The organism is Paenibacillus sp. J22TS3 (assembly GCF_018403205.1).
GTDB lineage: Bacteria > Bacillota > Bacilli > Paenibacillales > Paenibacillaceae > Fontibacillus > Fontibacillus tuaregi.
The window spans coordinates 1-57,671 of the sequence record NZ_BOSF01000011.1 but is presented as its reverse complement, the minus strand read 5'-3'; the positions used below and the strand labels follow the sequence as shown (position 1 = coordinate 57,671).

Annotated in this window: 54 protein-coding genes and 9 tRNA genes (1 of these 63 running past the window's edge); 12 read left to right on the top strand and 51 right to left on the bottom strand. The window is 50.7% G+C overall.

Features of this window, described 5'->3' with window-relative positions; genetic code table 11:
- The 5 genes from gpmI to KJS63_RS24295 form a co-directional block, all read right to left on the bottom strand.
- A protein-coding gene (gpmI, locus tag KJS63_RS24315; protein WP_068613033.1) for a 2,3-bisphosphoglycerate-independent phosphoglycerate mutase crosses the window boundary here: on the bottom strand, window positions 1-903 show its 5' portion. 648 nt of this gene lie to the left of the window's left edge; 903 of the gene's 1,551 nt are visible here — the first part of the coding sequence; its start codon is at window positions 901-903; its stop codon lies beyond the left edge, outside the window.
- Window position 904: 1 nt separating this feature from the next.
- Complete coding sequence (tpiA, locus tag KJS63_RS24310; RefSeq protein ID WP_068613030.1) at window positions 905-1,657, bottom strand: triose-phosphate isomerase; 753 nt, start codon at window positions 1,655-1,657, stop codon at window positions 905-907.
- Window positions 1,658-1,687: 30 nt separating this feature from the next.
- The gene (locus KJS63_RS24305) at window positions 1,688-2,869 is read right to left on the bottom strand and encodes a phosphoglycerate kinase (RefSeq protein WP_068613026.1); all 1,182 of its coding nucleotides are present in this window, start codon (window positions 2,867-2,869) and stop codon (window positions 1,688-1,690) included.
- Between the two features lie 188 nt (window positions 2,870-3,057).
- On the bottom strand, window positions 3,058-4,068 hold the full coding sequence (gene gap / locus KJS63_RS24300; protein WP_213621450.1) for a type I glyceraldehyde-3-phosphate dehydrogenase: 1,011 nt from the start codon (window positions 4,066-4,068) through the stop codon (window positions 3,058-3,060).
- 81 nt (window positions 4,069-4,149) lie between these two features.
- Window positions 4,150-5,190 carry a sugar-binding transcriptional regulator gene (locus tag KJS63_RS24295; protein WP_068613020.1) on the bottom strand — a complete coding sequence of 347 codons (1,041 nt, stop codon included), beginning with the start codon at window positions 5,188-5,190 and terminating at the stop codon, window positions 4,150-4,152.
- Window positions 5,191-5,466: 276 nt separating this feature from the next.
- Between KJS63_RS24295 and KJS63_RS24290 the strand changes: the two genes are divergently transcribed.
- Window positions 5,467-5,541 (top strand) — tRNA-Arg (locus KJS63_RS24290).
- Window positions 5,542-5,889: 348 nt separating this feature from the next.
- Window positions 5,890-6,486 carry an ATP-dependent Clp endopeptidase proteolytic subunit ClpP gene (gene clpP / locus KJS63_RS24285; protein WP_068613017.1) on the top strand — a complete coding sequence of 199 codons (597 nt, stop codon included), beginning with the start codon at window positions 5,890-5,892 and terminating at the stop codon, window positions 6,484-6,486.
- A 90-nt stretch (window positions 6,487-6,576) separates the two neighbouring features.
- Here the strand turns inward: clpP and KJS63_RS24280 are convergent, their stop codons facing one another.
- From KJS63_RS24280 to KJS63_RS24215, 14 genes are all read right to left on the bottom strand, one after another.
- Window positions 6,577-7,662, bottom strand: a complete 1,086-nt coding sequence (locus KJS63_RS24280) for a PdaC/SigV domain-containing protein (RefSeq protein WP_213621449.1) — start codon at window positions 7,660-7,662, stop codon at window positions 6,577-6,579.
- Window positions 7,663-8,164: 502 nt separating this feature from the next.
- Window positions 8,165-8,797: a GDSL-type esterase/lipase family protein gene (locus tag KJS63_RS24275; RefSeq protein WP_213621448.1), complete on the bottom strand. Its 633-nt coding sequence runs from the start codon at window positions 8,795-8,797 to the stop codon at window positions 8,165-8,167.
- Between the two features lie 332 nt (window positions 8,798-9,129).
- Entirely contained in the window at window positions 9,130-10,137 is a 1,008-nt protein-coding gene (locus KJS63_RS24270; RefSeq protein ID WP_213621485.1) for a polyamine ABC transporter substrate-binding protein, read from the bottom strand.
- Window positions 10,138-10,216: 79 nt separating this feature from the next.
- On the bottom strand, window positions 10,217-11,023 hold the full coding sequence (locus KJS63_RS24265) for an ABC transporter permease (protein WP_068613009.1): 807 nt from the start codon (window positions 11,021-11,023) through the stop codon (window positions 10,217-10,219).
- Window positions 11,020-11,871 (bottom strand): ABC transporter permease, encoded by an 852-nt coding sequence (locus KJS63_RS24260; protein ID WP_068613004.1) that lies wholly within the window; start codon window positions 11,869-11,871, stop codon window positions 11,020-11,022. Before KJS63_RS24260 ends, KJS63_RS24265 begins: the two co-directional genes overlap by 4 nt.
- Entirely contained in the window at window positions 11,868-12,842 is a 975-nt protein-coding gene (locus KJS63_RS24255) for an ABC transporter ATP-binding protein (protein WP_280520854.1), read from the bottom strand. Before KJS63_RS24255 ends, KJS63_RS24260 begins: the two co-directional genes overlap by 4 nt.
- A gap of 293 nt (window positions 12,843-13,135) precedes the next feature.
- Window positions 13,136-13,894, bottom strand: coding sequence for an SIMPL domain-containing protein (locus tag KJS63_RS24250; RefSeq protein WP_213621447.1), 759 nt, complete (start codon window positions 13,892-13,894; stop codon window positions 13,136-13,138).
- Window positions 13,895-14,297: 403 nt separating this feature from the next.
- Window positions 14,298-14,567, bottom strand: coding sequence for an HPr family phosphocarrier protein (locus tag KJS63_RS24245; protein WP_068612994.1), 270 nt, complete (start codon window positions 14,565-14,567; stop codon window positions 14,298-14,300).
- Between the two features lie 156 nt (window positions 14,568-14,723).
- Window positions 14,724-15,653, bottom strand: a complete 930-nt coding sequence (whiA, locus tag KJS63_RS24240; RefSeq protein ID WP_213621446.1) for a DNA-binding protein WhiA — start codon at window positions 15,651-15,653, stop codon at window positions 14,724-14,726.
- Window positions 15,654-15,658: 5 nt separating this feature from the next.
- The gene (locus tag KJS63_RS24235; protein ID WP_089153582.1) at window positions 15,659-16,603 is read right to left on the bottom strand and encodes a gluconeogenesis factor YvcK family protein; all 945 of its coding nucleotides are present in this window, start codon (window positions 16,601-16,603) and stop codon (window positions 15,659-15,661) included.
- Between the two features lie 60 nt (window positions 16,604-16,663).
- A complete protein-coding gene (rapZ, locus tag KJS63_RS24230; RefSeq protein WP_068612985.1) occupies window positions 16,664-17,557 on the bottom strand; it encodes an RNase adapter RapZ in 894 nt (297 codons plus the stop codon).
- 56 nt (window positions 17,558-17,613) lie between these two features.
- Window positions 17,614-18,561 carry an ROK family glucokinase gene (locus tag KJS63_RS24225; RefSeq protein WP_213621445.1) on the bottom strand — a complete coding sequence of 316 codons (948 nt, stop codon included), beginning with the start codon at window positions 18,559-18,561 and terminating at the stop codon, window positions 17,614-17,616.
- A gap of 276 nt (window positions 18,562-18,837) precedes the next feature.
- Window positions 18,838-20,094 (bottom strand): DUF438 domain-containing protein, encoded by a 1,257-nt coding sequence (locus tag KJS63_RS24220; RefSeq protein ID WP_213621444.1) that lies wholly within the window; start codon window positions 20,092-20,094, stop codon window positions 18,838-18,840.
- 65 nt (window positions 20,095-20,159) lie between these two features.
- Window positions 20,160-20,387: a DUF1858 domain-containing protein gene (locus KJS63_RS24215; RefSeq protein WP_213621443.1), complete on the bottom strand. Its 228-nt coding sequence runs from the start codon at window positions 20,385-20,387 to the stop codon at window positions 20,160-20,162.
- A 321-nt stretch (window positions 20,388-20,708) separates the two neighbouring features.
- Between KJS63_RS24215 and KJS63_RS24210 the strand changes: the two genes are divergently transcribed.
- From KJS63_RS24210 to KJS63_RS24175, 8 genes are all read left to right on the top strand, one after another.
- Entirely contained in the window at window positions 20,709-21,383 is a 675-nt protein-coding gene (locus KJS63_RS24210; RefSeq protein WP_213621442.1) for a response regulator transcription factor, read from the top strand.
- Entirely contained in the window at window positions 21,380-22,765 is a 1,386-nt protein-coding gene (locus tag KJS63_RS24205) for a HAMP domain-containing sensor histidine kinase (protein ID WP_213621441.1), read from the top strand. Before KJS63_RS24210 ends, KJS63_RS24205 begins: the two co-directional genes overlap by 4 nt.
- A gap of 139 nt (window positions 22,766-22,904) precedes the next feature.
- Complete coding sequence (locus KJS63_RS24200) at window positions 22,905-23,819, top strand: ABC transporter ATP-binding protein (protein ID WP_213621440.1); 915 nt, start codon at window positions 22,905-22,907, stop codon at window positions 23,817-23,819.
- Window positions 23,816-24,529, top strand: coding sequence for an ABC transporter permease (locus KJS63_RS24195; RefSeq protein WP_068612962.1), 714 nt, complete (start codon window positions 23,816-23,818; stop codon window positions 24,527-24,529). The genes KJS63_RS24200 and KJS63_RS24195 overlap by 4 nt, the downstream gene beginning before the upstream one ends.
- Before the next feature lies 1 nt (window position 24,530).
- Complete coding sequence (locus KJS63_RS24190; RefSeq protein WP_213621439.1) at window positions 24,531-25,271, top strand: ABC transporter permease; 741 nt, start codon at window positions 24,531-24,533, stop codon at window positions 25,269-25,271.
- A gap of 13 nt (window positions 25,272-25,284) precedes the next feature.
- Window positions 25,285-26,808, top strand: a complete 1,524-nt coding sequence (locus KJS63_RS24185) for a serine hydrolase domain-containing protein (protein ID WP_213621438.1) — start codon at window positions 25,285-25,287, stop codon at window positions 26,806-26,808.
- Between the two features lie 129 nt (window positions 26,809-26,937).
- Window positions 26,938-28,332, top strand: coding sequence for an erythromycin esterase family protein (locus KJS63_RS24180; protein ID WP_213621437.1), 1,395 nt, complete (start codon window positions 26,938-26,940; stop codon window positions 28,330-28,332).
- A 400-nt stretch (window positions 28,333-28,732) separates the two neighbouring features.
- The gene (locus KJS63_RS24175; RefSeq protein ID WP_213621436.1) at window positions 28,733-29,209 is read left to right on the top strand and encodes a hypothetical protein; all 477 of its coding nucleotides are present in this window, start codon (window positions 28,733-28,735) and stop codon (window positions 29,207-29,209) included.
- Window positions 29,210-29,387: 178 nt separating this feature from the next.
- Here KJS63_RS24175 and trxB read toward each other — a convergent pair whose 3' ends face one another.
- From trxB to KJS63_RS24085, 18 genes are all read right to left on the bottom strand, one after another.
- On the bottom strand, window positions 29,388-30,344 hold the full coding sequence (trxB, locus tag KJS63_RS24170) for a thioredoxin-disulfide reductase (protein WP_068612950.1): 957 nt from the start codon (window positions 30,342-30,344) through the stop codon (window positions 29,388-29,390).
- A 217-nt stretch (window positions 30,345-30,561) separates the two neighbouring features.
- A complete protein-coding gene (locus tag KJS63_RS24165) occupies window positions 30,562-32,292 on the bottom strand; it encodes a tetratricopeptide repeat protein (RefSeq protein WP_374706312.1) in 1,731 nt (576 codons plus the stop codon).
- Between the two features lie 218 nt (window positions 32,293-32,510).
- Window positions 32,511-33,458 carry a ribose-phosphate diphosphokinase gene (locus KJS63_RS24160; RefSeq protein ID WP_213621435.1) on the bottom strand — a complete coding sequence of 316 codons (948 nt, stop codon included), beginning with the start codon at window positions 33,456-33,458 and terminating at the stop codon, window positions 32,511-32,513.
- A gap of 429 nt (window positions 33,459-33,887) precedes the next feature.
- Window positions 33,888-35,039, bottom strand: a complete 1,152-nt coding sequence (locus KJS63_RS24155) for an ABC transporter permease (protein WP_213621434.1) — start codon at window positions 35,037-35,039, stop codon at window positions 33,888-33,890.
- Between the two features lies 1 nt (window position 35,040).
- Window positions 35,041-36,174, bottom strand: a complete 1,134-nt coding sequence (locus tag KJS63_RS24150) for an ABC transporter permease (RefSeq protein ID WP_213621433.1) — start codon at window positions 36,172-36,174, stop codon at window positions 35,041-35,043.
- Between the two features lie 26 nt (window positions 36,175-36,200).
- Entirely contained in the window at window positions 36,201-37,142 is a 942-nt protein-coding gene (locus KJS63_RS24145) for an ABC transporter ATP-binding protein (RefSeq protein WP_213621432.1), read from the bottom strand.
- Between the two features lie 171 nt (window positions 37,143-37,313).
- On the bottom strand, window positions 37,314-38,426 hold the full coding sequence (locus tag KJS63_RS24140) for a sensor histidine kinase (RefSeq protein ID WP_213621431.1): 1,113 nt from the start codon (window positions 38,424-38,426) through the stop codon (window positions 37,314-37,316).
- A gap of 21 nt (window positions 38,427-38,447) precedes the next feature.
- A complete protein-coding gene (locus KJS63_RS24135; RefSeq protein WP_213621430.1) occupies window positions 38,448-39,263 on the bottom strand; it encodes a response regulator transcription factor in 816 nt (271 codons plus the stop codon).
- Between the two features lie 378 nt (window positions 39,264-39,641).
- Complete coding sequence (locus KJS63_RS24130) at window positions 39,642-40,040, bottom strand: Imm10 family immunity protein (protein WP_213621429.1); 399 nt, start codon at window positions 40,038-40,040, stop codon at window positions 39,642-39,644.
- Between the two features lie 132 nt (window positions 40,041-40,172).
- Window positions 40,173-41,000 (bottom strand): histidinol-phosphatase HisJ, encoded by an 828-nt coding sequence (gene hisJ / locus KJS63_RS24125; protein ID WP_213621428.1) that lies wholly within the window; start codon window positions 40,998-41,000, stop codon window positions 40,173-40,175.
- A gap of 21 nt (window positions 41,001-41,021) precedes the next feature.
- Complete coding sequence (gene hisIE, locus KJS63_RS24120) at window positions 41,022-41,723, bottom strand: bifunctional phosphoribosyl-AMP cyclohydrolase/phosphoribosyl-ATP diphosphatase HisIE (RefSeq protein WP_213621427.1); 702 nt, start codon at window positions 41,721-41,723, stop codon at window positions 41,022-41,024.
- Window positions 41,720-42,478 carry an imidazole glycerol phosphate synthase subunit HisF gene (gene hisF, locus KJS63_RS24115; protein WP_213621426.1) on the bottom strand — a complete coding sequence of 253 codons (759 nt, stop codon included), beginning with the start codon at window positions 42,476-42,478 and terminating at the stop codon, window positions 41,720-41,722. Before hisF ends, hisIE begins: the two co-directional genes overlap by 4 nt.
- Window positions 42,479-42,906: 428 nt before the next feature.
- Window positions 42,907-43,647 (bottom strand): 1-(5-phosphoribosyl)-5-[(5-phosphoribosylamino)methylideneamino]imidazole-4-carboxamide isomerase, encoded by a 741-nt coding sequence (hisA, locus tag KJS63_RS24110; protein WP_213621425.1) that lies wholly within the window; start codon window positions 43,645-43,647, stop codon window positions 42,907-42,909.
- A gap of 216 nt (window positions 43,648-43,863) precedes the next feature.
- A complete protein-coding gene (gene hisH / locus KJS63_RS24105) occupies window positions 43,864-44,499 on the bottom strand; it encodes an imidazole glycerol phosphate synthase subunit HisH (protein ID WP_213621424.1) in 636 nt (211 codons plus the stop codon).
- Between the two features lie 3 nt (window positions 44,500-44,502).
- The gene (gene hisB, locus KJS63_RS24100) at window positions 44,503-45,114 is read right to left on the bottom strand and encodes an imidazoleglycerol-phosphate dehydratase HisB (RefSeq protein WP_213621423.1); all 612 of its coding nucleotides are present in this window, start codon (window positions 45,112-45,114) and stop codon (window positions 44,503-44,505) included.
- 2 nt (window positions 45,115-45,116) lie between these two features.
- On the bottom strand, window positions 45,117-46,424 hold the full coding sequence (gene hisD / locus KJS63_RS24095; RefSeq protein WP_213621422.1) for a histidinol dehydrogenase: 1,308 nt from the start codon (window positions 46,422-46,424) through the stop codon (window positions 45,117-45,119).
- 21 nt (window positions 46,425-46,445) lie between these two features.
- Window positions 46,446-47,075 (bottom strand): ATP phosphoribosyltransferase, encoded by a 630-nt coding sequence (gene hisG / locus KJS63_RS24090; RefSeq protein WP_068612903.1) that lies wholly within the window; start codon window positions 47,073-47,075, stop codon window positions 46,446-46,448.
- Between the two features lie 80 nt (window positions 47,076-47,155).
- A complete protein-coding gene (locus KJS63_RS24085) occupies window positions 47,156-48,331 on the bottom strand; it encodes an ATP phosphoribosyltransferase regulatory subunit (protein WP_213621421.1) in 1,176 nt (391 codons plus the stop codon).
- A gap of 466 nt (window positions 48,332-48,797) precedes the next feature.
- On the opposite strand from KJS63_RS24085, the gene KJS63_RS24080 reads away from it, so the two are divergent.
- Both KJS63_RS24080 and KJS63_RS24075 read left to right on the top strand, forming a co-directional pair.
- The gene (locus tag KJS63_RS24080; RefSeq protein WP_306432927.1) at window positions 48,798-49,184 is read left to right on the top strand and encodes a sigma-70 family RNA polymerase sigma factor; all 387 of its coding nucleotides are present in this window, start codon (window positions 48,798-48,800) and stop codon (window positions 49,182-49,184) included.
- Entirely contained in the window at window positions 49,177-50,559 is a 1,383-nt protein-coding gene (locus KJS63_RS24075; RefSeq protein ID WP_213621420.1) for a DUF4179 domain-containing protein, read from the top strand. Before KJS63_RS24080 ends, KJS63_RS24075 begins: the two co-directional genes overlap by 8 nt.
- A 110-nt stretch (window positions 50,560-50,669) precedes the next feature.
- On the opposite strand, the gene KJS63_RS24070 is transcribed toward KJS63_RS24075, so the two are convergent.
- The 14 genes from KJS63_RS24070 to KJS63_RS24005 form a co-directional block, all read right to left on the bottom strand.
- A complete protein-coding gene (locus KJS63_RS24070) occupies window positions 50,670-51,194 on the bottom strand; it encodes an acyltransferase (protein WP_213621419.1) in 525 nt (174 codons plus the stop codon).
- Window positions 51,191-51,847, bottom strand: a complete 657-nt coding sequence (gene ppaX, locus KJS63_RS24065; protein ID WP_213621418.1) for a pyrophosphatase PpaX — start codon at window positions 51,845-51,847, stop codon at window positions 51,191-51,193. The genes KJS63_RS24070 and ppaX overlap by 4 nt, the downstream gene beginning before the upstream one ends.
- A 7-nt stretch (window positions 51,848-51,854) precedes the next feature.
- On the bottom strand, window positions 51,855-52,919 hold the full coding sequence (lgt, locus tag KJS63_RS24060) for a prolipoprotein diacylglyceryl transferase (protein ID WP_213621417.1): 1,065 nt from the start codon (window positions 52,917-52,919) through the stop codon (window positions 51,855-51,857).
- Window positions 52,920-52,931: 12 nt separating this feature from the next.
- Window positions 52,932-53,873 carry an HPr(Ser) kinase/phosphatase gene (gene hprK / locus KJS63_RS24055; protein WP_068612883.1) on the bottom strand — a complete coding sequence of 314 codons (942 nt, stop codon included), beginning with the start codon at window positions 53,871-53,873 and terminating at the stop codon, window positions 52,932-52,934.
- Between the two features lie 215 nt (window positions 53,874-54,088).
- Complete coding sequence (locus KJS63_RS24050) at window positions 54,089-55,210, bottom strand: ABC transporter ATP-binding protein (protein WP_068612880.1); 1,122 nt, start codon at window positions 55,208-55,210, stop codon at window positions 54,089-54,091.
- Window positions 55,211-55,324: 114 nt separating this feature from the next.
- Entirely contained in the window at window positions 55,325-56,449 is a 1,125-nt protein-coding gene (locus KJS63_RS24045; RefSeq protein ID WP_213621416.1) for a PucR family transcriptional regulator, read from the bottom strand.
- Window positions 56,450-56,709: 260 nt separating this feature from the next.
- Window positions 56,710-56,782 (bottom strand) — tRNA-Lys (locus tag KJS63_RS24040).
- A gap of 4 nt (window positions 56,783-56,786) precedes the next feature.
- A tRNA-Tyr gene (locus KJS63_RS24035) sits at window positions 56,787-56,871 on the bottom strand.
- 22 nt (window positions 56,872-56,893) lie between these two features.
- A tRNA-Phe gene (locus KJS63_RS24030) sits at window positions 56,894-56,966 on the bottom strand.
- 78 nt (window positions 56,967-57,044) lie between these two features.
- Window positions 57,045-57,121 (bottom strand) — tRNA-Asp (locus KJS63_RS24025).
- Window positions 57,122-57,137: 16 nt separating this feature from the next.
- Window positions 57,138-57,213: transfer RNA gene (locus KJS63_RS24020), tRNA-Thr, on the bottom strand.
- Window positions 57,214-57,218: 5 nt separating this feature from the next.
- Window positions 57,219-57,294, bottom strand: a tRNA-Val gene (locus KJS63_RS24015).
- Between the two features lie 10 nt (window positions 57,295-57,304).
- Window positions 57,305-57,378: transfer RNA gene (locus KJS63_RS24010), tRNA-Met, on the bottom strand.
- Window positions 57,379-57,427: 49 nt separating this feature from the next.
- A tRNA-Ser gene (locus tag KJS63_RS24005) sits at window positions 57,428-57,519 on the bottom strand.
- Between the last annotated feature and the right edge of the window lie 152 nt (window positions 57,520-57,671).

Sequence of the window (57,671 nt, the reverse complement as noted above, 5' to 3'; positions counted from 1 at the left end):
CTCGCTAAACAGTGTCAAGCATACGAAGTGCAGTCCAACCGGGAACTTAGGACCACGGTCGAAACCGCGGAAGTCCGTGTTGGTGAACACTTGGGACAGCTGAATTGCACGGTCAGGACGGAAGTTCAAGAAGACTACGGAGTCTCCCGACTCAACCAGTCCTACCGGGTTACCGGAGCCGTCTACGATCACTGTCGGCTCAACGAACTCGTCATAAACCGACTTCTCATAGGATTCCGTAACTGCCTGAATTGGATCCGTATATTTTGGTCCGTCTCCATAGACGATGGCACGGTAGGACTTCTCCACCCGCTCCCAACGCTTGTCGCGGTCCATGGCATAATAGCGTCCTTGAACGGTTGCGATCCGTCCAACGCCCACTTCTTCAATCTTAGCCACCAGCTTCTGAAGGAAGCCCTTTGCACTGTCTGGGGCTACATCGCGGCCATCCAGGAATGCGTGGATATACACTTCGTGCATATCTTCCTTCTTCGCCAGGTCCAGCATAGCAAACAAATGGTCAATATGACTGTGTACGCCGCCATCGGACAGAAGCCCATAAAGATGAAGCTTCTTGCCGTTTGTCTTGGCACTGCGCACAGCCTCAACCAGCGTCGGGTTCGTAAAGAACTCACCCTCGCGGATCGATTTGTCAATCCGGGTAAGGTCCTGATAGACGATCCGGCCGGCACCGATGTTAAGGTGTCCTACCTCAGAGTTCCCCATTTGCCCGGCAGGCAGGCCTACCGCTTCCCCACATGCTGTAAGCGTGGTGTTCGGGTACATCTTCAGGTATCTGTCGTAATTCGGTTTCTTCGCCTGGGCAACCGCGTTGCCTTCTTCCGTACCGCGAAGTCCGAAACCGTCCATGATGATCAGTGCTACAGGTCTTGGTGCTGACATCTTACTTTGCCCCCTCGACAAGCGCGATATAAGAAGCAGGCTGCAAGCTTGCACCGCCTACGAGCGCTCCATCGATATCGCTTTGTCCCAGATATTCCTTCACATTCTCAGGCTTCACGCTGCCGCCGTATTGAATGCGGATTTTGGATGCTACATCTGTGTTGTACAGATCCGTTACAATCGAACGAATGAAGGAGATGACTTCATTCGCATCTTGTGCGGTGGAAGACTTGCCTGTTCCAATCGCCCAGATCGGCTCATAAGCAATAACAACCTGAGCCGCTTGCTCAGCGGAAAGGCCTTTAAGAGCGGCTTCAGTCTGAACTTTAACCACATCTTTAGTCTGGCCAGCTTCACGCTCTTCCAGCTTCTCACCCACACATGGGATCGGTGTAATGCCGTGTTTGAATGCGGCATGCACCTTCTTATTGACGATTTCATCTGTCTCACCGAAGTAAGCCCGGCGCTCGGAATGCCCAATAATGACATAATCCACGCCAAGTTCTTTCAGCATTGCTCCGCTGATTTCACCGGTGAAGGCACCTTCATCTTCGAAATGCAGGTTCTGGGCGCCGATTTTAATCGAGGTTCCCTTTGCCGCTTCCACCAAAGCCGGAAGGTTGGTGAATGGAGCGCAGATTACGCTCTCTACGCCTTCTACTTCCGCTTTGCCTTTAACGTCCGCAAAGAATGCTTTTGTTTCGGAAACGGTTTTAAACATTTTCCAGTTCCCTGCAATGATCGGTGTTCTCAAAAGGCTCACTCCTTGTCTGGTATTTCAGTTTTACTTATCGTTCAAGGCTTCAACGCCTGGAAGCTTCTTGCCTTCCATGAACTCAAGGGAAGCGCCGCCGCCAGTAGAGATGTGGTTCATTTTGTCAGCCAGGTGGAACTTCTCGGCTGCCGCTGCAGAGTCACCGCCACCGATAATGGTGTAAGCTTCAGTCTCCGCACAAGCTTCAGCTACCGCACGCGTACCGCCAGCGAATGGTTCGATTTCGAATACGCCCATAGGTCCGTTCCATACAACCAGCTTGGAGTTCTTGATTACATCCGCATACAGCTCGCGGGTCTTCGGTCCGATATCCACGCCTTCCCAATCGGAAGGAATACCGTCGATACCTACAATATCAGTGTTCGCATCGGCACTGAAGTCATCGGAGATGACCACGTCAACCGGAAGCAAGAAGTTCTTGCCAAGCTTCTTCGCTTTTTCGATGAAGCCCAGAGCCACGTCCAGCTTCTCTTTATCCAGCAGGGATTGTCCTACTTCATAGCCTTGGGCTTTGAAGAACGTATAGGACAGACCGCCACCGATCAGAACGTTGTCTGCAAGAGTCAACAGGTTGTCAATTACATCGATTTTGTCTTTCACTTTAGAACCGCCAATGATTGCAGTGAAAGGACGTTCAGGGTTGGAAAGTGCTTTACCCAGAACGGACAGCTCTTTCTCCATCAGAAGACCGGAAACGGCAGGGATCAAGTGAGCGATACCTTCGGTCGAAGCATGGGCACGGTGGGCCGCGCCAAATGCGTCATTCACGAATAGATCGGCAAGCTCCGCAAATTGTTTTGCAAGCTCAGGATCGTTCTTCTCTTCACCTGGGTAAAAGCGGACGTTCTCAAGCACAAGAACATCGCCATTGTTCAAAGCATCAACTTTAGCTTTAACTGCTTCGCCTACAGCCTCATCCGCTTTGGCTACCGGTTTGCCAAGCAGCTCGGACAAGCGCTCTGCAGCTGGTGTCAGACGAAGGGAATCCACGAACTCACCCTTTGGACGTCCAAGGTGGCTCGCCAGAATCACTTTTGCCCCATTCTCGATCAGGTACTTAATGGTTGGAAGTGTCTCCCGAATGCGGGTATCATCTGTAATCTTGCCGTTCTCGAGCGGCACATTGAAATCCACACGCACAAACACGCGTTTTCCATTTACTTCGACGTCACGTACACTTTTCTTGGTCATCTCCACGTTCCTCCTAAATAATCTTTGCTGTATATCCGTTCATGTGCATTTGGTACAAGGTTCTCTTAAGCATGGTTATCTCTATATATTTATCATTTGTATAAGTATGGGTTATTCAGCATGAACCAAAGAGGAGTCCTTAAGTTCAGGTTGCTCCTCTTTGGAATTAAATTTGGATTTGTCCGGTCTTATTGAGCTTTCTTAGCAAAGTACTCAAGAGTACGAACCAATTGAGCTGTGTAAGACATTTCGTTGTCGTACCAAGCTACAGTTTTAACCAACTGCTTGTCGCCAACGGACAGAACTTTAGTTTGAGTTGCATCGAACAGGGAACCGTAAGTGATACCTACGATATCGGAAGATACAAGCTCTTCTTCAGTGTATCCGTAAGTTTCAGGATCGGAAGCTGCTTTCATAGCTGCGTTAACTTCGTCTACAGTAACTTTCTTCTCAAGAACAGTTACCAGCTCAGTCAGGGAACCAGTTGGTACTGGAACGCGTTGTGCGGCACCGTCAAGTTTGCCTTGCAGATCTGGAATAACCAGACCGATTGCTTTAGCAGCACCTGTAGTGTTAGGGATGATGTTCTCAGCAGCAGCGCGGGCACGTCTGAAGTCACCTTTGGCATGCGGAGCATCAAGTGTGTTTTGGTCACCTGTGTAAGCGTGGATTGTAGTCATCAAGCCTTCAACGATACCGAATTTGTCATTCAGTGTCTTAGCCATTGGAGCCAAGCAGTTGGTTGTGCAAGATGCGCCAGAGATTACAGTTTCGGAACCATCAAGAGTCTCATGGTTAACGTTATATACGATCGTCTTCATGTCGCCGGTAGCTGGAGCGGAGATAACCACTTTTTTAGCGCCGCCTTTGAGGTGAAGTTCAGCTTTTTCTTTAGTAGTGAAGAAACCTGTGCACTCAAGAACGATATCAACGCCGAGCTCGCCCCATGGCAATTCTTCAGGGTTGCGGTTGGCAAGAACTTTAACTTCTTTGCCGTTCACTTTGAAGAATCCGTCATGAACTTCAACTTCACCGTTGAATCTGCCTTGTGTAGTGTCGTATTTAAGCAAATGAGCCAACATTTTAGCATCTGTCAGGTCATTGATAGCTACTACTTCAATACCTTCCACGTTTTGAATACGACGGAAAGCAAGACGTCCGATACGGCCAAATCCATTAATACCAACTTTTACACTCATTGATAGTTCCTCCCAAATTTCGTTTTTTATTTATTCAAGACGGCATTAGCCGTCATGAGTAACCCTATTTATTTTATTGCTTCATGAACTGTGGTCAAGCCAGCTGACAAGCTCCTTGGCTGCCGCTTCGTCCGTCACCAGAATATCCTCATGGCCAAAACGCAGCACTGCGTGTATGGCCTTGGCTTTGCTTCGGCCGCCTGCGATTCCGATAACCACCTCTGTGGAAATGATATCTTCAAGTCTCAGACCAAGCGTCAGCATCTTGTGGACAACCATGCCATCTTTATCGAAATAGTAACCGAACGATTCAGCAAGAGCTCCTTCCTTCTGAATCTCCTCAAGCATGGAGGCATCCAGCTTACGCCTGTGGGCCATTTCCATAGCATCCCCGATGCCATGAACGACAATTCTTGCCTTGCGGATCAAAGCCACGATTTCCTGTGTGTTCGGATCGCTGACCAGGGAATGGTAAGCCTCTTTGCCTAGAAGATCGGGCACGTGCAGCAGACGATAGCCTGCGCCTACACGTTTTGCCATAGTAGAAGCAATGGTGTTGGCCTGGATCTCCAGGTTCTCTCCAAGTCCACCTCGGGCTGGTACGAACCAGCTATCCTTCAGCGGCGCCTGAGCCGGCATAGTCAGCTTCTCGGCTACCTCGGCAATGGTTGTGCCGCCGGTTACAGCGACCACATCGCCCTCCTCCATGACCTCAAGGAGTGCCTTGGCTCCCGCCCGTCCAAGCTCTTGCTTCGTCTCCGGGGAGACATCCCAATCGCCAGGAACGACGATGACCTTGCGAAGCCCATAGGCTTTGCGGATTCTCTCTTCCAATGCGGCAAGACCGAGCAGTTCCTTAACCAGGGGCTCCAGCATCTCGACCAGGTTGCTCCCAGCTTCGCTGATGGCCATCCCGGTATTCTCAATTTCAATCAGTCCCTGTGCTTTAAGCAGGTCTGTCTCAGCCCGCAGCACCCGCTCCGTCATATTAAGGGAAGCGGCTAGCGTCCTGCGGCCAATCACTCCGGCAAGCTTGATCTGATGAAGAATTGTGTATCTTTTCTTGAGAACATCCATGAGATCAGGCAGAAGCTGCTTTTGGATTTCCAATATATTTCGCATGCTTTCACTCCTGCTCGGCATTCATCTCATCTTCATCAATAAACGAACCAGCTAAACAGCCGGTTGGCCTTAAAATGTCCCGGGTTAACTTTTTAAGTCCCACCTACATTCTACCCAATTTCCCCCTCTCTTGCAAGTCTGACGATCGTATAATTTACCTCGCATGTCTTGTTTATGCAAAATGCCTGATCTATCAAGCACTTCAGCAGTGTAATGTAGATTAAGCTTGCAATTTAATTAGCGATATCATATAATTATTTTTGTTACTCTAAATTTGCGCCCGTGGTCCAATGGATATGACGCAGGCCTCCGAAGCCTGAGATCGAGGTTCAATTCCTCGCGGGCGCGCCATAATTTTTGGTAATTTCTGAATACCTTTAATATGTTTAACCAAACCCACCCGAAAGCGGGCCTTTTTTTTATAATTAGTTTGACTTTCTTTGACTTTATGTTTGAAATTGTTTATGATGTGGTTATTATGGAATGAACTTACTGCAGAACAGCGGATTTTGAAGATTGATTTCCTAAGTTCATCCATATTGCTTAAGATTCCATAGACAGACAGCCTACATATTATTTTTGGCTTGTCCCCCCCCCGTTTTGACCTCATCTTTTTGGTCAATGATGTAAGGGATGGAATGATGGAATGATGCATCAACTTAATTCTTTTATCCAAACACTTTTAAGGAGGGTTTTCTAATGAGCTATATTCCTATGGTTGTCGAACAAAGCAATCGCGGTGAACGTGCTTATGACATTTATTCCAGACTTCTTAAGGATCGTATCATCTTCCTTGGAACCCAGGTAAATGACGTGGTTGCCAACTCCATTATTGCGCAAATGCTGTTCCTCGATGCTGAAGACCCGGGTAAAGATATTCATCTGTATATCAACAGTCCAGGCGGCTCGATTACAGCCGGTATGGCTATTTATGATACCATGCAGTTCATCAAATCGGATGTCTCCACTATCTGTGTGGGCCTCGCGGCTTCCATGGGCGCATTCCTGCTGAATGCCGGGGAGAAGGGCAAGCGCTTCGCACTTCCGAATAGTGAGATCATGATTCACCAGCCGCTGGGTGGAGCCGAAGGTCAAGCTACGGATATCGAAATCCGTGCCCGCCGCATCCTCAAGATGCGCGATTCTCTGAACAAGATTCTGGCTGAGCGTACAGGCCAGCCGCTTGAGCGCATTGAGAAGGATACCGACCGCGATTACTTCATGAGCGCATATGAAGCCAAAGACTACGGTATTGTCGATAAGGTTATCGAGAAGACCGGTCCACAAGGCGTATAATTTCTGGTTAAAACAACAAGCCCCCGTCTTCGCTAAACAGCGAAGCGGGGGCTTTTCATTTTGATATCAGCTTAATTTGACTCTTCCTTCTTATTTAAACGGATTTGCTCCCTTGGCAACTAGATTACTAAGGGCAAAATCATACTGAACGGTTCCTTCCGCAAAAGCGGTATATTCATACGGCTGGAAGTAAATCGTCAGGGTGTTTGGCTTCAGATAGAAGTTTTTGTCCGAAGTCAGTCCTTTAAAGCCGCCCAGGTAGCCGCCATTTGCTTTTAGCTTCTTGCCAAGCTCCTGATTCAGCTGCTTCTTGTAATTCGGATTGCTCTTCAGCAGATCGCTCATGCCCAGCTGCTTGCCATCCTTGAGCGAGAAGGTAAACCCGTCTGTAAGGGTTAGACCATGCGCCCCTCCCGTATAAGAACCCTGCGCCACCACGAGACTCAGTACGCCTTTTTCATTAAATGTAACGATATAATTGCTGTCATACTCATACTTGTTCTCTTGTGCTGTCCGCTTCTTAAGCTCCTTCTCCGCAGCAGCCACGAACTTGTCCATGTGGGCCTTCAGCGTGTCATTGATCGCTTTCTGGGCAGCTTCATCAGCCAGCCCGCTAATTTGCGGATACTGCAGCTTGGCCGTTGCGCCTTTGAAGGTTTTGTCTACCGTTACGGTCTTGATCTGAATGGCATTCTCCGCACGCGCCCCCACGCTTAGCTGCTTCGTCTTCGTATCCCAGTTGGACTGCAGCCCCATGTAATCATTAAGCAGCTTGTACGGCACATACAAATGACCTTTATTCATCTTAGAGCCATACTCATCGGACAACAAATAATATCCGTTAATATCCGCAGTAGCTGTACCCGCAGATACAGTCAGGTTAAGCTTACGGTATCCTTCCCCAATGCTGTAGACATGGGACTTGGCATCATAGGTGAATTTCATCCCCACTGTATCACGCAGAAAAGTAACCGGAACGAACACCCGTCCTCCGATCAGCATTCCTTTATCCTTGGACACCTTGCCGTTCCACTTCAAACTAACGGGCACCTGCGCCGTCTCCGCTTTCTTTACTACCGCCTTTGCGGCATACCCTGTGCCAGCCGGAACCGCGGCGCCTCCTACTAATATAGCTGCTGCCAGTAGCCCGGCACTCCACTTCATTCCTTGATTCATTAAGATTACTCCTTTCTTAGTTGAATATCCGGTTTATTTCCATTCGTTCAAGAACATTCGTCTTTAACACACTTCATAATTATAGGTATCCAAGGGGATTAAAGGGTAACAATGTACATTACACTTTCTTTCCATTCGAGGACGGACCATGACATTTTTTTAAACATTATGTAATTTTTTAAGCAGGTATTGTTGTTTCTATATAAAAAAAGACACCCTCAGCTCGTGGCTTCGGGTGCTTGGATGACCTACCTGCTCAATAGGAACTGTATCAGTTGAACTATTGATTTTACAGTATAGCAGCCTATGAAATGTCCTTCCGGCCGCTGTCGTTCCCAGACCTCTTGATTAAATGTTCTAAGATAGAAGTCCGGTCCCTAAGGCGACCGTTGTGCACCTTCGGAATCATCGAACACTCTTGCCTATAGGTAATCCTCAAGTTCAATGATACAGCACTTCTCATAAATGAGCTCTAACCTGCCGGATATCCGGTGCTGATCTGTTACAAATACCCGTACCCCAGTCTATGAAGCTGTTCCGCTATCACCTTATAGCCGCGTCCATTAGGGTGTACTTGATCAATCGAGAGCAGCTCCCTGCCCCTTCTGGTAAAGATGGGGAAAATGTCCGCAAAGCCGTAAACCTGGTTTGAGAACTGGGCAGCATACCGGTTGAACTGGGTAACCCAAGCATCCCCCTCCCTCACCTCTGGATGGGGATTGTACAGACCAACGACGCGCAGGATATATCTGCTGCGGCTCCCCTCCTTGATGCCATAGACCGTGCGGACGATATCCGTAAAATTCCGTTTGCACTCGGCCAAGGACTGACTCAGAATCTGGGATTCCCGCGAAGGAGTCCGCCGGATTGCCTTTGCAGCTTGGATCAGGTCATTTCCACCAATGGAGATGGTTATGATATTGGCATCTCTCAGAGCCTGCTGATAGACCGGATATCGGAGCCGCTTCTCAAGCTCACCTGAGGTCAGGCCGTTAACACCCAGGTTCTGGCTGTACACCTGAGTACGAAGTGTGCCTTCGGCCATCCGCCGATATGTGGGCACGAACCCGTTGCCGGGCAGAGCCCCGAATCCGGTAGTCAAGGAATCCCCTATCGCCGTATATAGATAGCTCACCCGTATCGCCTCCTATACATATGGTTCATCTTATGTACCGGTATCCCAGCAGGCAACGGGGAGATGTCCTTAATGGACATACGTCGAGACAAAAAAACCCGTCCCAGTGGGACGGACTTCTTAACTATATAGAATGAACTTATAAAGGTTACCGTTTTGGGCGCTGCGATGCCGAGTGTTCTTACGACCACTGTTGTCTCCGAAATCCTTTGAACTAGATATCCAAGTAGGGGCATTTCGGAGACAAAGGCGGACGCTCCGCTTCTTCAGAATCACTCGGCCTCTCCGCTGAGATCGGTTATTTTTTTAAAGCTCATTTTATATATCTTCAATTATTCACGTCCGCTTTTCAGCTCGGTCCAGAATCGGTCATACACCTGCAAGGTATTTCCCACATCCTTGAGCCATTCGGTGCGTTTCATTTCATCTTCGGACAAATTAATCATTTTGTCGTCACGGTATTCTTTGCTGTGGAATTCCATCGCCTTGGCATTCGGATCACTGTACCCGATCGCTTCATAGTTCTTCGCACTGACCTTCGGATCCATCATATAGTTGATGAATTTCTCAGCCAGCTCCTTGTTTTTAGCATCCTTAGGGATAGCATAGTTATCCGCGAAAATGGTACCGCCCTCCTTAGGAACAACGTAGGCGATATCCTTATTTTCCTTGGCTACAAAAGAAGCGTCTCCGGACCACATGGTGGCGATCCAGCCTTCTTCCTGAATCATCTTCTGCTTGATAGTGTCCGTATCAAAGGCAAGCACGCTAGGCAGCAGCTTCTTCAGATCTTCAACAGAGGTCTTGATCTGTGTCTCGTCCGTGGAGCTGTTCGACCATCCGTTCTTCTTCAGGGACATTCCAATCACTTCCCGGTTATCATCGAGCAGCAGCACTTTCCCTTTGTATTTCGGGTTCCACAAGTCCGCCCAGCTGGAGATCGGTTCTTTCACATATTTCTTGTTATAAGCAATCCCGGTAACTCCGGACATATATACAATGGAATACTTATTGCCTGGATCAAAAGGCGGGTTCTTGAGCGACTCCGTCAGATTCGCGAAGTTCGGAATGTTTGCCATGTTCAGCGGTGCAAGCAGGTTCTCCTTGATCATCGTGGCCACCATATAATCCGATGGCTGAATCAAATCATACCCGCCTCCGCCAGCTTTGATCTTAGCCAGCAAATCCTCGTTATTCGCAAAATTATCGTAGTTGATCTTCACGTTGTTCTGCTCTTCGAAATCCTTCAGCACCTGAGGATCGAAGTTATCCGCCCAGCTGTAGATGTTCAGGGTCTCTTTCTTCGAACCGCAGCCGGACAAAGCCAAAACCACCAACATGGCGGTTAGCAGCAGACTTACAAGCTTTAACTTTTTATTCAATTCGTTATCTCCTCTCTTCCCATTACTTCTTCATGTGTTAGAACGGCAGCATTTTCTGTTTCTTCTGCCCCTTGCCCCGATTCAGCATATACTGAGCCAGGAAAATCAGCGTTACACTTACCAGGATCAAAATCGTACAGAGCGCGTTAATTTCCGGGGAAATACCCCGCTTGACCTGCCCGTATATATAGATTGGCAGCGTAGTTGAGCTGGGCCCCGATACAAAGAAGCTGACCATGAAATCATCCAGCGACATGGTAAAAGCAATTAAAGCCCCTGAAATGATGCCTGGTGTAATTTGGGGCAGGGTCACGTGGCGGAAGGTCTGCCACGGGCTTGCTCCGAGATCCTGTGCCGCCTCCTCCAGCTGCTTGCCCATGCCGGCAAGGCGTGAAGACACCACTACGTATACATATGACATGCTGAAAGTGATATGAGCAATAATAATCGTTGTTTTACCGGTATCGATCTCAAGTATCCGGAACAGCACCAGCAGAGACAAGCCCATGATAATGTCAGGAATCACGATCGGCAGGTACATCAGCCCATTCGTGCCAAGCTTCAGCCTTCGGCTGGATCTGCGGACAGCAATGGCTGCGAGTGTCCCCAGCAGGGTAGCCACAATCGTGGATACCACAGCCACGATCAAACTGTTCTGCAGAGCATCCATCACGTGATCATTATCAAACAGCGATACGTACCAGTCGAATGTAAAGCCGCGCCACTCCGCAGATAACCTGGAATCATTAAATGAGAACAGGATAATAAACAGAATCGGCACGTAAATAAAGATCATCATCAACAGCGAGTGAAGGCCAAGCCATGGACTTTTCTTGCTTCTCATGCCCGTCCCCCCTTCACCGATTCATATCTGGAGGTCATCGCCCTGTTAAATAACGCAATCAAGATCAACGAGGTGATCACAAATATCACAGACAGCGCAGCACCGAACGGCCAATTTCTCGCCCCTAGGAACTGCGTCTGAATGATGTTGCTGATCATGGACGACTTGGCGCCTCCAAGGATATCCGTCACCACAAACATTCCCGTGGTTGAGACATATACAAGCACCGCACCGGTCGTAATCCCCGACTTGGTCTGGGGCAGGGTAATATGCCAGAACGAACGCCAAGGGGAAGCTCCCAGGTCGCTGGCGGCTTCCAGCAGCCTCCTGTCCATCTGCTCGATGGCCACATAAATCGGCAGCACCATAAATGGAATGAAGGTATATACCATTCCTAGAAGAACCGCACCTTTGGTATACAGCATCTGCATCGGTTCAGAGATCCAGCCAAGATTCATCAGCAGGCTGTTCACCACACCCTGCGTGCGCAGCAGCAGAACCCAGGCGTACGTCCGGATCAGAAAGTTGATCCAGAACGGAATGGTGATGAGGGCAAGCCCCCAAGCCTGTCTGCGTGGACCCGACCTGGCGATGTAATAAGCCAGCGGATAGCTCAGCAGCAGGCAGATCACCGTTGTGGCTACAGATAAGACAATTGTATCCCAATAAATCCCCAGGTAAAGAGAATCAAAGAAGACTTTGTATGCATCCAGACTAAACGTATAGATCAGGTTCCCATCGGCATCTCTTTGCATGAAGGAAATTCCCACCACAATAAGCATGGGAATGACAAGAAAAATACTCAGCCACAGCAGGACTGGAAGCAGTGCAAATCCTGATTTCTTCATGCGCCGATATTCACCTCATCTCCAGGGCCCCAATCCACCCCGAGTCTTTCACCGATCTCCCACGGACGCTCGTCCGTGAAGTCCAGCGCGATACTAACCGTCATCGGCTCATTGTCCAGCTGGACAATGACCTTGTGAATGCTGCCAAGGTAAAGCACATCTTGAACCACTCCGGTCCGCTTCGCCGCGGCCGTATCCCGGGTTGCTCTCAGCTTCTCAGGACGAACGGCGAACAGCCGCCCATCCTGGGAAAATATATTATTCTCTCCCACGAATGTTGCGGCAAACAAGGTAGCAGGTGTTGCATAAATTTCCCGAGGTGTCCCAATCTGTTCTACTTGTCCATTATTCATAATCACGATCCGGTCAGAAAGCATCATCGCCTCTTCCTGGTCATGGGTTACATACACGAACGTAATGCCCAGGCTGCGCTGGAGCTGCTTCAGCTCAGACTGCAGGTTCTTCCGAAGCTGGAGATCAAGCGCGCCCAGCGGTTCGTCAAGCAGCAGCACCTTCGGCTTGTTAGCGATAGCCCGCGCAATGGCGACACGCTGCTGCTGTCCACCGGACAGCTGGTGAGGGAAGCGTTTGACGAGCGGAGTCAGCTGGGTCATCGCCACCGCTTCTTCTATCCTCTTTGTGATCTCGGCCTGCGGCAGCTTTTTCATTTTCAGCCCGAATGCGATATTGTCCTCCACCGTCATATGGGGAAAAAGCGCATAATGCTGGAATACCAGATTCAAGTCCCGGCGGTTCGGGGGAAGTGCGGTTAAGTCCGCTCCGTCCAGCACAATCCGTCCTTCTGTTGGTTGTTCAAAGCCGGCAATCATCCGGAGAATTGTCGTCTTCCCACAGCCGCTGGGCCCGAGCAAGGTCAGAAATTCACCTTCCTTAATCGTCAGGTTCAGCGGATGCACAACGACTTGTCCGGCAAAATGCTTCTGGACATCAATCAGTTCAATCATGTGCATCAACTCCTTATTGTTCAATTATGGGTTCCTATGTAGCCTACATGCTATTGGCGAACGGGGAATCCTGCAGGGTTCCCTGTCTTTTGTACAATCTGAAAAAAAAGCCATATCCCTAGGGATGGCTCCTATTAGTCTATCATTTTTTTGCATATTCAATATACCTTGTTTTACCCCTTGATACAACACCTTTATAGGTCTTCAGGCAGGAAGATGTATAAGATGTGACAAAAAACGCCCTTCCCCACTGCCCGGGGAAGGGCGTTCCTGAAAATCTTAAATCGGTTTAAACCCTGCTATTTAAGCTCATACTGCACGTTCAAAGTTGTTGTTACTTTAATCTGACCAGGTTCAACCGCACTATCAGCTGCAGAGCTTGCGGTAGACTTCTCCATGGCAAGATAGTTCTGCTCATACATAGGAACACTGCTTACTCCGCCTTGGCTTACGCTGAGAACTGCGCCCATTTGACGCTTCACACCTTTGGCGATGATCCCGGCCTTCAGTTCTGCATTCGCCAACGCTTTGTTAATTACCTGCTCTTGGTATTGATCCGGGTTCTCAACGGTAAAGCGCACGTTGTCAATCCGGTTCGCCCCATTCTTCGACGCGTCATCCAGAAGCTGACCAATCTTGTCGAGCTGACGGTATTTCACTTGAAGCGTATGGGAGGCATTATAGCCCTTTAGCTTCTGCCCCTCCTTGTCATTGTAAGTATAGTTCGGCTGAACATAGAATCCCGTTGTCTGGATATCCGCAGCATCAATTTTCCACGTATTCTTCAGCAGGTTCGTAAGCTTCGCGATCTGAGCCGCAGTAGCCTTCTGCGCTTCTTGAGCCGTCGCTGCCTGAGCTTCTACACCGATGGATAGATAGGCAATATCCGGCTTAATAAAAACTTCCCCGCTACCAGTCACATTAATTACATTACGCTGTACTGCCTCATCCGCATAAGCGCGCGGCGCATCAGTCAGCAGCCCGCCCACCGTAGTACCTCCAGCCAACAATGTCCCTGCAATCAGCACTGATCCTAGTGATTTCACCCAAATCTTCATGTAACCCGCCTCCATAATTAAATTTTTTTGAACCTGCTATAAGTTGAACTAATGATTCCCAAGTAAGGCAGTCGTGTGAAATGTTCTTTAAGGTCGCTGTTGCTCTCAGATTTCTTGAATTAATTTTATAAGGTAGAATTCTGGTCACAAAGGCGAACACTTCGCTTCTCCAGAATCATTTCACACTCTCGCCTAATGGTAATTCTTCAGCTTAACTTATAAAGACCTCTTTAACTTCAGTCTAGACGCCTTTTGGTAAATTTAACTACTAAACGGAAGCTGTTTTCCAAAGGTTGCAGTGATAGGGGACAGCTCCAAAATAAATTTGGAACACAAAAAAGAGACGGTCCGTCTGCCTCAGCGGCAGCCAGCCATCTCTCTGTCATGCTTGTCCATCACGTTATTACTGGTTCTCCAACTCTTCCTTGCTGACCAGACTGACTAAAGCGTTTGCAGCCTGCTCCGCATCCGCACCCTCGGCGCTAATGTAAATTTCCGTTCCAGTGCTGATGGCAAGGCTCATAATGCCCATGATGCTCTTGGCATTTACCTTCTTGTCATCCTTCTCCACGAACAACTCAGACGAGTATTTATTCGCTTCTTGGACAAAAAGCGCCGCAGGTCTGGCGTGAAGACCCGTTTTCAAACGGACGGTTACCGGATGTTTGACCATGAATCCTTACCCCCTATACGTAATCAATATGCAGACTTATTTCCGCATATTACTGAGGGAATGAACCCGGATTTACAGATATCCGCGTTCATCCCACTTGAAATTTATTTTAATCAGTATACCATAGGCGCTATGCCTCACACTAGGTGTAACGATTCACATGCCCCGAATTTTTTCGGCGAGCTCGTCAATCTTGCGCAGGCGGTGGTTCACGCCGGACTTGCTGACCGTGCCTTTAAGCATCTCGCCAACTTCCTTAAGGTTCATATCGGGATGAGCCAACCGGATCTCAGCCACTTCCCTGAGCTTCTCGGGCAGCGACTCAAGTCCCACTTCCTTCTGAAGCAGCTTGATATTGTCAATCTGCCGGATGGCCGCACCTATGGTCTTATTGAGATTGGCCGTTTCGCAATTGACGATCCGATTCACGGAGTTGCGCATGTCCCGCATAATTCTCACGTCCTCGAACTTGAACAGCGCCTGGTGGGCACCGATAATACTAAGCAGTTCGATAATCTTCTCGCCTTCTTTGATATAGAAAATAAAACCCTTCTTCCGCTCGATACAGCGCGCATTCAGATGGAACTGGTTCGCCAGATCCACCAAAGCCTGGCAGTGCTCCTCATACATAGAGGAAATTTCCAGGTGATATGAGGAACCCTCCGGATTGTTCACAGACCCCCCGGCGAGGAATGCTCCTCTCAAGTATGCCCGCTTGCAGCAGTTCTTACGGGTCAGCTCCGGGTTAATTCCCGGTGTGAAGATAAATCCTTCGGACACGATCTTGAGCTTGTTCAGGATCTCCTGGACATGCGCGGGAATCCGCACGATGTACACATTGTTCTTCTTCAGACGCATCTTCTTGCGCACGAGCAGTTCTGTATGCACGTCGAAATATTTTTTAATCAAAGAATAAATCCGTCTTGCTATCGCGGCGTTCTCGGTGGATATGTCCAAAATGACCTTCTTGTTCGAGACCGAGACGGAACCGTTCATCCGGATTAACGCGGATAACTCGGCCTGCTCACAGCAGGGCTCGGCTTCAATCATGGTCAATTCCTTTTTGGTTTGTGCCGCAAATGACAAGGGACTCACCTCTTTCGTATACTCCAGTTTTGCACCAGCTGATAAATGTGATGACTTAGCTTATCCGCATCATGGCGCAAATATCTGCGGAACAGCACCAGGGTGTCCGCAATCATTTTGTAGCCCCTGCCCGTGACGACATCCCAGTCGACCTTAACGGGTCTGGCCCCTTTCTCAGCGTAGAAATCCTGCACTTGAGCAGGAATTTCACCATCATTAACGATGACATAATCAAATAAATGATGACCCACATGCTCGTATACAGCCTCAAGGTGATCGCTGACGGCATATCCGTCGGTCTCCCCGGGCTGGGTCATGACGTTGCAGACAAAAATCTTGATGGCATCAGAATTCGCCAAAATCGCTTCGGCCAGCTTGGGAACGAGCAAATTAGGAATAATACTCGTATACAAACTGCCCGGGCCAATCAGAATCGCATCGGCCTCCAGTATCGCCTCGACGGCCTCAGGAAGCGGCTCGACCTCCTCCGGCTCCAGGAAGATCCGCTTGATCCTCCCGCCCGCCTCGGGAATCTTCGACTCCCCGGTGACAATCGAACCGTCGTCCATCTCCGCATGCAGCACAACCGCGTGCTGCGCCGCCGGGAGCACACGTCCCCGCACCGCAAAGACGCGGCTGAGTTCACGGACAGCAGTCACAAAATCACCCGAAATATCAGTCATGGCCGCAAGAATCAGATTCCCCAGGCTGTGGCCGGCGAGTCCCTCCCCTGCGGTGAACCGGTAGCTGAGCATATCGTATAATAACGGCTCCACATCGGCAAGCGCGGTCAGGACGTTACGGATATCCCCCGGGGGCGGCATCTGCAGCTCACTTCTCAATATACCGGAGCTGCCCCCGTCATCGGCTACAGTCACAATAGCTGTTATATCTAGAGGCTTCTCTTTGAGGCCGCGGAGCATCACGGACAGGCCGGTTCCCCCGCCCATCACCACGATCCGCGGCTCTCTTTCACTTGCTGACCGGTCTTTCACTTCTCATTTCACCTCTTAAGGCCGATCCCGGTCGGAATCCCGGTGGCTAACGCGGACCGTTTCCGTCTCGCTCGTACCCAGCATACGACCCAAATATTCGGCAATTGCGACCGAACGGTGTTTACCGCCGGTACAGCCAATTCCGATAATGACCTGGCTTTTCCCTTCCTTGTGATACTGCGGCAGCAGGAAATGCAGCATATCCAGCAGCTTCGTCAGGAAGACCTGCGTCTCAGGCCACTTCATTACATATTCATATACGTCGCTATCCTGCCCAGTGTGCGGGCGCAGCTGCTCAATATAATGCGGATTGGGCAGGAAACGCACGTCAAACACCAGATCTGCATCAATTGGAATACCATACTTGAAGCCAAAGGAGGTAATATTTACGGATAAATTGCTGCTCTCCAGATGCGCAAATCCAGAGATGATCTTCTCCTTCAGGGCGGAAGGCTTCATATTGCTCGTGTCGATCACCTGGGTGGCCGACGTCTTTAGTTCTTCCAGCATTTTGCGTTCCAGACGGATACCGTCAAGCGGCATGCCCTCCGGAGCCAGTGGATGCCTTCGGCGGCTCTCCTTGTAACGCTGTACCAGTACGGAATCGGTGGCGTCAAGGAACAGGATTTCACACTTAATTGTAAAATGATCTTTGATATAGTTGAGAGATTCGGATAGTGCCGTGAAGAATTCACGACCCCGCAGGTCGATTACAAGCGCCACCTTGGCGATTTTCCCGTTGGACTGCTCAATGAGCTCAGCGAACTTAGGGATAAGCACCGGCGGCAAATTGTCTACACAGAAAAAACCGAGATCCTCCAAGCTTCGTACGGCGAGTGATTTCCCCGCACCCGACATGCCTGTAATAATGATCAAGTTCGCAACCGAAGTTTGTTCCTTGTCCGGCATCTGATTTCCCTCCCTCGCAATCTTCTCTATATATTAACCATCTATTCTTCCAACCCTTAGTGCAGGAACAGACCTGCCGCACCAATCATGCCCGCATCGTTGCCGAGAATGGCAGGAACGATATCCACGCCTTCTTGAAGAGGCTCCGGTGTCAATTTGGCATACACACTGCGCACCTCATTGAACAGGATGTCCCCGGCTTTTGATACACCACCGCCAATTATAAAGCGCTGCGGGTTAAGCACTGCGCTTACGGCTGCAAGCGACTTTCCGAGATAGAACGCCGCACGGTTTACAATGCGAATCGCCGCTTCATCCCCGGATTTGGCCGCATCGAACACATCCTTGGCCATGATGTTCTCCACTTGGGACAAGGAGGTTCGGTCGCCGCGCTCAACGGCATCCTTCGCCATCCGGATCACGCCAGTCGCCGAGGAGACGGTTTCCAGACAGCCCATTTTGCCGCATCCACATTGAATCGCTTCCAAGTCAGGAACCACGGATATATGACCAAGCTCACCGGCCAGACCAGCAAAGCCCTGGTAGATTGCGCCATTCACAATAATTCCGCCGCCAACGCCTGTACCGAGCGTATAGCATACACAGTTGCTTACCCCTTTGCCGGCACCGGCCCATACTTCCCCAAGCGCCGCCACGTTGGCATCGTTATCTATACGGACTGGCTTGCCAAGCCGCTGCTCCAGAATGCTGCGGATATGGAGATCCTTCAAACCTACATTCGGCGCAAAAATAATGATCCCGTCGCGAACATTCGTAAATCCGGCAACCCCGGCGCCAACACCCGCAAGCTGATCCCACTCATACGGGGACTGCTCCACAATGAGACGTACATACCGCTCGATGTTGTCAACGACGGCATCCGGACCTTTCTCAACCTCCGTCGGTCCTTCATAAGTATGAAGCAGCTGGCCTTCCTCATTACAGATGCCGACTTTGATTGCTGTTCCGCCCAGATCGACACCAATGTAGATTTGTTCAGACATTTTACAAGCCACCTTTTTCTCTATAAAATAGTTTGCTCCTACGTACCCACTATAAGCGAACCCACAGCTTCGGTCAAGAGAAGAGGGGCTTCCTAAACCCCTTGTCAGCAAGGCTTTTCTAGATGGAGCAGGCTGGTTGGAAACCCTGAATTTCCTGTGAAAATGACAATATAAATGCGCCCATCTCCCAGCATAGGGATCAAGGCGCTCAGCCATGCTTCTGGATATTGCTGTAAATCATTGGCCGGTGGATTCGTTCAGCTCAGCAGCAATAGGCTACTGGGATAAAATTCTCTTCTGTCCTTCCAGCTCGCGAATTGGAGCGATATTCTGGGTAAATTCAAGCGTGCCAAGGTACTGGCCCTCACTGCCGCGTACCGCAAAATACCGGATATAGACAAATTTATCTTTTACCGGAATCCAGAAATCCTCGGCATCCTTCCGTCCGGCTTTGAAATCAGCAAGCAGCTCATTCACGACATGTACGCTTTGGGGCGGATGACAGTTCTGTACGGTGCGGCCAATGACCGCCTTCGTTCTGGCAAAAATCCGTTCCTTGCCGTGCGAGAAATACCGGACCACATCGTTCTCGTCAATAAACGTGAGGTCCACAGGGAGATGGTTCATGACAGCTTCCAGCTGCTGAACCGACAGGATGCCCGTCTCGAACCGGACGAAGCCGCCTGGAACGCCCTCTTCCTCTGCTTCCGCACCTTCTGGAAGCGGTGCCCGCTCGGGCTTCCATTCCTGTTCCGGAGCTGCCAGGCAGAAGCCAATCTGATCGCTCTCTTTGGCGATCTTGACCCATTCATCCTCGGTCAGCTTCTCCAGTGCCATCGGCAGCAAAATGTTCTCTTCCTTAAAGATCATCTCATTCACCTCGGTAATGGTCCGCTCCAGTGAGGTGAGAATATAAGCCAGGTCTTCTCCTGTAGTGTGGGCCGCGAGCAGGGATTTGGTCTCCTTAATCAGCATCCGGATGCCATCGTCTACTCCCCACATCACTTTGGTCGGACCAAAGATGCCGTACTTCTCGAGATAGGGGAACAACAGATTCTCCTTCCGGCTGTAGTGTTTATCGAGGTCCATCAGCAGATTCAAATCCTCCAGCAGCTTCAAGATGACCGCAGGATCGTCCCCCTTCTTCAGCCGATCCACATGCAGCTGAAGCTTGAAGTTGACCAGACGTTCAATCTCCCGATTCTCCATCTTGAATGTATGAACCGGATGGCCCGGCTGCTCCTCAGGCTTCGACGAGCGGTGAATTTCCTCAATGGAGCCCTTGAATATCGCCGTGTGCACCGAGCATAAGCGCTGCACCTCCGTAACCGGAATCCCCTCTTCCTCCATCAAGGAATGCTCCATTGCCGAAATTTCAGCCACAGTCACATCCCCCACCGCTTGCTCAAACCGGGCTTTAACCTCCTCCACACTCTTGCCCTGATGAAGCTCCTTAATAATCTCTTTAAGCATCTCTTGACGTTTGGTTCGTGAGGCAGCTTCTGTCTCCCGGTTATTAATCAGCTCGCTCATTTCAATTTCCCCCTTGGTAATGACTTATACTTTGTCATGCATTGCTCTTATCTCTACACAATCACTTACACAATCACTTCATAACCCTGGGATTCAAAGGCCGCAATAATGTCTGTCAAAGGAATTTTCCGCATGGCCGCTCCCTTTGGAATCGTCATGAACCTGCCTGCGGTCTGCAGCATTCCGGGCTTGGCGATCTGTGCAAATCCAAGGCCCACCATAATGTCTATAATCTCCGGGTCCGCTGTGCACAGATCGAACAGGCTGGACTGGAAATGAACTTGTTTGGTCATAAAGAACTTCCCCCATTTCAGGCGAAGCAGGCGGCATACCGTAGCTTTGCCTGTACCTTGATATAATTGAGAATTTTTCTCAATTCAAAATTAACATGCTTAAGGGGGAGTGCTTGTGATTGTAGTCACAAGGAGCGGACTTTTTTAACATTCTATTGATTTGGAAAGTGATTTGGAAAGTTTGAGGCCCTGAGCCAACCGGTTTACCCCCGCTTGCAGCAAGCTTAGAATGACCTTTTGTGACTACCTTGTTTCTCGCTCCCTGGAACTTCGTGGTATAATGCAGTCAAATTTGCGGCAGAGCCGGAAAGGAACCTGATTGTGGCTATTCATTTGTTATATGTTGAAGATGATCCCGAGATCGGAAGTTGGGTCAGCCAGGACCTGAAGGACCGGGGATACGAGGTAAAGTGGCTGAAGAGCGGGGAAGGCGCCTTGGACGCGGCGGCGGATGCCCACCTGATTATTCTGGATGTCATGCTGCCGGGACTTGACGGATTCACCGTGGGCCAGCGGCTGAAGCGTAATTATCCGCAGACCCCTATTCTTATGCTGTCAGCTCGTTCTTCCATTGACGATAAACTGCAGGGACTCCAATTCGCGGACGACTACCTGACCAAGCCGTTTCATCCGGATGAGCTTACGGCCCGGATTGAAGTGCTGATCCGGCGGAGCGGTTCCCTAAGCGATCTCCCGCTGGAGCTGGGGCATCTTCGCGTCTACGAACGCGAGAACCGGATCGAACACAAGGACACGGGAGAAGAGATTATACTAACCGGCAAGCAGTTCCAAATCTTCATGTATCTGATCCGGCATCTGGGCCAGATTATGACCAAGGAACAAATCTATGAGGCTGTATGGGGGGACCCGTACCTTGATGGCGATAAAACCTTGATGGTCCACATCCGCTATTTGAGAGAGAAGATTGAGCTTGACCCCGCTGAGCCTAAAATCATCGAGACGATCCGGGGAATCGGGTACCGGGTGAGGGCATGAAGTTCCGCAGGTTTCCCAAATTCCGCTCCTCTCTCTTGTCCCGCTACTTCCTTATTGTTCTGGCGGCACTCCTGTTTGTTCCCGTGGTGATTCCACTTAGCTTCCTAGCAACCTGGCTGATGAACAGCGTTGTCACGACCAGCCAGGAGAAAGCCAACCCGAATTATATTAATTCCGGCTATTTGACGGCTAACTGGCATGACGCAGCCAAGCAGCTTGCCGACGCTTCACCGGACAAAATTAATCAGCGCCTTAAGGAATACAAAAAGAAATATCCTTTTGCCACCATCTTCTGGGTGGATCACAGCGGAGAAACGCATCAGCTGCCCCCTGTCTTAAGGAAACTTCCGGTTCAGTGGTCTTTAGAGGATACGATCCAGTACATGAAAAAGGGCGGCAGTGACGACAACTTCTTCACCGTGGTCGCGTTCATCGGAGATTCTCCTAACAAGCGTCAAGGCTTCATGGGGATTGAGGTGCCTCGCTCCTATTTCGTAAGAGGCGCCAACGACAGTTCAAGCTTCAGTCTGTTTGGAATCACACTGCTCCTGCTGTTTGCTTTCTTCGCGGGGCTCTCTTATCTGTTCTTCCGCGATATTCGCAAGCGGCTGCTTACCCTGGAGTCAGCCATGCATTTCCCTGGCGAGGACGGCCTTCCTCAGAAGATCCACACAGGCAAAGCCGATGAGATCGGAATGCTGGAGCAGTCGTTCAATTACATGGTTGACCAGCTTCGGGAGAGCCGCATTCGTGAGGTCGAGGAAGAGCATCTGCGCAAGCGGCTGGTCAGCAATCTCTCCCATGATCTGAGAACTCCGCTGACCGTGATTGGCAGTCACTTGTATTCCCTGAAGAAGGAGAACCTGTCCGAGCAGGGAAGCCAGTCCCTCACCCTGATGCAGGACAAAATGCGTGACCTCGACCATCTGATCGATCACCTTCTCTCCTACAACCTGCTGACCAGCGGCAAATATGCCATCCATCCGAAGTCTCAGGATATTCTCCGGATCGTCAGGGAGAGCGCGGCCGCCTGGTATCCCCTATGGGAACGGGAAGGGCTTGAGCCTGATATTGATCTGGATGGCGAGTCCCTAATCTGGCCCGTCGATGAGCAGGCTTTCCGCCGGGTTCTGGATAATTTGTTCCAGAACATCGTACGGCATGCCAAGTCAGGCCGCTATATCGGCCTGAGCATAGAGTGCAGTCCAGGCAGACCGGCGGAGCTGGTCATCCATGACCGTGGTCCCGGCATGCTCGCCGAGAGCGGAACTAAGGGAGCCGGCCTTGGCCTCGCCATTGTGAAGCTGTTGCTTAAAGAGATGTCGCTTAAACTAGATATTGACAGCACTACCGAAGGGACTCGCATGCGGATTCACCCTTGATGCGAAGCTGTAAGCCTATAAGCAAGACCGGAAGCGTGATTCGTTACGCTCCGGTCTTTTTTTAAACTAAATTTAAACTCGGTGGACACCGGCTTTTAAACTAACCGATTTATGCTGGTTAACGAGGTGAAGAGAAACCATGAGCGAATATGTAATCAAAACTAACGGTTTAACGAAAAGCTACCGCGGACGGAATGCCGTCAGCGATTTGAATCTGGAGATCAGGAAGGGAGAAATTTACGGTTTCCTCGGTCCGAACGGTGCCGGCAAGACCACAACGATACGTATGCTGCTGGGACTGATTCGTCCGACGAAGGGAACTGTCGAAATTCTCGGAAAGAACTTGAAGAGCGACAAAATTAATATACTGCGCCGGGTCGGATCGCTGGTGGAGTACCCTTCCTATTACGGCCATCTGACTGCGGTCGAGAACCTCGAAGCCATCCGCCGGATCCTGGATGTTCCGAAATCACGCATTGATGAGGTCCTTGAGATTGTATCCCTGACCAAGGAATCCAAACGGGCGGTGAAGGGCTACTCGCTCGGAATGAAGCAGCGCCTGGGAATTGCATCCGCTCTGCTAGGCTCCCCCGAACTCCTGATCCTCGATGAGCCTACGAACGGACTTGATCCATCCGGGATCCACGAAATCCGCGAGCTGATCAAGCAGATGCCGAGGGAGCATGGGATCACAGTCCTCGTCTCCAGCCATTTGCTCGGTGAGGTCGAACAGATGGCCGGAACCGTTGGCATTATCCGCGACGGGCGGATGGTCTTCCAAGACACGATCGCCAATCTGCGGCAGAAGGCGGCCGGCGGAATAGACATCAGAGTGTCGGAAGCTGAATCCGCTCTGTGGCTGGCCAAGGATGCCGGAATTACCGGACAGGCCCAGCAGAATGTGCTGCATGTGGAAGGCCTGGATGACAAGCAAGTTGCTTCCCTGGTCAAGCGGCTCGTTGACAACGGACACTTGATCTACCGCGTAGAGGAGAAGAACAAGTCGCTCGAGGACATCTTCATGGAGGTTATCGGGGAGGTGAAGTCCCTATGATTGGCCGGGCTTTATCCGCTGACTTCCTGAAGATACGCGGCAAAGGAATCTGGTTCCTGATCTTCATTGCCCCCATCGGGCTTGTCGCCATGCAGGCGCTCAATTTCGGACTGCGCTACGAGTTCATGGTCGCCCGCGCCAACGGGAACTTATGGATGTCGATCATTAAGAATATCTTCCTGTTCGTTCCCATGGCCCTGTTCATGGGCAGCACCCTTGTAAGCTCAATGCTTGCTGGCGTTGAACATCAGCTGAGCTCCTGGAAACAGCTCCTGGCGCTGCCGATCTCCCGGACCACAGTGTTCATTTCGAAGTTTCTGGTATGTGTATTCCTGCTGGCCATCTCCTGCTTGGTGCTGTCGTTGGGAGCTCTCTTGCTTGGACTGTGTCTCGGGATCAGCACCCCGGTTCCATGGGCCGAGCTGCTCCGGTTAGGATTCTTTCCTTTCCTTGGCTCACTGCCCGTGCTTGCGCTGCAGCTGTATCTGTCGCTTACATTTAAGAACCAGGCTCTGCCGGTGACACTCGGTCTGGCTATGGCCATATGCTCCCTGTTCACAGGCCAGCTGGCTGATCTCATGCCGCTGAACTGGCCTTCCCTGGCTTTTGCGGCTCCAAACTATATCGTCTACTTATCTGCCGGGGTTGTTCTCGGCCTGCTCATTCTGGCCGTGGCCCTGGTACATTTCAACCGGAAGGACGTGAACTAAATTGAATACATTCATCCGGGTACTTTCGTCCGAACGGCTCAAGATGTCCAAGTCGAATTTGTGGCTGCTGACTTTGGGCAGCCCCTTGCTTGCCCTGCTGGTAGGGCTGCTGACTAATTCCGCAAAGGATGCTTCAGGCTACATGGTGCTGATGTCCACCATGTCCTTGTTCCATGCCCTGCTGTTCCTGCCCATTCTCACCGGCATATTCTCATCTTTCATTTGCCGGTATGAACATGTGGGAGGCGGCTGGAAGTCCCTGCTGTCACTCCCTGTATCGCGGACATCCGTATTCACCGCGAAGTTCCTGATCGTGGCGGCTCTGCTGGCACTAACCCAGCTGCTGTTCCTTGGAAGCTTCTTAATTGCGTCACAAGTCAAAGGCATTCATGAGCCTTTTCCTTGGGCCATGCTTACCCGCAGCATTATAGGGGGCTGGGTAGCCTGTCTGCCGCTGGCGGCTCTTCAGCTCGGATTCTCCTTGCGGTGGGCCAGCTTCGCTGCCCCGCTTGTTGTTAATGTTATTTTTACAGTGCCTAACGTTCTGATCATCAACTCCGATAAAATAAGACCTTTCTATCCTTGGGCACAGCCTATTCAGGCTATGATTCCAGCAAGTTCAACTAACATCGGTTCTTTTGGGTTTAATCTCTCGTTTGAGAGCCTGATGATCACGGTCGTTGGAAGCTTTGTTCTGTTCTTCGCTGCAGGGCTGATCTACTTCAACCGCCGGGAAATTTAGGGAGGGGCCTTCCGTGAGCACAATAAGGAGGTTCATCTGCTGCTGCAAAGCAGCATTACGCGGCTGGACCGTACCTTCCCTTCTGCTTCTCGCTTGTTGCCTGTCTTCGCTGTCTGCTCCAGCTGTTCAAGCAGCCGGATCAGACAGCAGGCCCAACGTAGATTCCAAAATCAACAAGTTCATGGAGACCGCGATGAGCCAGCTGCATATTCCTGGAGCAGCTGTAGGTATCGTGACAAAGGATCAAATCGTCTACTTGAAGGGCTACGGGGTTACAGGGCCTAATCAGACTCCCGTTACTCCGGAGACTTCTTTTGTCCTCGGGTCAACGACCAAGTCATTCACGGCCCTGGCTGTGATGCAGCTGGTTGAAGCAGGCATGATCGACCTGAATGCTCCTGTAACCCAATACCTGCCCTCATTCAAGCTGGCGGATAAGTCAGCCGCCGGGGCCATCCGGGTTCGCGATCTGCTTCACCAGACCAGCGGACTCAGCGAGTATGACGGACGGGTCGGGATGATGAAATGCAACAAGCCGATTAAGGAACATCTGAGGGATTTAAGCACGGTTTCCCTTATAGCGCCCCCTGGTACTGCCTATCAATACTCTAATTTGAACTATAATATCCTGGGTGGAATTATTGAGGCAGTGAGTGGAGAATCGTATGCCAATTATGTACACAAGCATATTTTTCAGCCACTCGACATGAAATACAGTTTTGCTTCCCCAGAGGAAGCCGGAAGTCATCTGGCTACAGGGTACCAATCCCTCATGGGCTATATGATTCCTACGAAGCAGCTTCCCCACACAGGGACGGTTGCATCGGGGTATTTGATCTCAAGTGCAGGGGACTTGGCCCACTACATGATGGCCCAGATGAACCGGGATAAATATTTGGGAACGTCTGTCCTTTCTCCGGGAGGGGTAGAGCAGATGCATGCGCCTGCCACCGACATGGGGGGAGGGGCCTTTTATGGCATGGGCTGGACCATCAAGAATGGAGTAACCTTCCATGATGGGATGACGGAGAATACCTATTCCATGCTGGTTATGGACGGAGATTACGGGATTATATTGCTGACGAACGCACTGGATTACCTGATACCCTATGACCGGATAGCGATAGGTCTCAGCCGTATTCTTCATGGGCAGGACCCGGAAATTAACTCAATTCCATCGGTCAGCCAGACTTATATAAAGGCAGATCTCGCCCTTCTGGCTGTGCTTGCCTATCTAGTCTGGACCTTGAACGGGTTATTCAAGTGGCGGACCCAATATCAATCATCACGCCGGTGGCTGTGCATACATACGGGAATCGTTGGCTTGGTCCACTTGATCCTCCCTATAGCCATACTAATCTATGTTCCCAAGGTGTTTTCAGCTCCATGGCCGGTTGTACAGACATTTCTCCCTGGCTTAGGCCACGTCCTTTATTATCTTCCCATGCTCCTGATTGCCCTGGGCGTGCTGAAAGCGGTGCTGATGTTCCGGAGATGGGCCTTGGCGAAGAATGCAAGTGCAGGCACAAACTCTTGAGGACATATCCTCCTAATTGATACGTATGATTCAGGCAGTTGAAAACTGATATTGTTCACTAACAGCCGGGCATGTTTATTGCCCTGTCACTATCAAGCTATCTAAATTCATTTAGAGGAGATCATTCATATGCTGTCTTTAAAAAGATCATTCAAACTTGTATTAACCCTAACTGTCGGTTTAACGTTAATCCTTCCCGGCCTTTCCTCAGCTGCCCCAGCCAAAAATCAGCAGCAGTGGATCCGGCAGAACAGCCATGAGATTAAATCCCTGGTATCCGACGATTACCGGGATCTGGCCTTCCTGAAGCCGCTGCTTCAGGGGAAGACTGTGGTAAGTCTCGGGGAGAACTTTCACCGGGTAGCCGAGTATAGCAGTGCCAAGACCCGGTTGATCAAATATCTGCACGAAGAGCTCGGGTTCGACGTGATCGCGTTTGAATCGGGCACGGGTGATGCTGCCGCAGCTTGGAGCACCAGAAATAAACTAAGCCCGGAAGAAATGATGGCCGGCTCTATGCTTCAGGTATGGCATTCCCAGGAAACCCTTGAGCTGTTCAAATACATCCAGCAGCAGAGCAAAGGGAAGAGACCTCTCTATTTAGCCGGTTATGATATGCAGTTCACTTCTTATTACTTGACCAACTTTATTGCATCAGGGCTGTATAAGATCGATCCGCAAAGAGGCAAAGACTTCGCTGAAATGGAGATGAAAGCAATCCCCTCCTATTATGGAGTGCTTAACAAATACGGGAGCTTCTCATCCAAGAATGACGCATATAACAAGGAAATAAAACAGGTTATTGATCTCTATGAACCCAAATATAAAGAAACGATCAAGTATATCCAGGAACACCGTCAAGAATTCGCTTCTAAATATCCGGACAATCCCAAAATGACGGATATCATCATCCGTTCCCTGAAAGACCATATTAATTTTCTGAATATGGCCGCTCAACAAGATGTAACACGCTCTTATGAATTCAGAGACAGACTGATGGTGGACAATCTGGAGTGGCAGATGAAGAATTTATATCCCGGCAAAAAGGTGATTCTGTGGGCACATAATGATCATCTGGCCAAGAATACTTCCCAAATTCTAACCAAAGAGAACGGGAAATGGGTTCGCAGCTTCACCAGCATGGGTGAAATGCTCCACAAGAAGCTGAAGGATAAGCTCTATGTTGTTGGTCTGTATATGAACCAAGGCTCGGCCTCTACGATTTCCGCGAACAAGCCTTTTACCATCAAACCTATGCCTAAAGGAAGCCTTGAGAATCTAATGCTCAGCAGCGGGTATAAGAACACCTTCATCGACTTGTCCAGACAGAAGAAAAATTCCCTAAATACCTGGATGTTCAAACCTATGTATGCGGCTGAAGATGGCATGACGGGTGACTTCATTATGCCGAATCAGATGAAGTTTATTCCGAGAGACCAATATGACGGCATTCTTCTTATTGATAAGGTGAAGTCGCCCACACCTGTTGATTTCTCCAAGCTTGCAGCTCCTTCATCGAACTAAGGAGCACATGAACAAGGCCACCCGGCAAGGGGTGGCCTTTGTTTGTGTTTAAGAGTTCGGTTTGTGTTTGTTCAAAATGACAGCCGGGATGCAACGCCACACTGCGCGCAGGGAGCTTCGTGCGGTGCGATTTAAGAACGAATGCCCGCTCCCGTCGCTATTAGTTTCGGATTTCTTTCTTGAATTATTTCCAGGGGATGAAATCCAAAACCAAAGGCGACTGCTAGCGCTTGGCCGTGGATCGTTCGTCTCTTTGCCGGCTTCGGCGAAATCTTCCACCTCAAAACAAACAAATTAAAGCAATAGAAACCGTTCTTTGGTAAAATGGAAGTATGAGGAAACCTATACGGGTAATTCTCAAGTTCAATTTTTATACTAGAAAGTAAGGATGGTCACCATTATGACATTAAAAAAATTGTCCCTGCTGCTGGTTACAGGACTCGGTGTGGCTGCAGCAGCTATTGCTATATTTGCCGCTCCGGGACTGCAGCCGCCATCTGTTCAGGCCTCTTCGTCGTTGCCTTCAGCAGCAGGAAGCGCCTATTCTGAAAACCAGATCAACCTGTTAAGCCACCGGCAGCCTCTTGAGACCCATCATAGCGGTCTGGGAGCCTACACCGGCGAGTATACCAGCTCACCTCTAAATGGCAAGAAATTGACCTTTACGATCAGGAACAACAGCAGCTCATCCGTATATATGACGATTAAGCGAAATCAAGTGAAATTTATAGAGGATATCGCCATCTCCCCAGGTTCGAGCAGAACCCAGGAATTTAAGGAGCTTGCTGCTGAAGGTATCAGCGGCAGTTGGGATATGTATATTTACACGCGTAACGGAGACTTCGTTGATCTCGATATCTCGGCAGAGCAGAGCTGATCGGATAATCGGGCTTCAGTGTGACGCGGATTGGACTTGTGGGTTGGGACTGTGCGCGGTAGTCCATCTCTTAGGGCCTCTCAGCCAGTACTTGTCCGCTTCCTACAATAACAAAGAAGCTGTCCCAACGGCCACGGAAATGGCAGGACAGCTTCTTTGTTATGTGATTTGACCTGCGTTACTGGTCCAGCGTCTCGCTCCAATCGTGCACCATTGCGCCTTCCAGGAACTTCTCGCAATCCATCGCGGCCATACAGCCGGAACCGGCTGCAGTGATGGCCTGGCGGTACTTCGTATCCTGAACGTCCCCACAGGCGAACACGCCAGGGACATTGGTCTCGGTCGTTCCCGGCTTTACCACAATGTAGCCGTGATCATCGGTCTTGATCTGACCACCGAGGAATTTCGTATTCGGAGTATGACCGATTGCCACGAACACCCCGTTCGCCTCAATAAGTTCCTCTTGTCCGCTCTCATTGTTGCGAACCTTCAGCCCTTTTACTCCCTTGTCATCGGTTACCACTTCCAGCGGCGTCCGGTTCAGTGCCCATTTCACCTTCTCATTCTCCCGCGCGCGGTCCTGCATGATCTTCGAGGCGCGGAGCTCATCGCGGCGATGCACCAGAGTCACCTCAGAAGCGAAGCGTGTCAGGAAGCTGGCCTCTTCCATGGCTGAGTCCCCGCCGCCCACCACAATGATCTTCTTCCCGCGGAAGAAGAATCCGTCACAGGTGGCACAGGTGCTGACGCCGCGGCCCACATTGTCCTGCTCCCCCGGAATCCCGAGGTATCTTGCCGAGGCTCCGGTTGAGATAATGACCGTCTCCGCCTGCAGGGCATCCTCTTGGCCTGTTACCTTAACGGAGAATGGCCGCTTGGAGAAGTCGACTTCTTCAACCCAGCCGCTTCGGAACTCAGCGCCGAAGCGTTCCGCTTGCTTGCGCATGTTGTCCATCAGTTCCGGCCCCATAATCCCCTGTGGGAACCCTGGAAAGTTCTCCACTTCCGTGGTAGTCGTCAGCTGTCCGCCTGGTTCCAATCCCTCAATCACCAGCGGCTTCAAATTTGCACGAGCCAAATATATGGCTGCCGTAAGCCCAGACGGGCCGGTTCCGATCACGATTGATTTATACATTATGGATAACCTCCTTGGAATTGGTTTCTCCTGCTTCAGATATTCTTATACCCTTTTGCAACCCTTGCATAAACATTAGAGCCGATCCCGGAATGCGTTATACTATATAAAATGAACTTATGAAGATTACCCTTATGGGGCGCCGCGATGCCGAGTGTTCTTTAAGGCCGCTGTTGTCTCCGAAATGCTTGAACTAGATATCAAATATAAATACCAATCAGACCGAAGGGAAGATTCTTTCCATCTTCTCTTTAATTCCGCATACCTCATCCACACGCCGGGCATACTTGCTTGCCGTAGAAGCCGATACCCCATACCGCTGTGCGACCTCTTCATAAGTAATTGTCCGGCGGTGCATCTTCGCGGTCAGATATTCCAGCGCGGCTGCCCAGCCCGCTATCGTTGTAATAGCAGGAGTCTTGGGATACTGGCGGGACAAGAAGTCGACCCATAAGATCTCCAGATCGTACTGCTGCAGCAGGTTATAGCGCGAATCCATGCCTTGCAGGGCGGTGTCCACCACAGCCTGCCATTCGTCCTCCCAGACTGGAAGATCAGAAGAGATGATCTTCGGATCGACCATCCGGACTTCCTCTTGATCGCGGACCGGCACGCTGTCCTTTACACCCAGACTGCGAAGCACGTACAGCGCCACGCTTTTCAAATACTTCTCTTCTTCCGGCTCCATCAGGAACGCCCGCAGCGCTTCGATAACCTCCACGTCACCAATGCTGCCGAAGGCCTGAATGACCTGCAGCTTGGTTCTCGCGTCCCCATGGCGCAGCGCCCAGAAGAAGGAGGAACGGATCAGCGGGTCTTTCTTCATGCCATCCGGCACACCTGAATCCTGCTTCTCCCACAGCTTGAACTGCTCCTCAAACGGCAGATGATAATGATAGCTGACCTGAAGCCGTTCCCCGCCGGTAAGCTGCTCCTCTTCCAAACGACTTAAGTAGAATTTCGGAATTTCAGCTGCCGGATCGAGCTTCTGTACATGCTGCCAATACTTCTTGGCTTCCGCATAACGGCCCGTATTATATGAAGCCACTGCGGCATAATGGAAGAGACAAGGATCAAAGTTCACCTCATCATCCTTGATGAGACGTTTGAAATGGCCATAGGCCGCTTCATGCTCGCCCAGGATGCCCATCGTGGTAGCCAGCTTGAACACATGCTCCTGGTGAAAAGGAACAATGTTGCGCAGCTGAAGGGTCAGCTCGCCCAGCATCTTCTCATCTCCCTGGTGCTGATAGAAGATCGCCAGGTTGCATAAGCCGTGCAGATTGCCCGGCTCACGTTCAAGCACGTCGTCAATCGCACCTTGGGCCTTGCGGAAGAGGCCCAGATAATAGTAGGCCAACGCCAGATTGTTGCGCGCCGCAAGGAAATCCGGGTTCTTATCCAGAATCTCCTCCAGCAGCTTCGCGGCCTGCGCGAACTTCCCTTCTTCGAGCAGCGCCCGGGCGCTCTCGTGTTCGATCATCCCTTCACGGGCTTTGATGGAGCTGAGCTTCATCGGACGCTCCAGCTCATAGTGGAGGAGATCCATCATTTCCTCCGCCTCGGCCAGGAACTGGCCGCTGACATCCTGCTCCAAATATGTGATTAAGGCCTGTTCAGCCGCTTCAAACTGTTCCATGTTGGCATAGTTATTCGCCAGATAGAAATAACATTCCGTCATGGACGGGTCCACATGCTCCAAAATCGAAGTCAGAACGGCATTAGAGCCTTCATAGTCCCCCATCTCTGACAAAATTCCCGCCATATTGCAATGATTAACCGGGTTCTCCGGTTCATATTCCACAGCCTTGCGAAAATATTTCAATGCCTTGTCGTAATGATAGCGGTCCAGTGAAGAGACGGCTCTCTCAAAGAAAAAGCCCGCATCCATGCGGATGGGCACCACTTTGCGCGGCACACCGCCATTTTGCTGTTTTTTCTCTTTCAAGCAAGGCACCTCCTTCAAGTATCCCTAAAAGTCTCTCAGGTATTATACCATAGAGAGGCCTTTCGTCCCATGATAAAAGAAAAAGCGGGATCTAAGATCCCGCCGACTCACACGCCTATGTCCGTACAACCTCATCAGCTAGCTAATGAGCTCCAATTTCCTTTTTGGACGTATGCAATTGAAAGTAAGATTATGGAGAACTATGAGAAGCGGCCCTCTCAGATCCCGCGGTCTCTGAACAAGGTGGCAATCGAGCCGCCGTCTCGGATAATTTGGATAGCTTGGGAGAGCATAGGGGCTACGGACAGCACATGAAATCTCTCAGGATGCTGCTCAGGCTGGGCGATCGAATCGGTAATTACGACTTCACGGATGTTCGGATGAATGAGACGCGACATGCCGTCAGCCGAGAACAGACCGTGGGAGGCACACACGAATGCATCCTCCGCTCCCCGTTCCTTAAGCCCTTCGACCACGTTCACAATCGTGGAGCCGGTGTCGATCAAATCCTCAATGATGATCGGGGTGTGCCCTTTAACCTCTCCAATCACATGGGTGATCACCGACTGGTTATGGCCCGGTCTCTTCTTAATCATCATGGCAAAAGGGGCATCCAGACCGCTTGCCAGCTTCTCGGCCATAGAAGCCCGACCGGCATCCGGCGAGACCACTACCGGGTTCGTAATTTCCTTCGACTTCAGATAGGTAGTCATAATATCCAAGGTCGTCAAATGATCGACCGGAATGTTGAAGAAGCCTTGAATCGCAGGCGCATGCAGATCGATCGTAACCACACGGGTTGCCCCTGCGGTGGTCAGCACGTCGGCCACCATTTTAGCGGAGATCGGTTCTCTTGGGGCGGATTTACGCTCCTGCCGGGCATAGCCGTAATAAGGCATGATAATATTCACTGTACGGGCAGAAGCCCGCTTGGCCGCATCAATCATAACCAGAAGCTCTACGAACATCTCGTTAATCGGATGGGAGAGCGATTGTACCAGGAACACGTCCGAATTCCGGATGCTCTCCTCGTAATGGACGTAGACCTCGCCGCTTTTGAACCGGGATAGCTCAATCTTGCCCAAAGGCACGCCAAGCCGCTCACAAATCTGTGCCGCCAGCTTCGGATTGGATGAACCGCTGAAAATTTGCAGCCTGGTTTGCATGGGAACCTCCTCTATCACTTCGCAGTTATCTAAGATGATTTGATGTATTCGCTTACTTCTTAAGTATACAACAAATTTTCCGGCCCGCAAAAGCATCCCCGCCTATCTAGCAAATCTCCCCTTAAGTGAATTTTCAGCCACCCCCTATATAAAATGAACTTATGAAAGTTACCCTTTAGGGCGCTGCGATGCCGAGTGTTCTTTAAGGCCGCTGTTGTCTCCGAAATCCTTGAAATAGATATCCTGTGGGGCATTTCGGAGACAAAGGCGGACGCTACGCTTCTTCAGAATCACTCGGGATCGAAGCTGAGACCGGGAAGTTCTAAAGTTCATTTTATATAGTAGCAAAAAAACTCTCCATAGCCTCATAGGCTAAGAGAGCTTTTTAGCAGTCGGGAAGGGTTTCAAGCACGATCCTTAAACCTTCATCTACACGAAGTTTCTTGTGTCATTATTCCGGCCGAATTTATATGAGGCTATCAGGAAGAACATCAGTCCGAATGCAAACAGAAGCATCATATTGAACCACAAGCTGCCAAGCGCAGCCCCCGACTGAAGCTTCTCAAAGGATTCCAACACCCAGTTCTGAGGCAGGAAATCGGCAATCCGCCGAACCGCATTCGGCATGATCTCTAGCGGAATGAAACACCCGGAGAGCAGACAGGTTGGCATTACGATAAAGTTCTGCAAGGCTCCCGCTCCCGCACTATTCTTGGAGAAGGCAACGACAACCAGGGAAATTCCCACGGATGTCAGAGAGAATAGTCCAAGAATAACCAGCATCGGTCCAATTCCCATTCCTACATTCAGCTTGAACACATAAATCAGGAAGAACAAGGCCACAAGAATCTGGGCGAACATGACACAAAGGTTCACGAATATATTCGAAAGCACGTAGGTTCGTGCACTAATCGGTGAGGACAGAATCCGGAAATAGGTCCTGTTCTCCCGGTTCACCAGAATCAACTCCGACAAATTCACCGCGGATGTCATCATGAACATGATCAGAAATCCAATAGATTGATAGGACATGCGCTTGGCCCCGGAGATATCGGTAACCGTATTTACAGCAAGCTTGAAATTGGCAGACTGGAATCCGGCATACAGCTTGTCGAACTTCGGCTGGTCACTGCCCGCGATGCGGCTGATGGCCGAAATATTGTCCATATATTGATTCAGCATCGCTTTAATATAGGACGTAACAGTGGCCCCTTTTACCGACTGAATCCCAACATGTCCCAGCTTGCCGGAGCGCAGCCCTTCGGAATAACCACGTTCAAGCACGATTCCAGTATCCAGATTTCCTGAAGCCAGCTCATTCCTCAGCTCGCCCGCATCCATCTCCACCAGCTTAACGTCTTTCAGATTGCCAACCATACGCACCGTGTCAGCTGCCAGCCGCTCACTACCGTCCCCGTTCACAATCCCGACCCGCAACAGAGGCTGCCCGGCCCCCCCATACAACAGGGTCGATACCAGGATTCCCGCCACCGGCAGACCGAAGAACAGCACCCAACTGGACTTCTTGCGGAACGTTCTCTGGAGCGTGCTCAGCATCAGCCATACTATATCTTTGATCATCCTAAAATCCCTCCTTACGCCGCATGAACACGGCAGATACAGCCAGAAGCAGCACCGCGAGGCCGATATTTAAGCTGATGGCAGGCCATGCGGCGGATACAGAAGGCTTATATACCATTTCAAGAAGCGCCCGATTCGTCCAATAGATTGGCGACATCCGGGTAATATAACTGGTCACACTAGAGCCTGAGGCATCACCAACAGGGAAGTAGGCACCTCCGAAGAATGAGGCTAGCTGTACGAACAGCATGATCAATCCGCTGGATGCGTTGCCTTTGAACAAATAACTGACCCCAAGCCCAAGGCTTACCGCCATGACCACCTCTGTCAGCAGCAGCAAGAGCGCCAGCCACAGATGTTCTCCCCAATAAGCGCCGAACGCAAACTTACTGACCAGAACCACAATCAGAACACACAAGAAATTCTGAACAATACTGCCAAGCACTTTCCCCGCAAAAACTTCACTGCGCCGTACCGGTGCAGCGGCCAGACGCGGTGCGGTCCCCCTGGTGATCTCGCTGCGGATCAATCGTACGGCCGACATCGCGCCCCACAGTCCGACCATGACTGACATCGCAAGCGCATAATAATCCATGGAGCCTGGCTGTCTGTTGGCAAGGATAGAGGTCTCCTTAATATAACCGCTCCTACCCTGGCTATCGGTATCAAACAATTGGGAGACTTTCGCAGGCTCGATCTTGGCTACCGCCGCTGCAGCGTTGTATTTGTCTGTGAACGCCTGCAGCATACCTTGAATCACATTGCCTTCAATCGCGCTCCGGTTGTTCCCATATAACGAAATCCCCGAATCGCTCAGTTCCATATAACTGGCATAATGATTCTGCCGGATTTCCTCCACTCCGTTCATCCCGCTCTTCAAGCTCACGAACTCGATGCCCGACTTCTTCATCTCTCCGGTGAAGGTTTCGAATGCGGTGGACAGCACCCCGCTGCTGCTGTTCTTCACCAGCACCTTCATCTCGCCCAGACTTACGCTGTTCGTGAAAGCATTGGAAAGCGCCAGGCCTAGAATGAGCATCAAGACTAGGGGAAAAGCAAGCATAAACACCAAAGTCCGCATATCCCGGAAGTCCTGCTTGATCTCCTTCACGGCAATTGTCAATATATTTCTCATGGTCCCTACCCTCCTCTACACGCGGGCTAATCCCGCAAGTTGCGCCCGGTCAGAGTCAGGAACACCGTCTCCAGGTTCGGCTCCTGTTCTTCCACCGCCCGGATCTCTGCTCCGCTGTCCATCAGCTGTTTTAAGATACGGTTCAGGTTGTCTACCGCGGCATCACTATGAATGCGGATCACCGGCTCGTGATCATCCAGCTTTACTGTACGCACGCCCGGAATCAGGCGGAGCTGATCTTCAGCCACCTCTACCAGCGACTTCACTTCAATCCGGATATCCTTCACATCCGTAATCGTAGCCGTAAGCTGTTCCTTCGTCCCCTCAGCAATGATCTTGCCATGATCCACGATAGCGATGCGGGAGCAGATCTCCTCAACTTCCTCCATGTAATGGCTGGTATAAATAATCGTACATCCGTCCTCGTTAAGCTTTCTGACCGAATTCAGAATGTAATTCCGTGATTGAGGGTCGATCCCCACCGTAGGTTCATCCATAATAATCAGCTTCGGCTTGTGGGCCAAGGCGCAAGCGATGTTCAGCCGTCGCTTCATCCCACCAGAGAAGTTCTTCGGGTAACCTTTGGCCTTGTCAGCCAGACCCACGAACTCCAGCGCTTCCTCCGTTCTGGCTTTCAGCTCTGCTCCCCGCAAGCCATACAGCCCGCCGAAAAAGCTGACATTCTCATAAGCTGTCATATCCTCGTAGATTGCCAAGTCCTGTGGAACAATGCCCAAATTCAGCTTGGCAAAACGGCTCATCTTGGCAATGTCTTTATCCAATATCTTAATCTCGCCGCTGGTTGGACGCAGCAGGGAGGAGATCATGTTGATCGTTGTGCTCTTTCCAGCGCCATTCGCCCCGAGAAAGCCGAAGATTTCCCCCTCGCCAATCGTGAGGGACATGTTGTCCACGGCGATGAAATTGCCGAATTTTTTGGTAAGCCCCCGAATCTCCAATACGTTCATTCACGTTCACTCCTTAAAATCAATATAAGCTTAGTTAACGTCGGTACCGTTATTTCCTGTCTCCATCATAAAGAAAAAGGACGCCCTTATGTCAGTGCATAAGTTCATCCTTTGAACATGAAGAAATTCATATTTTTGAGGCCCCTGTGTTCATATTTCCTATGAACATATTCACACTGTCCCATGGGGAATCAGAGTAGTCACGCGGAAACCACCCGTCCCATCGGCTATCACTGTGCCCTGGACGGCCGCAGTCCGCTCCTCCATGCCGATCAGCCCAAGACCCTTCACAATCTTCGGGTTACCTTGACCATTGTCTGACACAACCGCTTTAACCAAGCGGTTCAGCACACGGATCTCCACATGCACCGCCGTTGCCTGCGCATATTTGGCCGTATTGGTCAGGGCTTCGATTACATTCGCCTGAATAATCTGCCATTGCAGCGGAGTAATCACTCCCATATCCCCTTCATGCACCAACGTGGTCTGTAGACCCGTGCGTGAACCGAAGCTCTCTACAGCCGCCTTAAGACGGCTGAATCCCAACTGCTCAATCGGTGGCTTGATATTCTTAAGCGTGAGCCGGATCTCCTCGATCCCCTCTTTGGAAATTCCAATAGCATTCTGAAGAAGCTCCTCGGCTTTGTCCGGGTGAGACATAAGCAGCCGCTTCGCAGCCTCCATCTGAATCAGTGCACCCGTCATAGCATGTCCGATCCCGTCATGGATCGTCTGCGACAGCCGGTTCCTTTCCTCCAGCTTGTTCATATACTCGGACGTCCGGATAAGCTCCTGATTCTCGCTCAGCATCCGGGACAGCCGCTGGCGGTCCGATCTTTGAACTTCCGCCTGCTCCTCCAGCTGAATAACCTGCTTCATATAATGCCGGACTATGACGAAGTTACAGCAGCTTAGCAATGTCACAAACAAATAAAGCCCAATCATTGTGAAATCCCTCAGGAATACCGCTGGAAGCAGAGCCACAGGCAGAACCAGCAGATCGCGCCGGACATGAAAGGTGGCCAACTCATAAAGACTGAAAGGCAGCAGAAGCAGCACATAGATATCCACACTTGCTGACATGGCCAGCACACCTGCAATGATGCACATAAGCAGTCCCTGCTTCACTCTCGGGTCCTTTAACGTGTGAAGCAGCAAATTCATAGATATATACAGTACGAAATAGAATACAAGCCACAGCGAAGCATGCGCAGTCCCGAAATAAGAAATGTATACCACGAAGAACAAAACACAGAGCTTGTTCCCGACTGTCCATAGTTCCATATCAAGCCCAACCTCCCGGCATTAGCGGACCCGACCCGTCAAATAATAGATAGCAATTTGCGTACGGTGCTCTAGCAGGGTCTTGCCCAGGATGGAAGTGATATAATTGGCGGTTGTGCCCTCCGAGATAAACAGTTCTTTGGATATTTCCTTATTGGAGAGCCCACGAGCCACAAGGGACATCACGCCCAGCTCCCGCTCGGTAAAGGGGCTGGGGTCAAACGGTAACCCCTTCGTCTCTGATTGCCCGTGAACCTCATTCTGGCTAGTACTCCCTTGGGCATAGCCAGCCTCCAGCGACGTTGTCGTGCCAGCTCTTCCCGGCCCACCTGCCGGAGCAGCCGACCTTTTTGTCTCCGCTTCGTCCGCAGAACGTCCTTCCGCCGTTTCGGACTTGGATGCCGTGTCTACCGGCCGGAGCAGGTCCATTGACGATTTCAGCTTGTCCAGCACCACATCCTGTAACACGTTGTTTCCGCTATGTACGCTCTTGATCGCATCCCGGATGCGTTCGGGATCATTATTTTTGAGAAGATAGCCCTTCGCCCCGTAGCGAATGGCATCGAGTATGTATTCATCATCATCGAACGTGGTCAAGATCATCGGGCGGGTCTTGGTCTCCAGGGTCAGCCTTCTTGTGGCTTCCACCCCGTTCATTACGGGCATCCGTACATCGAGCAGTGCCACATCAACGTCCTGGCTTTTGCAGAAATCCACTGCTTCCTGCCCATTCTCCACTGTGGCGAGCACATCAAAATCCCCAAATGTCGACAGAATGATCCGCATGCCTTCCCGGATGAATGAGTTGTCGTCCGCAATCAGTACTTTGATTTTCACTATACTCCACTCCCTTGTGGGAATAATTGTACATGATGACAAGCGCGTATTGGAAGAAGAAAAGCTCATTAGCCTTGCTTCTATATAAAATGAACTTTAGAATTAACCGATCTCAGCGGAGAGGCCGAGTGATTCTGAAGAAGCGGAGCGTCCGCCTTTGTCTCCGAAATGTCCTACTGATATCTAGTTCAAGCATTTCGGAGACAACAGCGGCCTTAAAGAACACTCGGCATCGAAGCGCCCCGAATAGGGTAACTTTCATAAGTTCATTTTATATAACAAAACTTTCATATGGACGACCAACCATCCAAGCATGCTCCGGACCACGAAGGCCCATTATTCATACTCAAACCCACGAAACCAATGAGGTTGCTAAAATTATAATTCGTAACTGTAAATCTCCTTCTCATTCGAAAACATCTGAAGAAGGTAGTTATGGAATTCAATACAATCTACCTTCTCCTGGTCATAATGAATTACTATAACAGGGCTGCTATTTAATATTCCGGCCGCTTTTTCATTCAGAGTTATTTCTGTACGAGTAGGTGTGAAGTGAAATTTCGAGATGCCTCCATATATTGATTGCGACTCATCATTATAAGTAATATGAACCTCATCAAATCCGGCTTCGATATCTTCCTCACTAGGATTTAGTGTTTTTTGTAACAAAATATATTCGCTTGTCTCGAACTCATCATCAGCAAAGCCAATCATTAGTACGTCAATTTCTTCATCAATTTGTGCATATAAAAAATTAGCAGTCAATGTTGTAGTCATTTTGCCTCCTAGTATTATTTTTCTAGTTTGCAGACCATTAAAACATACAAAAAGACCGTTCCCGCAGCTCACGCCTGCTAAAGCGTTGATCTGCGGGAACGGCGGCCATCCATATGCACACACCTTGCCTACTCATTCAGCGGCAAGCGGTATCATCGTTCGGCGGCGGTTCTCGAAGGTCACAAGCTCACGGAATCCGACCTCATACAAGGTCTTCCGGGCTTGATCCAAATTCTCGCTGAGCTTCTTCGGATCATGCGCATCCGAACCTACGGTCAGCGGAATGCCAAGCTGGAATGCCCGCTCCAGCATTCTTCGGCTGGGGAACATCTCCGCACAGGCCTTGCTTAGGCCCGAAGCATTCAGCTCCATAGCAACACCGGCCGATTTCACCGCTTCAAGCGCCGCCTGCTCCAGCGCAAGCAGCTCTGAATCCTGCTCCGGCTGCGGCTTGTAGCCGAATCTTTTGATCACATCCAAATGCCCCATAATGTCATAGAATCCAGTCTTAGCAGCCTTCTGAACAGCATCATAGTACTGGGTGTATACAGCCAGGATATCCTTGCCCTCCCAATTGTGGGTCTGCCGGAAGTCCGAAATATCCCATTCCCCGAGAAAATGCACCGATCCTATCACGTAGTCCCACGGATAAGCCTCCACGATCCGCTGGATCTCCGGCTCCCAGCCCTCAATGTAATCTCCTTCCAGGCCAACACGCACATCAATCTGTCCGAGGTATTTCGCCTTAAGCGAGAAGCACTCCTCCACATAACGGGAAAGCTCCTCCATCGGCATCGCCATCTCAGGATAGTATTCGGCTGGATTCACATGCAGCAGCGGCATGTGATCGGACAACCCGATCTGTGACAACCCGATCTCGATGCCCCGCTGTACGTATTCCTCCAGTTCACCCACCGCATGGCCGCAGCGGACATGGTGGGTATGATAATCAATCAGCATGCTGGATTCCCTCCCAATGCTCTAATCGCGCCGCGGACGCTCATGACGGCGGTCCAGCTCGCTCATAATGTCATCCAGAGGAAGGTTCCGCTCACGCAGCAGGACAAGCAGATGGTACAGCAGATCGCTGACTTCCAGACGCAGCTCGTCATTGTCCCCATTCTTGGCGGCTATGATCGACTCGGCCGTCTCTTCGCCAACTTTCTTCAGAATCTTATCGATGCCTTTTTCAAACAAATAGGTGGTATAAGCCCCCTCAGGGCGCGCTTCATAACGCTCCTTAATGATCTGCTCCAGCTCACCCAACACCGCAAAACGCCCTTCCCCAGCATGGGAAGTGGACGGGGCGGCTGGGCTCACGTCCCCGGCCTTCGCAGCTGAGCGGTAGAAGCAGGTATCCTCGCCAGTATGGCAGGCTGGACCGTTTCTTCTCACCAGCACAAGCAGGGTGTCCCCGTCACAGTCATACCGGAGATCCGCAATTTGCTGGGTATTCCCGGAGGTGGCGCCTTTGTGCCACAGCTCCTGCCTCGAGCGGCTCCAGAACCAGGTCTCCCCAGTCTCCACAGACTTGGCCAGTGACTCACGATTCATATACGCGACCATAAGCACATCCTTGGTGGCCTCGTCCTGTACGACCGCAGGCACCAGCCCTTGTGCATCCCACTGGATCGTCTTCTGCAGCTCCTCAAGAGGAAACTGCTGCTCTAAAGGTTGACTCATCGTATCACCACTCCTCTGGCTTTCAAATCTTGCTTCAAGTCCGGCACCGCAATCTCCTTATAATGAAAAATCGTTGCCGCCAGTGCCGCATCCGCCTGACCCTCCGTGAACACATTATAGAAATGTTCTTTGTTCCCGGCTCCACCAGAGGCGATAACCGGTATTCCGACCAGACTGCTTACCGCCCGGGTAAGCGGGAGATCGAAACCGTCCTTCGTCCCGTCCGCATCCATGCTGGTCAGCAGAATCTCACCCGCCCCGCGGGACTCGGCTTCCTTCACCCACTCCAGGGCGCGGATACCGGTAGGCTTGCGACCGCCATGGGTATAGACCTCCCATTCTCCCCAGGCGTCATTGAACTTGGCATCAACCGCCACCACAATACACTGGGAACCGAAGCGCCTTGCTCCGTCGGAGATCAGGTCAGGATTTACAATTGCCGCCGTGTTAATGCCGATCTTGTCGGCACCCGCCCGCAGAATCCGCTTCATATCCTCCACTTGGGAGATTCCGCCACCGACCGTGAAAGGAATAGAAATCTCCCCGGCTGTCTGCCGCACCACTTCAATCATCGTCGCCCGGCCTTCGTTCGAAGCCGAGATGTCCAGAAAGACCAGCTCGTCGGCCCCCTCCCGGTCATATAGAGCGGCGAGTTCCACCGGATCTCCAGCATCCCGAAGGTTCACAAAGTTAACACCCTTTACCACCCGTCCGTCCTTCACATCCAGGCAAGGAATTATCCGCTTGGTCAGCATACTTCTCTTCCTTTCTGTACCGTCTCTATATTCATCTCATGGATATCGTTAATACTTCATTGTTAGGCGGCCTAACAGCAGGAGTAGCTAATTAGTGCCTGAAGAGGGAACGTCAATTCAGCCTGGACCTGGGCCTTAAGCATAATTAAGACCAAGGTACATGTAAGAGATGCAAGCCTAATTGAACCAAGCATATCTAACGTAAACGCAGCCCGGCCCGAAGATAGACCTTGCTTTTTGAGGGATGGACAGGACTTGCCAGGCACTATTTTACACACCTTTACGGCTTTACACCTTTTACGGCTTTGCTACCGCACCCCTATGCAGTTGTTCACATCTTCAAGCCTACCTCCAGAACCTCTCACGTCTTCCGTTCAGAACCTCATACGGCCCTACCGTAGCCTCTTGCGTTCGCCCCAGAGCTTCCCTCAGCCTCTGCCTTTCAGCGCTTGAATCGCCTGAGCCAAGTCCACGCTGCCTGTGTAGAGCGCTTTGCCGACAATAGCCCCTCCGATGCCTTGATCCGCATAAGCAGCCAGCTTGATAAGATCCTCCTGGACCGTTACGCCTCCTGACGCAATGACTGTACGTCCCGAAGCCTGTGCAAGAGCCCGGATCGCATCCACGTTAGGCCCCTGCATCATGCCATCGCGGGAGATGTCCGTGAAAATAAACGTCTGTGCCCCCTTGCCAGCGAGCTCTTTGGCCAGCACTTCCGCCTGCACCTCTGAGGTCTCCAGCCAACCGCGTGTCGCCACAAAGCCATCCCTGGCATCGATCCCAATGGCGACCTTATCGCCATACTGTCCAAGCACCGCCTCGGTGAACTGGCGGTCTTCAATAGCCGCTGTGCCAAGAATCAAGCGGCTAACGCCAAGGCCAAGCAGCCGCTCCACATCCGAGACGGTCCGGATTCCGCCGCCAACCTGGACCGGCACCTGTACGCTTCGGGCAATCTGCCCGATCAGCTCATCATTCACCGGATGCCCGGCCTTAGCTCCATCAAGATCAACGAGGTGAATGTACTCTCCGCCCTGAGCCTCCCAAGACTTGGCGACCTCCACCGGGTTGTCATTATAGATGGTCTCGCGGGCATAATCCCCCTGTACAAGACGGACACACTTGCCGTCCCGGATATCAATAGCCGGATAAATGATAAAAGAAGACATGTACACTTCCCCCTATAATCTATGAATGAAGCCGCCCATGAGGCGGCTGATTACTGCTCATCTTATCTAAAGCAAGTACTCGTCTACAGAAAGGTGGCGGCCCGCACACGGTGAGCATAGAATGAGGCAAGCTTTGCCGAATTCTGATTTCCGAATCCCCATTCCCGACATCGCTTTCCAAAGTTCTGGGCCTAAGCTCGTTGTTCCTGCTCAGACTTAGCCGGCCTGTCCCTGCTGTCCGCCTTCTGCAAAAGCAAGAAAATTACGCAGCAGCGACATGCCCATCTCTCCGCTTTTCTCCGGGTGGAACTGCATGCCGAACACATTCCCATGGCCAACAACCGCGGTCACCGGATGTCCGTAGTCCGTTACGGCAAGCAGATCCTCCTGACGCTCCGGCAGGACATGGTAAGAATGCACGAAATAGACGTGCCCTTCTTCCAACCCCAAGAACAACGGGCCGTCACTATTCACATACTCCAGCTTGTTCCAGCCCATATGCGGCACTTTATAAGCGCCGCCTTCGAACCGCAGCACCCGCCCAGGCAGGATGCCGAGGCCCTGGTGAGCCCCGTGCTCCTCGCTGGAATCAAAAAGCAGCTGCATCCCTAAGCAAATACCAAGCAGCGGCTTGCCCGCTCCGGCAGCCTCCCGGACGACGCTGTCCAGCCCGCTCTCGCGAAGATGATCCATCGCATCGCCGAAGGCCCCTACACCCGGCAGCAGCACACCGCTGGCATTCAGGATGGCCGCCGGGTCACCGGTCACAACCGCTTTAAACCCCAGACGCTCACAGGCCTTGCTGACACTGTGCAGATTGCCCATTCCATAATCGACAATGGCGATGGTCACGGGTTACAGCACTCCTTTCGTTGAAGGCACGCCGGTCACACGCGGGTCGAGGCTTGTAGCCTCATCCAGCGCACGCCCAAGCGCTTTGAATACCGCCTCAATCATGTGGTGTGTGTTCTGTCCGTAATGCACAATGACATGAAGCGTAATGCGGGCTTCCAGCGCTAGCTTCCAGAGGAATTCCTGCACCAATTCCACGGAGAAGCTGCCAACCTGGGCTGAAGGATACTGCGCACGATATTCGAAGTGCGGGCGGCCGCTGATATCAATCACAACCTGGGCTAGGGCTTCATCCATGGGTATGAACACGTTGGCATAACGCTTGATTCCTTTTTTGTCCCCGAGTGCCTCAAGAATTGTATGGCCGAGGCAGATGCCGATGTCCTCTACCGTATGATGATCATCGATTTCGATATCGCCCTTGCCATCTACCGTAAGATTGAACTGACCGTGCTTCGTGAACAGGTCAAGCATATGGTTCAGAAAAGGAACGTCCGTCTCCAACTGGGACTGTCCAGTCCCGTCGATTGCGAATTCAAGCTTGATATCCGTCTCATTCGTCTTCCGGCTGATGCTTGCTTGGCGTGCGCCACTTGCTCCGTTTGTTGTCGTCATTTTTATTCGCCACCCTTCCTATATGACTTCGCTTCCTGCTGAAGCCTGATCTCTATCGCTCTTGCATGGCCCTCCAGCCCTTCCCTGCGGGCAAGCTCTATAATTGTATCCCCGTTCTCAAGCAGGGCCTGTTTGCTGTAATAAATCATGCTCGATTTCTTAATGAAATCATCCACATCCACCGGTGAAGAGAATCTGGCTGTGCCGTTAGTCGGAATAATATGATTCGGTCCCGCAAAATAATCCCCTATCGGCTCCGAGCTGTACGGGCCAAGGAAGATCGCCCCGGCATTCTCCACAAGACCGAGGTAGGCCATCGGCTCCTCGATCATCAGCTCCAAGTGCTCTGGCGCCAGCCGGTTAATAACGTGGATTCCTTCCTGGATGGAATCCACGACCAAGATCACGCCATAGCGCTCTATGGAAGCGGCGGCAATCGCCCGCCGCGGCAGCTCCGCGAGCTGGCGCTGCACTTCCGCTTGGCACGCCTTGGCGAAGTCCGCCGAGGTAGTGACGAGAATGGCAGAAGCCATCTCGTCATGTTCGGCTTGGGACAGCAGGTCGGCGGCCACATAGGCCGGGTCGGCGCTGTCGTCCGCCAGCACGGCGATTTCACTCGGGCCGGCGATGCTGTCGATGTCGACCGCGCCGTACACCTCGCGCTTCGCCAGCGCGACGAAGATGTTGCCCGGCCCGCAGATCTTGTCTACCGGCTCGATCGTATCGGTGCCGTAGGCCAAGGCGGCAATCGCCTGAGCGCCGCCGACCCGGTAGATCTCACTTACGCCAGCCTCTGCTGCGGCGACGAGGATATACGGGTCGATCCCTTCCTTCCCGCCGGTTGCCGGCGGTGTGACCATCACAATCTCAGGCACACCCGCCACTTGGGCGGGAATGACATTCATCAACACCGAGGAGGGATAAGCAGCCTTGCCACCCGGCACATAGACACCAACCCGCTTCAGCGGCCGGATAATCTGGCCGAGAATACTGCCATCCGGCTGCAGGTCCATCCAAGAGTTGCGCTTCTGCTTCTCATGGAAAGACCGGATGTTTGCCGCAGCTGCGGCGATCGCTGTTACGAAGGAGGGCTCCACCTGGGCGTAAGCCGCCTTCAGCTCGTCTCCGGTCACCCTGAGACCGGAAGGTGTCAGCCTCATGCCGTCAAAACGTTCGGTATACCGCAGCAGGGCGGCATCGCCTTCTTTTTTTACATCGGATACAATTTGCCTTACAGCCTCATTCTGCTCCGGCGATCCGTACTCCACCTCACGCCGCAGATCAAATTCCTCTGCCGGAAGTATTCTCATTTGCTATTCCCCCTCGCCTCACTAGACTACACCAATTACATTCTGAAGTGCGTCACAGATGCGCTGAATTTCCGCATTTTTCATCCGGTAGCTCACCCGGTTCGCCACCAGGCGGCTCGTAATATCGAAGATACGTTCCATCTCCACAAGCCCGTTCTCGCGAAGGGTCTGCCCAGTCTCTACCATGTCTACAATCCGGTCGGCCAGCCCGATCAACGGCGCAAGCTCGATTGAACCATTCAGCTTGATGACCTCCACCTGCTGCCCTTGTTCCCGGAAATACTGGGAAGCTATGGCCGGATATTTGGTCGCCACACGCTGCTGAATCCCCGGCTGCCAATCCGGGAGTGCGATCACGGACATCCGGCAGCGGGCGATCCCTAAATCCAGAAGCTCGTAGACATCCCGCTTCTCTTCCATCAGCACGTCCTTGCCAACAATACCAATGTCAGCCACCCCGTATTCCACATAGGTTGGCACATCAACCGGTTTGGCCAGAATGAACTCCATTCCCACCTCAGGTAGTGGAATGACCAGCTTACGAGTCTCATCCACATCCAATGGGATGTTAAGCCCGGCTTCCCGGAACAAGGCGGACGCCTTTTTGTATATTCGGCCTTTCGGCATAGCTACCTTTATAATTTCTGCCATATAGGATCAACTCCTCTCTACACTGTTTATTCTGTAGTTAAAAGATATGTAGAACCTTACAGGCTCTGGCTTACGCCTAATCAACCCGTAAAGCTGATAACATCAGCATATTTCCCTGCCGCTTCCGTCAATGCAACCAGGTCATCCTGGGTAAGCACATGCCGGGTGACCACGATGCCTCCGCTGCTCCGCAGACGGCTGGCTTCCTGAAGGGCTGCTTTACGGCCCTCCGCGGTATACTGGACAAGTACTGGCAGCTCCCGCGCGGTTTGGATTCCATCAACACCGTCCAGAATCCGATTGGTCTTCAGTGCGAAGCCTGTTGCCGGCACGGGTCGGCCAAACTGCTGAAGAAGGTTGTCGTAACGGCCGCCACTGCATACCGGGAATCCCAGCTCTGCAGCATAACCTTCAAATATAAGCCCTGTGTAATAAGAGAAATCGCCAATCATAGTTAAATCAATCAGCACGTGTTCAGCCACACCGTAATCCTCAAGCGCATCCCATACCCTGCACAAGTGGTCGATCGAATCCTGAGCCAACTTACTGGAGCTGAGCTGCTTGGCCTCGCTGCATACTTCCCGACCCCCGCGAAGCCGGAGGATTCCCTGAAGCTCCTCCTTCTGCTCGGCGGATATATCCAGCCTGGACACCGTCTCGCGGTATCCCACATAATCACGCCGGAGCAGACCCTGCTTGAGCAATTCCCGGGCCTCTTCAGCCCCAGGCACAGCCTCCTCCAGCAGTCCATTCAAGAAGCCCACATGACCAAGGGCAATTTTGAATGTGCTTACGCCGGCAGCCCGCAGGGACGCTACAGCCAATGCTACAACCTCAGCATCCGCTTCCGGGGAGTCGTCACCGACCAGTTCGACCCCGGTCTGGAAGAATTCCGACTCTCTTCCCGCCTCCTCTTCAATTGCACGGTAGACGTTCGCGTGATAGGACAGCCGGATAGGAAGCGGCTCTTCTTTTAACAGTGAAGAGACAACTCTCGCGATCGGGGAAGTCATATCAGAACGGAGAACCATCGTTGTTCCCCGGTTGTTGAGCAGCTTAAACAGCTTCTGGTCCGAAGTGGAACTCGCCACACCCACGGTATCGTAGTACTCCATGGTCGGAGTCATAATCTGGCGGTACCCCCAGCCCTTCATGCAGTCCAGCACACTTCGTTCAATCGCACGCAGGCGTTCCACCGCATAGGGCAGATAGTCCCGGACGCCGGCTGGTTTCTCAAATCCTTTCGGTTTAGACAACCCGATCACCTCTTGTCAGCTTCTTTTTATATTTTATCATGGTAAAGCACTACCATGCTACCAAATTAAAGAATATGGGATATCTTATCATATCCTTCCTTACAGCGTCAATAAGATTCCCCTATTCAAGGCTAGTTGCACTATGAATTATCGAATTCAAGGCGCACTGCCCTTATTTTACCATGCTGCCCTCAGGGGTAGTAAATTACTCCAAGCTGACCTCTTCTTAAAATCCCTTTTACTGTAAATTATTTTTATAAAACGATTCTCCCATCTCGCACGTCATATAGATATACCGCGTACCGAACCTAATTAAAGGAGGCCTAACGGTGGAAGAGAAACAATGGGCCGCCGATGCATGCAGAGGGGACGAAAAGGCGTTTCATGCACTCATCGATAGTCAAAAACGAAAGCTCTACGGCATTGCCTTCAGTACCTGCGCAATGAGGCGGACGCGCTGGAGACCGTGCAGGAGACGGTATACCGTGCCTGGATGAAATGCTCCAAGCTTAAGGACCCCGATCATTTTGTCCCCTGGCTGTTCCGGATCTTAATTAACTGCTGTATCGATGAGCAGCGCAGACGCAAACGGCTGAGGCCTATGCCCATGGAGCCACACGACAGCAGCAGTGAAATGGTGAATGTATATAAGCTTGATCTGGAGGAAGCGATGGACCGGATGAAGCCCAAATACCGGCATGCTTTGATGCTCAAATATTATCAGGAGATGACGGTTCCTGAAATCGCTAGAATTTTGGACAAACCGGAAGGAACGATTAAGACCTGGATTCATCAGGGGTTGAAACAGCTTCGTGGACAGATGGAACGGGGAGGGGAGGTGTATCATGGCTGATCAAGAGGAAAAAATGCTTCGTGATTATTTTCAGGAAGCCCGGATTGCTGAGCAGCGCGTCAGTGCATTCAACCTGAATGATGCCGTGAACCGAGGCATCGAACGGGCCAACCTGGCTCGTCAAAAGAAGGTATACTTCCGCAGATTCGGCTCTGTGGCAGGGACCTTGGCGTTCTGTCTAATGATTGTTCTAATTTTTCGTATAGGGCATTTAGGAACCGCCCCTGCGGCAGCGAATATCCAATTCACCGCACCCGACTATGTCACCGCTGCAATTCAGGGCAACCCGGTATGGCTTACGGCTGCCAACCATGGGCTGTATCAGCCAATAAGCCAGACCGTAGAGAAGGACGGTTATAAATTGACGGTGGATGGGGTGCTGGCTGACAATTTGCAGGCCATTGTTTTTTACAGAACGGAGAATGTGGCAAATGCAGAACCGATCAAACTGAAATTCTTCAATGTGAAGGATAAATATAATATTCAAAGCATACCTTACGATAACTCGGTTCCTACCGAACAACTCAGCGCTCAGAAGCAGGGATTTCTGACATTGAACTTTCTTGGCCTTAATACGCCCGGCTCCTTCAACTTTGAAAGCGGTTGGAGCCAAGGGAGCAGCACAGATACCCATATCTTGAGTCTGCCTATCGTACTTGATACCACAAAGTTCAGAAGCCTAGTCAGAACCGCCGATTTCAACCAGTTTGTAAGTATTCATAACCACGGCTTCCAAGTAAAGAGGGCTAACCTTTACCCATTAAGCACAGAGATCACCATTGATTATGACGCTGACAACAACAATATTATAAGGTTTATCTCCCCTTCCCTGATGCTGAAATCGGCTCATGAAACTTCAGACATCAAGTATCTGTATCACTTGGTCAACAATAAAGGCCCTTACCGATTGTATTTCGATAGTATTTACTACGATCAGTTCTCACAATTGATCTTTGGGGCTAAAGGGATTGAAGAATCACTTGGAAATGATCTTAATATCGTCATCGATACCAGTGAACAGAAGCTTATCGGGGCTCCTGATGAGCGTCTGCATCTGAATCACATCACTCAAATTGGGGAGGTTACCGAGATTTCTCTCTCTTTCTCAGCTAAGAACAGACCTTCGCAGGAGCAGACTCCGTTATTGATACGCGACTTTATGGATGCCAATGGCGAACTGCACAAACTGTCCACTAACCGGGCACCAACGATGGAACTGCCAACCGGGTATATCAGTGTTAGAACCCAGGCTCAGGATGAGCAGGTCTATCCTGTTTATATACAGACCGGGAAGTATGCCGAGCCCTTGACTTTCCGGCTCTCCCAGTATCCGGGCAATGATTATTTACAGTCATTTTCCGTAACGGGACAGTAGTCAGCAGGGACCTTAAGAAAACAGGCACACGAGCGATGGTCTTGTACCTTGGACAATTAGAAAAAAGGAGCACGTGAATTCTCATGTGCTCCTTCTTTTTGTCTACCTCACTATTCCGTTTGACCCTCCGCAACCAGTGCCTCCTTCTCCGGACTCTTCCGCTGGAGCACCCGCAGCGGGTTACCGCCAACGAAGCTGCCCGCTTCAACGTCCTTGTGAACGATGGAACCTGCGGCCACAACAGCCCCGTCTCCAATCGTTACACCCGGAAGAATTGTTGTATTGGCTCCAATCAGTACTTCATCTCCGATCACTACCTCGCCCAAGCGATATTCCTTAATCAGGTATTCATGAGCTAGAATCGTAGTATTGTAACCAATCACAGAGTTGTGGCCGATCGTAATTTTCTCTGGAAAGAACACATCCACCATCACCATCAGGCCAAAAGCGGTATGCTCCCCCACCCGCATGCGCAGAAGCTTGCGGTACATCCAGTTCTTTAGCGGAAGAATAGGGCAGTACCGCGTCAGCTGAATGACAATGAAATTCCAGACGCCTTTCCAAGGACTTACCGTCCGGTACAGCTGCCAAAGTGCATTCGGCCCTTCTACCGGATAACGGGTAACCTTCCTCACTTCACTTCAGACTCCATTCCGAGCACACCGTATAAGTCGGTCATGTCGTTAAGAATATAATCAGGTTCATATTTCTTAAGTACTTCTGGACCTTTCAGCGACCAAGCCACAGCAGCGGATTTCACACCTGCCGCCCGTGCAGACTGCAAATCAGCCGGGCTATCCCCTACCATCAGGGTGGTCTTGGGATTGGCACCCAGTCGCTTGATCGCGGTAAGCACCGGCTCCGGATGCGGCTTAGGGTGCTCCACATCGTTCAGCGTGACAATTTCCTTCATAAACTTCAGCAGGTCAAAGGTTTCCAGTGCAAGTATGGTTGATGGCCTTATCTTGGTGGTGACTACACCCATAGTGATGCCCTTTTCATGCAGTCGGGTCATCACTTCGTGCACATGGGGGAACTCCTGAACCAGCGCATCGTGATGCAGTTTATTGTAAGCCCGATAGTCCGTGACAAGCTCAGCCACATCCTCTCTGCCTGTAAACTGATGAAGCTGGTGCTCCAAGGTCAGTCCCATATAAGGGATCATCTGCTCACGGGTAATTGGGGACTCTGGATAGTGCTTATTCATCACATGAAGAAATGAGCTGATAATCAGCTCATTCGTATTTACAATCGTTCCATCCAAATCAAACAGTACGGTTTCAATCATTGGGTGGCTACTCCTTTTTATCCTCTGGTTTGATGCTTTCTTCTATCTCTCTCTGTTTATCCGGTTCTGCAGAAACAGGCCGGTCTGCTGCTGTAGAATGATGGGTCTCTTCTCTCTCGGTGATTTGAGACTCAGGCAGATGATCATCCCCCATTCCCTTAGTCCGGATAATCGGGTCACTATAACGTGCATCAGCCTTTCCTGTCTTACGACGGTAAATCATCAGTACAATGGCCGCGATGATGATGAGGATCGCCAGCAATTGAGAAATGCGGACATTACCGTATTGCGGGTCCAGCGCTCCAGGTTCGAAGCCTAGAGCCTTCATTGGCGCCCACAAAGCATCCACGAACGATGCAAGCCAGTCCGGTCCTTTGAAGGCCAGGCTGTCCGTACGCAGTCTTTCGATAAAGAATCTTCCGATTGAATACCAAATAAAGTAGGACATAAACAGCTCGCCGGCACGAAGGAACTTCTGGCGCCGCAGCACGAATAGCAGGACTAAGCCAACCAGGTTCCATAACGACTCGTACAGAAAGGTCGGATGGTGGAATACACCTTGAACATTCATTTGATCCACAATAAAAGACGGCAGGTGCAGATGATCGCGAAGGAACGTCTCTGTGGTAGGACCGCCATAAGCTTCCTGGTTCACATAGTTGCCCCAACGGCCGATTAACTGGCCGACGATCAGCCCTGGCGCGCAAATATCCGCGATCCGCCAGAAATTATAGCCTTTACGCCTTACATAAATGACGGCACATATAATAGCACCAATCAGTGCGCCATAGATGGCTATGCCGCCCTCCCAGATTTTGAACACATCCCAGAGGTTGTTCTTATAATCTTCCCATTTAAAGGCCACAAAATAAATCCGTGCCCCAATAATGGCAGAAGGCACTCCAAACAGCACGAGATCCATGAAGAACTCAGGCGGAATCCCGAACCGCTTCCCTTCCCGAACGGCAAGCAGCAGGCCAACAAGAGCCGCTGTGCCCAGAATCAGGCCATACCACCGGACATGAAGCTCCCCAATGGAAAAAGCGACCGGATTTAATAACAACGTTTCCATCCACACACGCTCCTAATCCAAATCGTCTACATCTTCCGCAATAGTCTCGGTGAGTTTTGTAGTGAACTGCAATGCGGCATTATAGCCCATCCGCTTCAGTCTGAAGTTCATAGCGGCCACTTCAATAATTACAGCCAGATTTCGCCCTGGACGAACTGGGATTGTAGCAAGCGGCACGTCGGTGTCGATAATTCTTGTTGTCTCTTCATCCAGACCCAGACGGTCGTACTGTTTCTCCTGCTGCCACGCCTCCAGGCGGACAACGAGGGTGATTCTCTTGTTATTACGGATCGCTCCCGCACCAAAAAGGGTCATTACATTAATAATACCGACACCACGGATTTCAAGCAGGTGACGGATTAGCTCAGGGGCTGACCCGTGAAGCTGATTATCCGAGGTTTGACGGATTTCAACGGCATCATCGGCAATTAGACGGTGGCCGCGTTTAACCAGCTCTAGTGCGGTTTCACTTTTACCAATCCCGCTTGAGCCTGTAATCAGCATACCCACCCCATACACATCTACAAGCACCCCGTGAATGGTTGCCGTAGGAGCGAGCTTGCGCTCCAAGAATCCGGTAATTCGGCTAGACAGAATGGTTGTAGCCATACTGCTGCGTAGAATTGGGATTTCTCTTGTCTCCCCAATCTCCACCATCTCTTTCGGCACATCCAAGCCTCTGGTGATAATGATGCATGGGGTAATCGGGCTTTGACATAATCTTTCAATGCGGTCCTTGCGTTCCTTCTCTGGCAGCATTGTATAGAAAGCGAGTTCAGTCTTTCCTAATATTTGTACACGTTCCGATGGATGATACTCAAAATATCCTGCCAGCTCCAGGCCCGGACGGTACAGATCATCTACAGTAATAGCCCGTTTCAGGCCCTGCTCTCCGGATAGGACCTCCAACCCGAATTGATTCACGAGCTCAGATACTTTTACCTTTTTAGCCATACGTGTTCTTCCTTTCTACCTGTCGGCCACACTGAAGTTCTCTACACTAAATTAGGATAAATGGAACAACTTCAGTACATTGTATTTATCGTAAAGGATATTGCCTGGTAAATCAATCACTGCAAGGGACACAGCATATCAACTATTCTCACCCGCGCCCGTTCCCGGTTACAAAAAAACCGCCCCGAAGGGCGGTTTCGGCTTGATTATTCCTCTTAGTTGAAGAATACGTTCAATTCCGAGTCTTTATCAAAGATATGAATTTTGTTCATATCGATAGCCAGTTTAACTTGATCTCCCTCACGGGTTCTGGAGCGTCCATCTACGCGCGCGATTACAGTGTCATTGCCAACACCGCTCAAATGAAGCTGCATTTCGTGACCGATGTTCTCAGTCAGGAATACACTTGCATTAAAGATAGTATGCGGGGAAGCTTCCAGGAATACAGGCTCTTCATGAATGTCCTCAGGACGAATACCCATAATGACCTCTTTGCCTACATAGCCTTTTTCTTTGAGAGTAATGGCTTTGCCTTGTGGTACTTCAACGTCCAGACCGTTTGCTTTGAAATGAACAGCACCGTTAGCTTCGGAAAGTGTGCCTGTAACAAAGTTCATGGTTGGGGAACCAATGAAACCAGCAACAAAGATGTTGGTTGGTTGGTTGTACAGTTCTTCTGGGGAAGCTGCTTGTTGAATAATACCGTCATGCATAACGACGATACGGTCACCCATCGTCATAGCCTCGATTTGGTCATGCGTTACATAGATACAAGTGGTTTCAAGACGCTTAACCAGCTTTGTAATCTCAGCACGCATCTGACCGCGCAGCTTTGCATCCAAGTTGGAGAGAGGCTCATCCATAAGGAAGACTTGTGGATCACGGACAATCGCACGGCCCAGGGCCACACGCTGACGCTGACCACCGGAAAGTGCTTTCGGTTTGCGGTCAAGCAAATGAGTGATGTCTAGAATTTTAGCTGCTTCACGAACACGCTGGTCGATTTCTTCCTTCTTCACTTTACGAAGCTTCAGACCAAACGCCATGTTCTGGTATACGTTCATATGTGGATACAATGCATAGGATTGGAATACCATTGCGATGTCACGATCTTTCGGTGCCACATCGTTCACTACGCGGTCACCAATGTACAATTTACCTTCAGAAATCTCTTCAAGACCTGCGATCATACGAAGGGTTGTGGACTTACCGCAACCGGAAGGACCAACCAATACAAGGAACTCCTTGTCTTTGATGTCCAAGTTAACGTCCATAACAGTAGCCTTTTCAGCTCCAGCGTATTTCTTGTAAATGTGCTCTAAGCGTACACCAGCCATGAATAATTGCCCCCTAAGCATTTTTTATAATAGCAATAATGTAATCGGATACATTTCTATTCTTATATTAAACTAAAGGCCAATAGACCGCCATACACAAACTGCACAAAAAACCTATTTCCTTTTCGTCACTTTACACAATAATAAGGTCAACTTCACAAGAACTGCATCTTGAAAGCTGCGCACATCAAGTCCGGTCTCCTGCTTGATCTTATCCATCCGGTACAGGAGCGTATTGCGGTGAATGTATAACCGCTTAGCTGTCTCACTAACATTACAATCCAATTGGAAGAACGTCTCCAGTGTGGACAAAGTCTCATTATCGGTAAATACCGTGGAGCTTGCATGAGGCACCGTCTGATCCAGGAACTGTCTGCGCTGCTCATCAGGAATGCTGTAGATCAGCCGTTCCAAATACAGTGCCCATGGTAAATGAATATGTTCTGTCAGATGAAATAGACGTCCAAGCTGCAAGGACTCTCTTAATAGGGATACTGCGCTGGTTAGAGATTGCAGCGGTGTAATGGGGTCAAGAACAGACAGATGGGAGGTGCCGCCCCACTCGTTGGAAATCAGTTCATAGACCCCCTGGCACAGATCATACAGCATGCCCCGTTCGGTATCCTGCCCTTCATCGCTCTCTTCCTTAAACCCATTTAACAAAGATTCTCCAACCAAAATCAGCCACTCTCGGCTGCCTGGAAGTGGAACCAACGTGATATCTCCGTCAAAATAACTCTGCAGCAGCTTATTCAGCTGTTTATAAGTAAGATCCCGATGTGTCCGGTTCTCATAACTTAGGAGAAAAGGGACCATGGTACCGGTAAGCCTGGACTTTAAATTAAGCTGGTCCGGAATTTCCTCATGCAAAAGTCCTCGATCCAGCTGTGCTTGAATCCATTGGCCAAGCCGGGTATTTCGCTCTTCTTCATCTCCAGGGGATGAGATTACATTACTGAATCCCGCTCCGCGGGCAGCTTCAACCACAAGCTCAATCAGCCTGATTTCCGATTCCGTAACCACTTTGGCATCCATTTCAAACCCGGTTATACCGGCCTCTGACTGATTCCAGGGAATGAATAAGCGTTTTCCCTTGATTACCGCAGTAGTACCTGACACCTCATTACCTGCCTTCGCGGCTTTAGCCCAAGAAGACCATTCCTTAAGAGATAGATCCCTTTGCTCTACAGAATCCCCTACAACTCGTTCAAGCTTCTCTCTCACTAATTGTATGTCCATAATCAAGACGCCTTTCTAAGCTATGTCATTATATAAGCTAAGCAAGATGATTACCTCTTATTGTAGCATATCCCATCCGGCCACTTCACCTGGCGGCTCGGTGCTTAGTGCTTGGTGCTTGGCCCTTGGTCTTGTTGGTCAAAATCTAGTTCCCTCCACCCGCATAGCAGGTGGTTTTTTCCCACGCTTCGCGTGCTTAACTAGTTAAAGCCAATAACAAAAAGACCGTTAATCCTATTAAGATTAACGGTCTTCTAAGATGAGCCATGAAGGACTCGAACCTTCGACACCCTGATTAAAAGTCAGGTGCTCTACCAACTGAGCTAATGGCTCTTACTGGTGGAGGCTGATGGATTCGAACCACCGAACTCGTAGAGAGCAGATTTACAGTCTGCCGTGTTTAGCCACTTCACTAAGCCTCCAAGATATTAGAAAAAAATAAAGTGGCTCGGGACGGAATCGAACCGCCGACACGAGGATTTTCAGTCCTCTGCTCTACCGACTGAGCTACCGAGCCATACAAAATGGTCAAAAAAAATAAAGTGGTCACATTATGCTTCCCACTTCACTGTGGAAAATTCCAGTTTTAAATGAATGGCGGAACTGACGGGATTCGAACCCGCGGTCTCCTGCGTGACAGGCAGGCATGTTAGGCCTCTACACCACAGTTCCGCAATATTCATAAAAATGGTGCCGGCGAGAGGACTTGAACCCCCAACCTACTGATTACAAGTCAGTTGCTCTACCAGTTGAGCTACACCGGCACATATGGTGGAGGCTGAGGGGATCGAACCCCCGACCCTCTGCTTGTAAGGCAGATGCTCTCCCAGCTGAGCTAAGCCTCCATATGTATAATAGCGGCGGAGGGGATCGAACCCCCGACCTCACGGGTATGAACCGTACGCTCTAGCCAGCTGAGCTACACCGCCATATTTAAACATTCCTCTAATGCCTGCTCCCACATTCATGTTATGGGAATGGCGGAGAGAGAGGGATTCGAACCCTCGCACCACTTACGCAGTCTAACCCCTTAGCAGAGGGTCCCCTTATAGCCACTTGGGTATCTCTCCAAAGCATCATCAAGGTATTAATCCTTGAAAACTAGATACGAAACGAACTTGCGCACCCTTCTAGGAACTGCGTCCTTCGGGTATTTGTTTGGATAAGCCCTCGACCGATTAGTACTGGTCAGCTCCATGCATTGCTGCACTTCCACCCCCAG

Excerpts from the sequence above, each read along its gene's own strand:
- KJS63_RS24050 (WP_068612880.1), bottom strand. The coding sequence starts at position 55,210 with ATGGCTGGTGTACGCTTAGAGCACATTTACAAGAAATACGCTGGAGCT.
- trxB (WP_068612950.1), bottom strand. The coding sequence starts at position 30,344 with ATGTATAAATCAATCGTGATCGGAACCGGCCCGTCTGGGCTTACGGCA.
- KJS63_RS24195 (WP_068612962.1), top strand. The coding sequence starts at position 23,816 with ATGATTGGCCGGGCTTTATCCGCTGACTTCCTGAAGATACGCGGCAAA.
- KJS63_RS24265 (WP_068613009.1), bottom strand. The coding sequence starts at position 11,023 with ATGAGAAGCAAGAAAAGTCCATGGCTTGGCCTTCACTCGCTGTTGATG.
- KJS63_RS24075 (WP_213621420.1), top strand. The coding sequence starts at position 49,177 with ATGGCTGATCAAGAGGAAAAAATGCTTCGTGATTATTTTCAGGAAGCC.
- hisD (WP_213621422.1), bottom strand. The coding sequence starts at position 46,424 with ATGAGAATACTTCCGGCAGAGGAATTTGATCTGCGGCGTGAGGTGGAG.
- KJS63_RS24245 (WP_068612994.1), bottom strand. The coding sequence starts at position 14,567 with ATGGTCAAACATCCGGTAACCGTCCGTTTGAAAACGGGTCTTCACGCC.
- lgt (WP_213621417.1), bottom strand. The coding sequence starts at position 52,919 with ATGGAAACGTTGTTATTAAATCCGGTCGCTTTTTCCATTGGGGAGCTT.
- gap (WP_213621450.1), bottom strand. The coding sequence starts at position 4,068 with ATGAGTGTAAAAGTTGGTATTAATGGATTTGGCCGTATCGGACGTCTT.
- KJS63_RS24225 (WP_213621445.1), bottom strand. The coding sequence starts at position 18,561 with ATGTCTGAACAAATCTACATTGGTGTCGATCTGGGCGGAACAGCAATC.
- KJS63_RS24150 (WP_213621433.1), bottom strand. The coding sequence starts at position 36,174 with ATGAGAAATATATTGACAATTGCCGTGAAGGAGATCAAGCAGGACTTC.
- hisF (WP_213621426.1), bottom strand. The coding sequence starts at position 42,478 with ATGCTGACCAAGCGGATAATTCCTTGCCTGGATGTGAAGGACGGACGG.
- KJS63_RS24160 (WP_213621435.1), bottom strand. The coding sequence starts at position 33,458 with ATGCAAACCAGGCTGCAAATTTTCAGCGGTTCATCCAATCCGAAGCTG.
- KJS63_RS24255 (WP_280520854.1), bottom strand. The coding sequence starts at position 12,842 with ATGCACATGATTGAACTGATTGATGTCCAGAAGCATTTTGCCGGACAA.
- hisJ (WP_213621428.1), bottom strand. The coding sequence starts at position 41,000 with ATGCTGATTGATTATCATACCCACCATGTCCGCTGCGGCCATGCGGTG.
- KJS63_RS24235 (WP_089153582.1), bottom strand. The coding sequence starts at position 16,603 with ATGGGCGGGGGAACCGGCCTGTCCGTGATGCTCCGCGGCCTCAAAGAG.
- hisG (WP_068612903.1), bottom strand. The coding sequence starts at position 47,075 with ATGGCAGAAATTATAAAGGTAGCTATGCCGAAAGGCCGAATATACAAA.
- hisIE (WP_213621427.1), bottom strand. The coding sequence starts at position 41,723 with ATGAGTCAACCTTTAGAGCAGCAGTTTCCTCTTGAGGAGCTGCAGAAG.
- KJS63_RS24200 (WP_213621440.1), top strand. The coding sequence starts at position 22,905 with ATGAGCGAATATGTAATCAAAACTAACGGTTTAACGAAAAGCTACCGC.
- KJS63_RS24155 (WP_213621434.1), bottom strand. The coding sequence starts at position 35,039 with ATGATCAAAGATATAGTATGGCTGATGCTGAGCACGCTCCAGAGAACG.
- ppaX (WP_213621418.1), bottom strand. The coding sequence starts at position 51,847 with ATGATTGAAACCGTACTGTTTGATTTGGATGGAACGATTGTAAATACG.
- KJS63_RS24130 (WP_213621429.1), bottom strand. The coding sequence starts at position 40,040 with ATGACTACAACATTGACTGCTAATTTTTTATATGCACAAATTGATGAA.
- hprK (WP_068612883.1), bottom strand. The coding sequence starts at position 53,873 with ATGGCTAAAAAGGTAAAAGTATCTGAGCTCGTGAATCAATTCGGGTTG.
- KJS63_RS24250 (WP_213621447.1), bottom strand. The coding sequence starts at position 13,894 with ATGAAGATTTGGGTGAAATCACTAGGATCAGTGCTGATTGCAGGGACA.
- hisB (WP_213621423.1), bottom strand. The coding sequence starts at position 45,114 with ATGACGACAACAAACGGAGCAAGTGGCGCACGCCAAGCAAGCATCAGC.
- KJS63_RS24145 (WP_213621432.1), bottom strand. The coding sequence starts at position 37,142 with ATGAACGTATTGGAGATTCGGGGGCTTACCAAAAAATTCGGCAATTTC.
- KJS63_RS24280 (WP_213621449.1), bottom strand. The coding sequence starts at position 7,662 with ATGAATCAAGGAATGAAGTGGAGTGCCGGGCTACTGGCAGCAGCTATA.
- KJS63_RS24205 (WP_213621441.1), top strand. The coding sequence starts at position 21,380 with ATGAAGTTCCGCAGGTTTCCCAAATTCCGCTCCTCTCTCTTGTCCCGC.
- KJS63_RS24140 (WP_213621431.1), bottom strand. The coding sequence starts at position 38,426 with ATGGAACTATGGACAGTCGGGAACAAGCTCTGTGTTTTGTTCTTCGTG.
- KJS63_RS24175 (WP_213621436.1), top strand. The coding sequence starts at position 28,733 with ATGACATTAAAAAAATTGTCCCTGCTGCTGGTTACAGGACTCGGTGTG.
- KJS63_RS24045 (WP_213621416.1), bottom strand. The coding sequence starts at position 56,449 with ATGGACATACAATTAGTGAGAGAGAAGCTTGAACGAGTTGTAGGGGAT.
- clpP (WP_068613017.1), top strand. The coding sequence starts at position 5,890 with ATGAGCTATATTCCTATGGTTGTCGAACAAAGCAATCGCGGTGAACGT.
- KJS63_RS24180 (WP_213621437.1), top strand. The coding sequence starts at position 26,938 with ATGCTGTCTTTAAAAAGATCATTCAAACTTGTATTAACCCTAACTGTC.
- hisA (WP_213621425.1), bottom strand. The coding sequence starts at position 43,647 with ATGTCTTCTTTTATCATTTATCCGGCTATTGATATCCGGGACGGCAAG.
- KJS63_RS24270 (WP_213621485.1), bottom strand. The coding sequence starts at position 10,137 with ATGTTGGTGGTTTTGGCTTTGTCCGGCTGCGGTTCGAAGAAAGAGACC.
- KJS63_RS24305 (WP_068613026.1), bottom strand. The coding sequence starts at position 2,869 with ATGACCAAGAAAAGTGTACGTGACGTCGAAGTAAATGGAAAACGCGTG.
- KJS63_RS24260 (WP_068613004.1), bottom strand. The coding sequence starts at position 11,871 with ATGAAGAAATCAGGATTTGCACTGCTTCCAGTCCTGCTGTGGCTGAGT.
- KJS63_RS24215 (WP_213621443.1), bottom strand. The coding sequence starts at position 20,387 with ATGACCAAACAAGTTCATTTCCAGTCCAGCCTGTTCGATCTGTGCACA.
- KJS63_RS24220 (WP_213621444.1), bottom strand. The coding sequence starts at position 20,094 with ATGAGCGAGCTGATTAATAACCGGGAGACAGAAGCTGCCTCACGAACC.
- KJS63_RS24295 (WP_068613020.1), bottom strand. The coding sequence starts at position 5,190 with ATGCGAAATATATTGGAAATCCAAAAGCAGCTTCTGCCTGATCTCATG.
- rapZ (WP_068612985.1), bottom strand. The coding sequence starts at position 17,557 with ATGCCGGACAAGGAACAAACTTCGGTTGCGAACTTGATCATTATTACA.